The sequence below is a fragment of the Streptomyces sp. P9-2 genome (genome assembly GCF_051903975.1).
Classification (GTDB): domain Bacteria; phylum Actinomycetota; class Actinomycetes; order Streptomycetales; family Streptomycetaceae; genus Streptomyces; species Streptomyces cellulosae.
In genome coordinates this window covers 280,760-338,430 of record NZ_CP192634.1, presented here as the reverse complement: position 1 = coordinate 338,430, position 57,671 = coordinate 280,760, and the positions used below count along the sequence as shown (strand labels likewise).

Annotated in this window: 42 protein-coding genes and 2 pseudogenes (1 of these 44 cut by a window edge); 26 read left to right on the top strand and 18 right to left on the bottom strand. The window is 72.4% G+C overall.

Translation table 11 applies throughout. The annotated features are described in order from the left end of the window. Positions 1-50: 50 nt before the first annotated feature. From ACQY0Z_RS34155 to aceE, 4 genes are all read right to left on the bottom strand, one after another. The gene (locus tag ACQY0Z_RS34155) at positions 51-1,781 is read right to left on the bottom strand and encodes an L-aspartate oxidase (RefSeq protein ID WP_439813499.1); all 1,731 of its coding nucleotides are present in this window, start codon (positions 1,779-1,781) and stop codon (positions 51-53) included. Between the two features lie 179 nt (positions 1,782-1,960). Beyond that, complete coding sequence (locus tag ACQY0Z_RS34150; RefSeq protein WP_189899958.1) at positions 1,961-2,386, bottom strand: OsmC family protein; 426 nt, start codon at positions 2,384-2,386, stop codon at positions 1,961-1,963. Positions 2,387-2,472: 86 nt separating this feature from the next. Continuing rightward, a complete protein-coding gene (locus tag ACQY0Z_RS34145; protein ID WP_254585916.1) occupies positions 2,473-3,369 on the bottom strand; it encodes an RNA polymerase sigma-70 factor in 897 nt (298 codons plus the stop codon). Between the two features lie 123 nt (positions 3,370-3,492). Continuing rightward, a complete protein-coding gene (gene aceE, locus ACQY0Z_RS34140; protein ID WP_189899962.1) occupies positions 3,493-6,180 on the bottom strand; it encodes a pyruvate dehydrogenase (acetyl-transferring), homodimeric type in 2,688 nt (895 codons plus the stop codon). A 350-nt stretch (positions 6,181-6,530) separates the two neighbouring features. On the opposite strand from aceE, the gene ACQY0Z_RS34135 reads away from it, so the two are divergent. The 4 genes from ACQY0Z_RS34135 to ACQY0Z_RS34120 all read left to right on the top strand — a co-directional run bounded on the left by ACQY0Z_RS34135 (position 6,531) and on the right by ACQY0Z_RS34120 (position 10,159). Further along, positions 6,531-7,733, top strand: coding sequence for a macrolide family glycosyltransferase (locus ACQY0Z_RS34135; RefSeq protein ID WP_347224503.1), 1,203 nt, complete (start codon positions 6,531-6,533; stop codon positions 7,731-7,733). Positions 7,734-7,736: 3 nt separating this feature from the next. Then, positions 7,737-8,228 carry a hypothetical protein gene (locus ACQY0Z_RS34130; RefSeq protein ID WP_347224504.1) on the top strand — a complete coding sequence of 164 codons (492 nt, stop codon included), beginning with the start codon at positions 7,737-7,739 and terminating at the stop codon, positions 8,226-8,228. Then, complete coding sequence (locus tag ACQY0Z_RS34125) at positions 8,225-9,142, top strand: hypothetical protein (RefSeq protein ID WP_439813498.1); 918 nt, start codon at positions 8,225-8,227, stop codon at positions 9,140-9,142. Before ACQY0Z_RS34130 ends, ACQY0Z_RS34125 begins: the two co-directional genes overlap by 4 nt. 132 nt (positions 9,143-9,274) lie before the next feature. Further along, positions 9,275-10,159 (top strand): endonuclease/exonuclease/phosphatase family protein, encoded by an 885-nt coding sequence (locus ACQY0Z_RS34120; RefSeq protein ID WP_189899969.1) that lies wholly within the window; start codon positions 9,275-9,277, stop codon positions 10,157-10,159. Positions 10,160-10,189: 30 nt separating this feature from the next. Here ACQY0Z_RS34120 and ACQY0Z_RS34115 read toward each other — a convergent pair whose 3' ends face one another. Continuing rightward, positions 10,190-11,743 carry an MFS transporter gene (locus tag ACQY0Z_RS34115; protein WP_439813497.1) on the bottom strand — a complete coding sequence of 518 codons (1,554 nt, stop codon included), beginning with the start codon at positions 11,741-11,743 and terminating at the stop codon, positions 10,190-10,192. Positions 11,744-11,938: 195 nt separating this feature from the next. On the opposite strand from ACQY0Z_RS34115, the gene ACQY0Z_RS34110 reads away from it, so the two are divergent. The 6 genes from ACQY0Z_RS34110 (at position 11,939) to ACQY0Z_RS34085 (ending at position 20,579) form a co-directional block, all read left to right on the top strand. Then, positions 11,939-12,703 carry an ABC transporter ATP-binding protein gene (locus ACQY0Z_RS34110; protein ID WP_347224506.1) on the top strand — a complete coding sequence of 255 codons (765 nt, stop codon included), beginning with the start codon at positions 11,939-11,941 and terminating at the stop codon, positions 12,701-12,703. Positions 12,704-12,706: 3 nt separating this feature from the next. Next, the gene (locus tag ACQY0Z_RS34105) at positions 12,707-15,235 is read left to right on the top strand and encodes an FtsX-like permease family protein (protein WP_439813496.1); all 2,529 of its coding nucleotides are present in this window, start codon (positions 12,707-12,709) and stop codon (positions 15,233-15,235) included. 164 nt (positions 15,236-15,399) lie between these two features. Next, positions 15,400-16,671: a sensor histidine kinase gene (locus ACQY0Z_RS34100; RefSeq protein ID WP_439813495.1), complete on the top strand. Its 1,272-nt coding sequence runs from the start codon at positions 15,400-15,402 to the stop codon at positions 16,669-16,671. Continuing rightward, positions 16,659-17,312: a response regulator transcription factor gene (locus ACQY0Z_RS34095; RefSeq protein WP_367450478.1), complete on the top strand. Its 654-nt coding sequence runs from the start codon at positions 16,659-16,661 to the stop codon at positions 17,310-17,312. The genes ACQY0Z_RS34100 and ACQY0Z_RS34095 overlap by 13 nt, the downstream gene beginning before the upstream one ends. A 367-nt stretch (positions 17,313-17,679) precedes the next feature. After that, positions 17,680-20,163, top strand: coding sequence for an ATP-dependent Clp protease ATP-binding subunit (locus ACQY0Z_RS34090; protein WP_028958836.1), 2,484 nt, complete (start codon positions 17,680-17,682; stop codon positions 20,161-20,163). A 23-nt stretch (positions 20,164-20,186) separates the two neighbouring features. Next, entirely contained in the window at positions 20,187-20,579 is a 393-nt protein-coding gene (locus ACQY0Z_RS34085) for a DUF2267 domain-containing protein (RefSeq protein ID WP_019525714.1), read from the top strand. An 89-nt stretch (positions 20,580-20,668) separates the two neighbouring features. Here ACQY0Z_RS34085 and ACQY0Z_RS34080 read toward each other — a convergent pair whose 3' ends face one another. Further along, positions 20,669-21,211 carry a DoxX family protein gene (locus tag ACQY0Z_RS34080; protein ID WP_254587967.1) on the bottom strand — a complete coding sequence of 181 codons (543 nt, stop codon included), beginning with the start codon at positions 21,209-21,211 and terminating at the stop codon, positions 20,669-20,671. 128 nt (positions 21,212-21,339) lie between these two features. On the opposite strand from ACQY0Z_RS34080, the gene ACQY0Z_RS34075 reads away from it, so the two are divergent. Further along, a complete protein-coding gene (locus ACQY0Z_RS34075; RefSeq protein ID WP_189899985.1) occupies positions 21,340-21,666 on the top strand; it encodes a nuclear transport factor 2 family protein in 327 nt (108 codons plus the stop codon). A gap of 37 nt (positions 21,667-21,703) precedes the next feature. Here ACQY0Z_RS34075 and ACQY0Z_RS34070 read toward each other — a convergent pair whose 3' ends face one another. Then, positions 21,704-22,102 (bottom strand): winged helix-turn-helix transcriptional regulator, encoded by a 399-nt coding sequence (locus tag ACQY0Z_RS34070; RefSeq protein WP_189899987.1) that lies wholly within the window; start codon positions 22,100-22,102, stop codon positions 21,704-21,706. 94 nt (positions 22,103-22,196) lie between these two features. Here ACQY0Z_RS34070 and ACQY0Z_RS34065 point away from each other — a divergent pair, with 94 nt between their 5' ends. The 5 genes and pseudogenes from ACQY0Z_RS34065 to ACQY0Z_RS34045 all read left to right on the top strand — a co-directional run bounded on the left by ACQY0Z_RS34065 (position 22,197) and on the right by ACQY0Z_RS34045 (position 32,372). Beyond that, entirely contained in the window at positions 22,197-23,042 is an 846-nt protein-coding gene (locus tag ACQY0Z_RS34065; RefSeq protein WP_189899989.1) for an SDR family oxidoreductase, read from the top strand. Positions 23,043-23,356: 314 nt separating this feature from the next. After that, on the top strand, positions 23,357-24,565 hold the full coding sequence (locus ACQY0Z_RS34060) for a S8 family peptidase (protein ID WP_254587964.1): 1,209 nt from the start codon (positions 23,357-23,359) through the stop codon (positions 24,563-24,565). A gap of 196 nt (positions 24,566-24,761) precedes the next feature. Then, positions 24,762-28,136, top strand: a complete 3,375-nt coding sequence (locus ACQY0Z_RS34055; RefSeq protein WP_439813551.1) for a pyruvate carboxylase — start codon at positions 24,762-24,764, stop codon at positions 28,134-28,136. 181 nt (positions 28,137-28,317) lie between these two features. Continuing rightward, a pseudogene (locus ACQY0Z_RS34050) lies at positions 28,318-29,129 on the top strand (SAM-dependent methyltransferase). A 234-nt stretch (positions 29,130-29,363) separates the two neighbouring features. Continuing rightward, positions 29,364-32,372, top strand: a complete 3,009-nt coding sequence (locus ACQY0Z_RS34045; protein ID WP_439813494.1) for a family 16 glycoside hydrolase — start codon at positions 29,364-29,366, stop codon at positions 32,370-32,372. A gap of 165 nt (positions 32,373-32,537) precedes the next feature. Here ACQY0Z_RS34045 and ACQY0Z_RS34040 read toward each other — a convergent pair whose 3' ends face one another. Next, the gene (locus ACQY0Z_RS34040) at positions 32,538-32,801 is read right to left on the bottom strand and encodes a hypothetical protein (RefSeq protein ID WP_347224514.1); all 264 of its coding nucleotides are present in this window, start codon (positions 32,799-32,801) and stop codon (positions 32,538-32,540) included. A gap of 176 nt (positions 32,802-32,977) precedes the next feature. Here ACQY0Z_RS34040 and ACQY0Z_RS34035 point away from each other — a divergent pair, with 176 nt between their 5' ends. Then, a complete protein-coding gene (locus tag ACQY0Z_RS34035; RefSeq protein WP_137207318.1) occupies positions 32,978-33,769 on the top strand; it encodes a VOC family protein in 792 nt (263 codons plus the stop codon). Between the two features lie 15 nt (positions 33,770-33,784). On the opposite strand, the gene ACQY0Z_RS34030 is transcribed toward ACQY0Z_RS34035, so the two are convergent. Next, positions 33,785-34,210: a RidA family protein gene (locus tag ACQY0Z_RS34030; RefSeq protein ID WP_439813493.1), complete on the bottom strand. Its 426-nt coding sequence runs from the start codon at positions 34,208-34,210 to the stop codon at positions 33,785-33,787. Positions 34,211-34,407: 197 nt separating this feature from the next. On the opposite strand from ACQY0Z_RS34030, the gene ACQY0Z_RS34025 reads away from it, so the two are divergent. Continuing rightward, on the top strand, positions 34,408-34,746 hold the full coding sequence (locus ACQY0Z_RS34025) for an STAS domain-containing protein (RefSeq protein WP_137207316.1): 339 nt from the start codon (positions 34,408-34,410) through the stop codon (positions 34,744-34,746). A gap of 27 nt (positions 34,747-34,773) precedes the next feature. Further along, positions 34,774-35,586 carry a formate/nitrite transporter family protein gene (locus ACQY0Z_RS34020; protein WP_439813492.1) on the top strand — a complete coding sequence of 271 codons (813 nt, stop codon included), beginning with the start codon at positions 34,774-34,776 and terminating at the stop codon, positions 35,584-35,586. A gap of 17 nt (positions 35,587-35,603) precedes the next feature. Here the strand turns inward: ACQY0Z_RS34020 and ACQY0Z_RS34015 are convergent, their stop codons facing one another. Then, entirely contained in the window at positions 35,604-37,478 is a 1,875-nt protein-coding gene (locus tag ACQY0Z_RS34015; RefSeq protein WP_347224516.1) for an ABC transporter ATP-binding protein, read from the bottom strand. Between the two features lie 316 nt (positions 37,479-37,794). On the opposite strand from ACQY0Z_RS34015, the gene ACQY0Z_RS34010 reads away from it, so the two are divergent. From ACQY0Z_RS34010 to ACQY0Z_RS34000, 3 genes are all read left to right on the top strand, one after another. Next, entirely contained in the window at positions 37,795-38,370 is a 576-nt protein-coding gene (locus ACQY0Z_RS34010) for a TetR/AcrR family transcriptional regulator (protein ID WP_381728783.1), read from the top strand. A gap of 52 nt (positions 38,371-38,422) precedes the next feature. Next, entirely contained in the window at positions 38,423-39,610 is a 1,188-nt protein-coding gene (locus ACQY0Z_RS34005; RefSeq protein ID WP_189900008.1) for a GDSL-type esterase/lipase family protein, read from the top strand. Positions 39,611-39,831: 221 nt separating this feature from the next. Beyond that, the gene (locus tag ACQY0Z_RS34000) at positions 39,832-43,107 is read left to right on the top strand and encodes a LamG-like jellyroll fold domain-containing protein (protein WP_439813491.1); all 3,276 of its coding nucleotides are present in this window, start codon (positions 39,832-39,834) and stop codon (positions 43,105-43,107) included. Positions 43,108-43,433: 326 nt separating this feature from the next. On the opposite strand, the gene ACQY0Z_RS33995 is transcribed toward ACQY0Z_RS34000, so the two are convergent. From ACQY0Z_RS33995 to ACQY0Z_RS33965, 7 genes are all read right to left on the bottom strand, one after another. Further along, entirely contained in the window at positions 43,434-43,889 is a 456-nt protein-coding gene (locus ACQY0Z_RS33995) for a hypothetical protein (protein WP_189900009.1), read from the bottom strand. A 348-nt stretch (positions 43,890-44,237) separates the two neighbouring features. Continuing rightward, positions 44,238-45,272, bottom strand: a complete 1,035-nt coding sequence (locus ACQY0Z_RS33990; RefSeq protein WP_189900011.1) for an ABC transporter permease — start codon at positions 45,270-45,272, stop codon at positions 44,238-44,240. Continuing rightward, entirely contained in the window at positions 45,269-46,231 is a 963-nt protein-coding gene (locus tag ACQY0Z_RS33985; protein ID WP_189900013.1) for an ABC transporter permease, read from the bottom strand. Before ACQY0Z_RS33985 ends, ACQY0Z_RS33990 begins: the two co-directional genes overlap by 4 nt. Further along, positions 46,224-47,783: a sugar ABC transporter ATP-binding protein gene (locus ACQY0Z_RS33980; protein ID WP_439813490.1), complete on the bottom strand. Its 1,560-nt coding sequence runs from the start codon at positions 47,781-47,783 to the stop codon at positions 46,224-46,226. Before ACQY0Z_RS33980 ends, ACQY0Z_RS33985 begins: the two co-directional genes overlap by 8 nt. A 72-nt stretch (positions 47,784-47,855) precedes the next feature. Continuing rightward, positions 47,856-48,950, bottom strand: coding sequence for a substrate-binding domain-containing protein (locus ACQY0Z_RS33975; RefSeq protein WP_189900017.1), 1,095 nt, complete (start codon positions 48,948-48,950; stop codon positions 47,856-47,858). Positions 48,951-49,225: 275 nt separating this feature from the next. After that, positions 49,226-50,242, bottom strand: coding sequence for a LacI family DNA-binding transcriptional regulator (locus ACQY0Z_RS33970; protein WP_381728733.1), 1,017 nt, complete (start codon positions 50,240-50,242; stop codon positions 49,226-49,228). A gap of 242 nt (positions 50,243-50,484) precedes the next feature. After that, positions 50,485-51,498 (bottom strand): LacI family DNA-binding transcriptional regulator, encoded by a 1,014-nt coding sequence (locus ACQY0Z_RS33965; RefSeq protein ID WP_189900021.1) that lies wholly within the window; start codon positions 51,496-51,498, stop codon positions 50,485-50,487. A gap of 193 nt (positions 51,499-51,691) precedes the next feature. On the opposite strand from ACQY0Z_RS33965, the pseudogene ACQY0Z_RS33960 reads away from it, so the two are divergent. The 4 genes and pseudogenes from ACQY0Z_RS33960 to ACQY0Z_RS33945 all read left to right on the top strand — a co-directional run bounded on the left by ACQY0Z_RS33960 (position 51,692) and on the right by ACQY0Z_RS33945 (position 56,927). Continuing rightward, positions 51,692-53,518 (top strand): annotated as a pseudogene (locus tag ACQY0Z_RS33960) (glycoside hydrolase family 2 protein). Between the two features lie 126 nt (positions 53,519-53,644). After that, positions 53,645-55,012: an extracellular solute-binding protein gene (locus ACQY0Z_RS33955; RefSeq protein ID WP_439813489.1), complete on the top strand. Its 1,368-nt coding sequence runs from the start codon at positions 53,645-53,647 to the stop codon at positions 55,010-55,012. A 21-nt stretch (positions 55,013-55,033) separates the two neighbouring features. After that, the gene (locus ACQY0Z_RS33950) at positions 55,034-55,990 is read left to right on the top strand and encodes a carbohydrate ABC transporter permease (RefSeq protein WP_439813488.1); all 957 of its coding nucleotides are present in this window, start codon (positions 55,034-55,036) and stop codon (positions 55,988-55,990) included. Between the two features lies 1 nt (position 55,991). Further along, positions 55,992-56,927, top strand: a complete 936-nt coding sequence (locus ACQY0Z_RS33945; protein ID WP_189900027.1) for a carbohydrate ABC transporter permease — start codon at positions 55,992-55,994, stop codon at positions 56,925-56,927. A gap of 73 nt (positions 56,928-57,000) precedes the next feature. On the opposite strand, the gene ACQY0Z_RS33940 is transcribed toward ACQY0Z_RS33945, so the two are convergent. Continuing rightward, on the bottom strand, positions 57,001-57,671 hold the 3' portion of the coding sequence (locus ACQY0Z_RS33940) for an MFS transporter (RefSeq protein ID WP_381729575.1). The gene runs 892 nt beyond the window's last position; only the last 671 of its 1,563 coding nucleotides appear in the window; its start codon lies off the right edge, out of view; it ends in the stop codon at positions 57,001-57,003.

Genomic DNA, 57,671 nt, shown 5'->3' with positions numbered 1-57,671 from the left:
CCTTCATGCTGTGGGTAGATGGGTGCGTGTGGGCGCCTGCGACGGCCCGCTCATTCCTGCAACTTGCCGTCCGTCGGCACCTCCTCCATCAAGGAGGCGATCTCCTCGGGGACCGGCGGGATGCTCTCCCGGGTGACGCCGGCCGCCGGCGACCACACGAGGTTGACCCGCAGTTCCTCCCTCATGTCCGGGTAGTCGCTGCGGTTGTGACAGCCGCGCGTCTCCCGCCGCTCCAGCGCCGCCTCGAGCGTGGCCCGCGCGGCCAGCACCGCCGCCTTGAGGTCGAAGGCGTGGGCGAGATCCTGGAAGCCGGCGATGTCCGGGTGGACCCCGACGTCCTCCATCCGCCTCTCGATCGCGGCGAGTTCGGCCAGCCCGGTGCGCAGCCCCTCCTCGTCGCGGACGACGCCCGCGTGCTCCGTCATCGTGTTGCGGACGGCACGCTGCAGGGCGCGGACGTTCTCCGGCCCGTCCGCCGCGAGCAGTTCGTCGACCTCCGCCCGCGCCTCGGCGACGGCCGCCGCCGAACGGGGCTGCGCGGTCAGCGACTCGGAGTACGCGGCGGCCGCCTGTCCGGTGATACGGCCGTACACCAGCAGCTCGATGAGGCTGTTGCCGCCGAGCCGGTTCGCGCCGTGCAGGCCGCTGGACGCCTCGCCGATCGCGTACAGGCCGCGCACGTCGGTGCTGTGGTCCTCCGGGCGCACCCACACCCCGCCCATCGAGTAGTGCGCCGTGGGCGCCACCTCGATCGGGTCACGGGTGATGTCCCGCATCTGCAGGTCCAGCAGCGTCTGGTACACCCGGGGGAGCCGGTTCATGATCGTCTGCCGGGGGAGGTGGGAGACGTCCAGCCACACCCCGCCGTTCTCCGTGCCGCGGCCCTCCTTGATCTCCGTGTAGGAGGCCAGGGCGACCCGGTCACGGGTGGACAGCTCCATGCGCCCGGGGTCGTAGCGGCTCATGTACCGCTCGCCGAGCGCGTTGCGCAGGATGCCGCCCTCGCCGCGCGCGGCCTCGCTGACCAGCGTGCCGGCCGCGTTCTCCGGCTCGATGATCCCGGACGGGTGGAACTGCACCAGTTCCGGGTCGCGCAGCCGTGCCCCCGCCTCCACGGCCAGCCGGAAGGAGTCCCCGGTGTTCTCGTCCCGCCGCGACGACGTCCGCCGCCAGATCCGGGTGTGCCCGCCCGCCGCGAGGATCACCGCGTCCGCGTGCACCCGGTAGCGCGTGCCGTCCTTCAGACCGAAGCCGTACGCCCCGAACACCGCGCCCTCGTGGGTGAGGATCCGCGTGATGTACACGCCCTCCAGCACCGGTATCCGCAGCTGCTCCGCGCGCCGGACGAGGGCGCGCTGGATCTCCAGGCCCGTGTAGTCGCCGGCGAAGGCGGTGCGGCGGAACTTGTGCGCGCCGAAGAACCGCTGCGAGATACGGCCGTCCTGCTCCCGCGCGAAGGCCATGCCGTAACGCTCCAGGTCGTCGATGCCCCGGGCGGCGCCCCGGGTGACGATCTCGGTGGTGCGGGGGTCGCCCAGCAGGTAGCTCTCCTTGAGCGTGTCCGCCGCGTGCTGCTGCCAGCTGTCCTCGGGGTCCATCGTGGCCAGGGCCGCGTTGATGCCGCCGGCGGCGAGGGAGGTGTGCGCGTCGTCCTTGGGGCGCTTGCCGACCGCGAGGACGTCGACGCCGGCCTCGGCCAGTTCGACGGACGCCCGCAGGCCGGCCCCGCCGGTGCCGATGACCAGCACCGTGGTGGAGAGACGTTGTTCGGTGGCAGCCACGATTGCTCCGATCGTCGAGGTGACTCACCGACTACGACCGGACGGCCGCCCGGGCTGTGACACCACCTCGACGTCGCACGCGTACCTTCCAGCATGCGCCGTGCACGGGAGGCGGGCGACCCGGCGCGGACGCCGCCGTACCCGCCGTCCGGCGACCGGACGACGGGTACGAGGGGGATTCACTCCGGCAGCGGAGCGGGCGCGGCGATCCGCCGCACCGTGGTCACCACCGTCGGCACGGTCGTCACCGTCACGTCCCCCGTGATCAGCCGCTGCACCGGGCAGCGCCCGGCGACCTTCAGCAGCCGCTCCACCTGCGACGGGTCCAGCCCGCCGGTCAGCCGGACGTGTTTGACGATCTGCCCGCGCGGCCCGAACCGCGCGTCCACGACGACATGGTCGAGCCCCCAGCCCTGCCGTGCCGCGTACGCGCGGACCGCCATCGACGTGCACGACGCGAGCGCCGCGAGGAGCAGTTCCCCGGGGGTGGGTCCGGTGTCCGCGCCGAGCGGTTCGGGTTCGTCGGCGGTGAGCAGGTGCGGTCCGACCGCGACGGTGCGGGCCAGCCGCCCGCCCTCACGGACGGACACGGTGCGTCCAGTCATGACGGTGCCTCTCGGTGGGTCCTGCGGGTCACCCACCAGACCGCGGCGATCACGCGGTTGTGACACCCCGCAGCCGGACCGGGCCGTCAGGCGGTCAGCGACGTCACGTACGGCGCCAGCTTCTCCGGGTTCATCACCCACATGATGCGGTGGATGCCGTCCTCGGACGCGTCGACCGACAGCAGCGCCACCGGGTTACCGCCGGCCGTGACGAGCACGGCGGGGCCGGCGTTCGCCTCCACCCACCGGGTCTCGGCCGGCGGCCAGAAGCGCGGCGCGAACGCGGCCAGGTACTTGGAGACGCGCGGGCGTCCGATCACCGGGATGCGCGAGGCGCCGCGGATGCCGCCGCCGTCGGCGTAACTGACCACGTCGGCGGCCAGGACGTTCTCCAGCACCCGCATGTCGCCGGTCTGCGCGGCCGCGAGGAACACCTCGAGCAGCCGCCGGTGATCGGCCGGGCTGACCGGCTCCTTGCGCTCGGCCGACAGATGCTTGCGGGCACGGCTCACCAGCTGCCGCGTGTTCGGCTCGCTCGTCTCGAGGATCTCCGCGACCTGTTTGTACGGGTAGTCGAACGCCTCCCGCAGCACGTACGCGGCCCGCTCCACCGGGTTGAGCTTCTCCAGCAGGAGCAGCACCGCCATCTCCAGAGCCTCGGCCCGCTCCGCGCCCAGCTGCGGGTCGTGCCGGGTGTCGACCGGCTCGGGCAGCCACGGTCCGACGTACGACTCGCGCCGTACGCGCGCGGACTGCGCGACGTTGATGGCGAGGCGCGCGGTGATCGTGGTGAGGAAGGCGGCCGGTTCCTTGACGGCGGAGCGGTCGGTGTTCTGCCACCGCACCCACGTCTCCTGGAGGACGTCCTCCGCCTCCGCGGCGCTGCCGAGCACCCGGTACGCGATCCCGAACAGCTGCGGACGGGCCGCGAGGAAATCGTCCGTCGCCCGGTCCAGGGAATCGGATGCGTCCCGAGGGTCCATGGTCGCCCCTTCCGGCTCCGCGCTCACCATGCTACAAGCCGCCTCCACCCCGCGCGTCCGGGAGCCGGACGGGCCCACGGCCCTGTACGTGCACGCTACAACGGGCTCGTCCGGCTTCCCTGGTCAGCCCTCCTGTCCGTACCGGGCACGGGCCCGGGCGGCCGTCTCCGGGGGCACCGCACCGGTCCGGGCGAGCTGGTCCAGGGCCGCCACCGCGATCGACGCCGGGTCGACGCCGAAGTGGCGCCGGACCGCCTCGCGGGTGTCGCTCAGTCCGAAACCGTCCGTGCCGAGGGACGCGTAGTCCTGCTCGACCCACTGGCCGATCTGGTCCGGGACCTGCCGCATCCAGTCGCTGACGGCCAGCACGGGACCCGGCGCCCCGGCGAGCGCCCGCGTCACGTACGGGACGCGCTCCTCGCCGCGCAGCCGCGCCGCGTCCGCGCGCAGCGCGTCACGCCGCAGCTCCGTCCAGGAGGTCACCGACCACACGTCGGCGTGCACGCCCCACTCGGCGGCCAGCAACTCCTGTGCCTCCAGCGCCCAGTGGACCGCCGTCCCGGACGACAGCAGCTGGATCCGCGGACCGGACCCGGGCGAAGACGCCGGCCGGAACCGGTAGACGCCCCGGATGATGCCCTCCTCCACCGAGGGCCCGGACGGCATGGGCGGCTGCCGCTTCGGCTCGTTGTACACGGTCAGGTAGTAGAAGACGTCCTCGGGCCGCTCCCCGTACATGCGCCGCATCCCCTCCCGGACGATCACCGCGATCTCGTGCGCGAACGCCGGGTCGTAGGAGATCGCCGCCGGGTTGGTGGACGCCAGCAGGTGCGAGTGCCCGTCGGCGTGCTGGAGGCCCTCGCCCGTCATGGTGGTGCGCCCTGCCGTCGCCCCGACGACGAAACCGCGCCCCAACTGGTCGGCCAGCGCCCAGAACTGGTCGCCGGTGCGCTGGAAGCCGAACATCGCGTAGAAGACGTACAGCGGGATCATCGGCTCGCCGTGCGTGGCGTACGAGGTGGCGGCGGCCGTGAACTCGGCGACCGAGCCCGCCTCGGTGATGCCCTCGTCGATGAGCTGCCCGTCCGCCGCCTCCCGGTAGCGCAGCAACTGGTCCGCGTCGACCGGCTCGTAGGTCTGGCCCTCCGGTGCGTAGATGCCGGCCGTCGGGAACAGGGACTCCATGCCGAAGGTGCGGGCCTCGTCGGGGACGATCGGCACCCAGCGACGCCCTGTCCCCTCGTCGCGCATCAGGTCCTTGACCAGCCGGACCAGCGCCGTGGTGGTCGCCACCTCCTGCGTGCCGGACCCCTTGTACAGGGCCTCGAAGGCGGCGGGCGGCGGCTGCGGCAGCGGGCCCGCCGTGACCCGGCGCTCCGGCACCGGACCGCCCAGCGCGGCACGCCGCTCCCGAAGGTACCGCACCTCGGGCGCGTCCTCACCCGGGTGCCGGAACGGCACCTCGTCCCCGTCCAGCGCCCGGTCGGGGATCGGCAGCTCCAGCCGGTCGCGCAACTCACGGAACTGCCGTTGACTCAGCTTCTTCATCTGGTGGTTGGCGTTGCGCGAGGCGAACTCCGGGCCCAGGGTGTGGCCCTTGACCGTCTGCACCAGGACGACGGTGGGCGCGCCCCTGTGCTCGACCGCCCTGCGGTACGCCGCGTACACCTTCAGCGGCTCGTGTCCGCCGCGCGCGGCGCCGAACAGCTCGGTCAGCGCCGCGTCGTCGAGCCCGGCCGCCACCCCGGAGAGGCTGTCACCGGTGAAGAAGTGCTTCCGGACGTAGGCCGCGTCGCGCGCCGCGTACGTCTGGAGCTGTGCGTCCGGCACCTCGCCGAGCCGGCGCACCAGCGAGCCGTCGGTGTCCTGCCGGAACAGGGCGTCCCACGCCTCACCCCACAGCGATTTGACGACGTTCCAGCCCGCCCCGCGGAAGCGTGACTCCAGCTCCCGCACGATCTGCGCGTTGGGCCGTACCGGACCGTCCAGCTTCTGCAGGTTGCAGTTGACGACGAAGGTGAGGTTGTCCAGGCCCTCACGGGCCGCGAGCGCCAGGGCCGCCGTCGACTCGGGCTCGTCCGTCTCACCGTCGCCGAGGAACGCCCACACCCGGGAGCCGGAGGTGTCCTTGATGCCCCGCGCGTGCAGATAGCGGTTGAAGCGGGCCTGGTGGATCGCGGCGAGCGGCCCGAGACCCATGGACACGGTGGGGAACTCCCACAGCCACGGCAGCCGCCGCGGATGCGGGTACGAGGGCAGCCCGCGGCCGCCCGCCTCCTGCCGGAAGTTCGCCAAGTGCCCCTCGTCGAGCCGTCCTTCGAGGAAGGCGCGCGCGTACACACCGGGTGTGGCGTGCCCCTGCACGAACAGCTGGTCGCCGGAGCCGTCGCCGTCCTTGCCGCGGAAGAAGTGGTTGAACCCCATCTCGTACAGCCAGGCGGCGGAGGCGTACGTGGAGAGATGACCGCCCAGTCCCAGACGGGCGCCGCGGCTCACCATCGCCGCCGCGTTCCACCGGTTCCACGCGGTGATCCGGGACTCCAGGGCCAGGTCACCGGGGAAGTCCGGCTGGGCCCATGAAGGGACGGTGTTGACGGGATCGGTGGTGAGCAGCCCGGGCACGGCGAGACCCGACCGGGCGGCGTGCTCGTGCACCCGGCGCAGCAGATACACGGCCCTGTCCGGGCCGGCGTTGCGCACGACGGCGTCCAGGGACGCCCGCCACTCGGCGGTCTCCTCGGCGTCACGGTCGGGCAGCTGGTCGAGCTCGCTCACCACGGCGGGCTCCGGAGGCCGGGACGGGTCACTCATGGCGCTTTCCTTCGGTCACGCGGGGGAGGGCGCGGGGAACACGCCCGGGCGGGCCGCCCGCCCCGTTGTCCGGGACGCGGGGCCGCCCACCCCCGTACGACCAGGGCGGATGCGGCCCTGTGACAGGGCGGGGAGTGACGCCCGTTACATCCCCGGCCGTCAGGGGCGGGCGCTGTCACAGATCACGGGGCTGTCCGGTCGGTGGAGGGAACGCGACCGCGTCGACCGAGTGACAGGAGAGGACGAACGATGAGTGGCTCGGGTCCGTACGACCTTCCCCGGCCCGCGACAGCACCGCCGGGAACCGCCCCGCGGTGGTGTCGCACCGCCCCCCTCACGGGGGCCGTACGGTGAGCACCGTCGCGTTCGTCAACGTCGCCCTGCGCGGCCACATCAACCCGACGCTGCCCGTCGTCGCCGAACTCGTGCGGCGCGGCCACACCGTCACCTACCACACCACCGCCGCGTTCGAGGCGGACGTGGCCGCCGCCGGCGCCACCGTGTTCCGGTACCCCGGGGACGGTCCGCCGCTCGCCGGTCCGCCGACGCCCGTCACCCTGCTGGAACAGCTCGCCCGCACCGCCCTGGAGACCCTGCCGTCCGTGCTGTCCGACCTGCGCGGCGCCCGGCCTGACGTCGTCGTGCACGGCGCCGCGTGCCCCTGGGGTCCGGTCACCGCGGCCGAACTCGGCGTGCCCGCCGTGTCGTTGTTCACCACCATGGCCTTCGGCCGTCGCGTGCCCAGCCCCGCCCGCGCCTCCTGGAAACTGCTGGCCGAGGCGGTCTCACGGCCCCGCAGCCTCCTCGGCTACCTACGCGCGCGCCTGCTGCTCACCCGCCGCCACCGCACCCGGGGGCTGCCCCGGATCGACCTGGTGAACGCGCGTCAGCCGGTCAACCTGGTCTTCACCTCCCGCGCCTTCCAGCCCGAGGCCGCCTCCTTCGACGCCTCGTACCGGTTCGTCGGCCCCAGCGTCGGCGCCCGGCCGGGCGACCCGTCGTTCCCGTTCGGCCTGCTGCGGACGCCCGTGCTGTACGTCTCCCTGGGCACGGTGTTCGACGCCGGACCGTCGGTGCTGCGGGGCTTCGCCCGCGCCCTGGCGCCGCTCGGCGGCACCGTCGTCGTCGCCACCGGACGCACCGATCCGGCCGCGCTCGGCGATCTCCCGGACGACGTGATCGCCCGCCGGTTCGTCCCGCAGCCCGAACTGCTGGACCGCGCCGCGCTGTTCGTGACGCACGGGGGCATGAACAGCGTCAACGAGGCGCTGTACGCGGGTGTGCCCGTCCTGGTCGTCCCGCAGGGCGCCGACCAGCCTCAAGTGGCCCGCAGGGTCACCGAACTGGGCACGGGTCTGACCGTACGCCCCGAGGACGCCACCGAGACCGCCGTGTACGCCCTCGCCCGCCGTCTGCTCACCGAGCCCCGCTTCCGGGACGCGGCCACGGCCCTGCGCGCCGAGCAGCGCCGGGCGGGCGGGCACCTCCGCGCCGCCGACGAGATCGAGGCCCTCCTGCACCGCACCGGACCCCACGAGAAGCGGGAGCACTGAGCCATGCCGTCCGCCGTCGTCGTCGCCCTCGTCCTGCTCGCCGGGCTGTCCGAGGCAGCGGGGCGCATCCTGCCCCTGGTCGCCCGGCGCCCCCGGGTGTCGCCGCCCGTCGTGGCCGGGCTGCTGCTCACCGGCGCCGCCGTCGAGAGCGCCGTCATCACCCTCTGGCCGCTGACCGCGTACACCCTCGCCGAACTGCTGCCGTACGCCTCCGCCTCCGGGACGGCGCCCGGCTGGACCGCCGGACAGGTCGCCCCGATGCTGCTCGGCGCCGTCATCGCCTTCCCGCTGCTCGGCCCCGCCCTGCACCTGATGCTGCTGACCGGCGTCGGCGCCGGCCTTGTCGGTCCCGTCGCCGCCGCCGGAGGCGTGGGCGGCTGGACCGCCGCTGCCTGCGTGGCCGCCGCCGGCGTCGGGCTCGCCGCCGCCGTCGAGGCCGTACGACGCCTCGTCGGCCGGATCGGCACCCCCCGGACGCGGAGGAGGACGGCATGACCTGGTTCCCGCTCGTCGCCCTCGTCCTCGGCCCCGAACTCCTCGTCGAGGCGCTGCTCGCCCGCTACGAGGTGATGCTCTACACCGCCGGCTGGCGCACCCCCGCCGCCGAACTCCCGCCCGGCGTGCCCTACGCCCGCGGCGCCGACCCCGACCGCCCGCCGGCCGCGTACCTCGTCTACCTCGACGGCATCGGCAAACGGCGCTTCACCGACACCCGCGACGGCGGACAGCTCGTCAAGGCGCTGCTCGCCGCCGCGCCCGACCTGCGGGTGCTGGGGCAGGTGCAGCCGTACTCGCCGCTGGCCGCGCCGCTCGCCGACCGGCCGGTGTGGGTACGGATCCGCCGGCACGCCGGGCTGCTGCTGTTCCTGCACAACGTCATGCAGATCTTCGTCGCCGCCGACCGGCGCTACCGCCCCCTCTACAACCGCGCCGTCGGCGGCCAGATCGCCGGCCAGCTGCGGCGCGCCGGCTACCGGCCGGGCGGCGGCACCCCCGTCGTGCTGCTCAGCTACAGCGGCGGCGCGCAGGTCGCCACCGGCGCGGTCGCCGAACTCCACGCCCAACTCGGGGCGCCGCTGCTGCTGATCACGCTCGGCGGCTTCCACAGCGGTGCCAACGACCTCAGCCACGCCCTGCACCTGCACCAGCTCACCAGCCCCCACGACCGGATCGAACGCGTCGGCACCTTGCTGTTCCCGCAGCGGTGGCGCCTGCTGCGCGGCAGCGCCTGGAACCGGGCCCGGCGCGCCGGGAAGGTCACCGTGCACCGCATGGACCCGGCCACCCACCTGGGCCGCCGCAGCTACATCAGCCCCCACTCCCACCGGCCCGACGGCCGCAGCCACCTGCAGCACACCACCGACACCGTGCTGGCGCTCGTCCGCACGGTCACCGGCACGCCGTCCTGAGGCGGGGCCAACGGGGAGGGCCGACGGGAAAAGGAACGGCCAAGGCACTCGGCACCCGCCCCCGCCTGTGCTTCCATGCGGTGTCGGCGCACTGACCGTGCGTCAACACCGCATCCGCAGACAGGAGAAGGCATGCCGCAAGGACCCAGACGTCCCGCCCGCACCGCCCGTGTCGCCGCCCTGCTCCTCGCCGCCGTCCTGTCGCTCACCGCGGCCCCGGCCACGGCCGCGGAGGACGCCGCCCCGTCCGGCTCCCGCGCCCCCGCCGTGCCACTCCGCGTGGCGACGTACAACATCCACGCGGGGGCGGGGGAGGACCAGGTCTTCGACCTCGACCGTACCGCCGCCGCCCTGCGCGACCTGCGCGCCGACGTCATCGGACTCCAGGAGGTCGACGTCCACTGGGGCGAGCGCAGCGCCTTCACGGACGAGGCCCGCGCGCTCGCCGAGAAGCTCCGTATGCGGGTCTTCTTCGCGCCGATCTACGACCTCGACCCGGCCACCGAGGGCGGGGAACGACGGCGGTACGGCGTGGCCGTGCTCAGCCGTCATCCCGTGCTGCACGCCGAGAACCACGAGATCACCCGCCTGTCCACCCAGACCCCTGACCCGGTGCCCGCCCCCGCGCCCGGCTTCGCGGAGATCGAGATCCGCGTGAAGGGCGTACGCACCCACATCTACTCCACACACCTGGACTACCGCGCCGACCCGTCGATCCGCGCCGCCCAGGTCGACGACATGCTCGACATCCTCGCGGACGACCGCGGGCCGAAGATCCTGGTCGGCGACTTCAACGCCGAGCCGTCCGCACCGGAGTCGGCACCCCTGTGGCACACCCTGCGCGACGCGGCGCCCGACGCCGGCCTCACCTATCCGGCGGTCGCGCCTCAGAAGCGCATCGACCTGATCACCGTCTCGGAGGGGATCACCGTGACCGGCGCCCGTACGCACGCCACCGACGCGTCGGACCACCGGCCGGTCGTCGCGGACCTGCGGCTGCCCCGCAAGGACCGCTGAACCTCTGAACCGATCGCTGAACCGGCGTCCTCACCCCGGCGGGACGCCCGGCCCGCCGCCCTGGAGACGTTCCAGGTCCGACGGACGGACCTGGATCGCCACCACCGCGACCAGGGCGGCGAGCCCGGCAAAGACCGCGGCCGTGACGAACGCGGCGGACACGCCGGAGGTGAGGACTTGGGCGCCCCACAGCCCGGGCAGTTCCCCCGTGCGCTGGAACTCCATCCGCTCGGCGGGGGTCGCCTGCTGCAGGAAGCGCGGCACGAGATCCTCCGCCTCGTTCCTGCTGGCCGTGCCGTACATGGTCACCAGGATCGACAGGCCCAGCGAGCCGCCCACCTGCTGCGTGGCGTTGAGCAGACCGGAGGCCGCGCCCGTCTCCTGCACCGGCACGTGGGACAGCGCCATCAGGGTCAGCGACACGAACTCCATGCCCATGCCGAAGCTGAACACCAGCATCGGACCGAGCACGCTGCCCGCGTACGTGGAGTGCACGTCGGTCAGCGTCAGCCACGCCAGACCCGCCGCCGCGAACAGACCGCCCGCCACCATGAACGGTTTGGGGCCGTACACCGGCAGGAACCGCGAGGCCAGTCCCGCGCTGATCGCGATGACCGCGCTCACCGGCAGGAAGGCGAGGCCCGCCCGGAGGGGACTGAAGCCCAGCACGTTCTGCACGAACAGGGTCAGGAAGAAGAACATGCCGAACATCGCCGCGGCCAGGCACAGCATGATCCCGTACGTGCCCGCTCTGTTGCGGTCCGCGAACATGTGCAGCGGTGTGATCGGCTGCGGCGACCGCCGTTCCAGCAGCACGAACGCCACCAGCACGACCACCGCGGCCGCGAACGACGCCAGCGTCAGGGGATCCCGCCAGCCGTCCTGCGCGGCCCGGATGAACCCGTAGACCAACAGCACCATGCCGGCCGTGGAGGTCAGCGCACCGACGACGTCGAAGCGGCCCGGATGGCGTTCGGACTCCTTGATGTAACGCGGGGTCGCGAGGGCGATGAGGAGGCCGATGGGCACGTTGACGAACAGCACCCACCGCCAGTTCAGCCACTCGACGAGGATGCCGCCGGCCAGCAGCCCGATGGCGCCGCCGCCCGCCGACACCGCCGCGAACACCCCGAAGGCGCGGTTGCGTTCGGGTCCCTCGCGGAAGGTCGTGCTGATCAGCGCCAGCGACGTCGGCGAGGCGATCGCGCCGCCCACGCCCTGCAGCGCACGCGCCGCCAGCAGTTGACCCGCGTTCTGCGCGAGCCCGCCGAGCAGGGACGCCAGCACGAACAGCAGCACGCCGAAGATGAACACCCGCCGCCTGCCGAGGATGTCACCGGCCCGGCCGCCCAGCAGCAACAGCCCGCCGAAGGTGAGGGTGTAGGCGTTGACAACCCACGACAGGCTGGCCGTCGAGAAGTCGAGGGAGCGCTGGATGTGCGGCAGCGCGATGTTCACGATGGTGATGTCCAGCACCACCATCAGCTGGCACGAGGCGATGACGAACAGGGCCATCGCGTTGCCGCCGCCGCGGCCGTCCCGTGCCGCCTCCTGCGTGGAGGCCGGTCGCGGACTGCTGGTCATATCGGGTCGCCCTTCCGGGAGTCCACCGTTCGACCGTACGCGCGCCTCCGAACGCCCACCACTCGATCACGGGCGGTCTCCGGACGGTGGCGCCTGCACCACCTGAAGTGGGCAGTCCGCTGCATGGGCGGCGGCTCGCGGCAGCCCTAACGTCGGGGAGGTCCCGAGGAACCGCACCCGGAAGGCCTTCCGACCATGCCCCTGATCCCGGACGGCATCGCCGTCGCCCTCGAGCGCGTACGCAGGACGTACGGCGGCGGCCGGCCCGTCGTGGCGCTCGACGACGTGAGCGCCGTGTTCCCGCGCGGCACGGCGACCGCCGTGATGGGACCCTCCGGGTCCGGCAAGTCCACCCTGCTGCACTGCGCGGCCGGACTGGACCGGCCGGACTCGGGGCGGGTACGGATCGGCGCCACCGACCTGTCGTCCCTGTCCGAGAGGAGACTCACCGAACTCCGGCGCGCCCGCGTCGGCTTCGTCTTCCAGGCGTTCAACCTGGTCGGCGCCCTGGACGTGGAGCAGAACATCCTGCTGCCGTCCCGGCTCGCGGGTGTGCGCCCCGACCCCGCCTGGGTCGACGAGGTCGTCGGGCGGGTCGGTCTCGGGGACCGGCTGCGGCACCGGCCCGCCCAGCTCTCCGGCGGCCAGCAGCAGCGCGTCGCCATCGCCCGCGCGCTGGTCACCCGCCCCGAGGTGATCTTCTGCGACGAACCCACCGGCGCCCTCGACACCCGCTCCGCGGCGGCCGTCCTGGACCTGCTGCGGTCCGCGGTCGACGCGTACGGCCAGACCGTCGTCATGGTCACCCACGACCCGGTCGCCGCGTCCTACGCCGACCGCGTCCTGATCCTCGCCGACGGGCGGATCGTCCGGGACATGGAACGCTCCGGCGCCGAGCGGATCGCCGAACAGCTCGCCCTGCCGGGCCACCGCCGGCCCGTCGCGACCCGGGAGGGCTGACGCGTGCTCCGGCTGGCAGCGCGGACGCTGCGCCACCGCAAGGGCGGCTTCCTCGCCACCTTCGTCGCCCTCGCCGCGGGCGTCGCCGTCCTCATGACCTGCGCGCTCCTCGTCGAGTCCGGGTGGCGGCACCAGGGCGACCCGCACCGCTACGGCGCGGCCGTCGCCGTGGTCGCCGACCGCGACCTCACCGTGGACGGGCCGACGGTGCTCGGCGAGACCGAGCGCACCACCGTCCTCCTGCCCGAGCGGGGCGGCGTCCCCGAGAAGGTGGCCGGTGAACTGGCCGACGTGCCCGGCGTCGCGCGTGCGGTGGGCGACCGGAGGCTCGTCGTCGTGACGACCGCGGCCCCCGAACTGCCCACCACCGGCCACGGCTGGTCGAGCACCGCTCTCGCCCCGCACCGGCTGCAGTCCGGACGGCCGCCGCGCACGGACGGGGAGATCGCCGTCGACGCCCGGCTGGCGGACGGCACGGGCCTCGCACCCGGAGCCACCACCGAGGTGGTCACCGGAGGGGTGAGCCGCACGTACGAGGTGAGCGGGGTCGTCGCCGCGAACGGCACGGTGGGCGGGCGGGCGGCGCTGTTCTTCACCGACGCGCACGCCGCCGCCCTCGACCCGCGCCCCGGCCGCTACGACGCCGTCGGCGTGCTCACCGCGCCGGACGCCGGCCGGGACGCCGTCCTCGCCTCGGTGCGGCGCATCGCGGAGGCCGCCGGCGCCACCGCGTACACCGGCGAGGACCGCGGACTCGCCGCCGAGCCCGACAGCGCCGCCGCCCGCTCCCTCGCCCTCGGCGCCGGGGCCGCCTTCGCCGGGTACGCGGCGGCCGTCGTCGGCTTCGTCGTCGCCGGCACCGTCGGTCTGTCCGTACGCCACCGGCGGCGCCACCTCGCCCTGCTGCGGGCCGTCGCCGCCACTCCCGGCCAGGTGCGGTCGATGCTGCTCGCCGAGGCCGGGCTGCTCGCCCTGCTGGCGGGAGCCGTGGGCGTCCCCGCCGGACTGCTCGCAGGCCACCAGACCCGCGACGCGCTGGTCTCCCGTGGCTTCCTCCCCGACGACTTCGCCGTCCGGGGCGGCGCCCTGTCCGCGGCGGCCGTCGTCGTGACCGTCGCCGTCGTCGCGCTGCTGTCCACCTGGATCGCCGCGCTGCGGGTCACCCGCATCCGGCCCACCGAGGCGCTCGGCGAGACGGCGGTCGAACCCACCACGGGGGGCCGGGTACGCCTGATCTGCGGCGTGTCCTGCGCGGCCGGTGCACTGTCGCTGACGGCGCTGACCGGCGCCACCGACGGACAGACGGCGCTGGGCGCCGCCATGGGGATGCTCTACCTGTTCGTCCTGGGCGTCGCCCTGCTGGCCCCCTGGATCAACCAGACGGCGGCCCGACTGCTCGGGCCCGTGCTGCGCGCGGTATGGGGCGACAGCGGCTACCTCGCCGCCGCCAACCTGCGTGCCAACGCCCGCGGGATGGTCGCCGTGCTCACCGCGCTGGTGCTGTCCGTGGGGCTCGGCGGCACGGTGTGGTTCCTCCAGGACAACCTGGAGCGGCAGACGGTCGTGCAGAGCCGCGAGGGCGTCCTCGCCCAGTACGCGCTCACCTCCGGCGCCGGACTGCCCGCCTCCGCCGCGGCCGAGGCGCGCCGCATCCCCGGCGTGGTCGCCGCGACCGGCGTGCGCCGCACCTCCGTCGTCGTGCCCGACCGGCTCGAACCGCAGACCGTCCCCGCACAGGGCATCGACCCGCTGGGCGCCGACCGCACCCTGGACCTGCGGATCCGCTCCGGCAGCCTCGACGACCTCCGTGAGGGCGCCGTCGCCGTCTCCACGGCCCGCGCCGACGCGGCCGGCTGGAAGGTGGGGGGCAAGGCCCGGCTGTGGCTCGGCGACGGCACCCCCGTCACCCTGCGCGTCGTCGCCCTGTACGAGCGCGGCTGGGGCTTCGGCGACGTCACGGTGCACCGGAGCACGCTCGACGGCCACACCGTCACCGGCCTGGACGACCGGGTGCTGGTCCGCACGGCTCCGGACGCGGATGCGGAGGGTGCCCTCACCGAACTGGCCCGCCGCTGCCCGGGCGGCCAGATGGTGGACACGGCCCGCCTGACCGGCGAACTCGCGGAGGACGTGGCGGTGAGCGGCTGGCTCAACAAGACGCTGGTCACCGTCCTGGTCGGCTACGCGATCCTGGCCGCCGCCAACACCCTCGTCATGGCGGCACTGTCCCGCACCCGGGAGCTGTCCCTGCTCCGCCTGGTCGGGGTCACCCGGGGTCAGGTGAAGCGGATGGTCCACGCCGAACAGGCGGGACTGCTGGGCGTGGCGCTGCTGCTCGGCGCGGCGATCGCCGGGGTCACCCTGACGACGATCGTCCGAGCGGTGACGGGAGCGGCGGTGCCCCATGTCCCGGCGGTGGGCTGGGTGGTCCTCCTGGGCGGAACGGCGGCGCTGGCGCTGCTGGCGACGCTGGTTCCGGTGGGCCGTGTGCTGAGGACGGCGGGGGTCGAGGGGATGGGCGTGCGGGAGTGAGGGCGGTTGGTGGCGCCGGCGGGCGTGGGGGTCCGGGCATGCCCGCCCGCACCCGCTCCCGTGCCCGCACCCTCGTCCCCACCCCCACCCCCGAACCCCCGTGCAGAGGGCGGCCAAGCAGGCTGCCGACCCCGCGTTCTATCCTCCGTGCCTGGGAGGTGCGGATGGTGGTGACGCACGACCGTCCGTCGGACGGACGACCGGGGTGGCGGCGGGCGTCGGCCGTCCGCGCCCGGGCCGCGTTGGACGCGCTCGAGCATCTGCTCGGAGGACTGGGCACCGCCCTCCTTGCTCTCCTCGTCACGCTCTGGCTCGCCCTCACCGCGGCGGCCTGCCTCCTCGGAGTCGGCCTCTGGCTGCTGCCGTCCGCCCTGCACGCGGTGCGTGCCGTCGCCGACCGGGAGCGGGGCCGGCTCTCCCGCTGGGGCCCCGAGATCGTCGGCCCGGCCCCCGCGCCCCACGGGCTGCGGGCCATGCTCGGTGACCGGGCCGCCCGCCGTGAGGTCCGCTGGGTGGTCACCCACGCGCTCCTCGGCCTGTTCCTCGGGCTCGTCGGGGCGACCCTGCCGCTCAGCGCGGCGCACGACGTCACCTTCCCGCTGTACTGGACGTTCCTGCCGGAGAGCGAGGCCGCGTCCGCCGTGGGCTGGTGGACCGTCCGGGACTGGCCCGGCGCCCTCGGCGTCAGCGCGGTCGGTGTGGCCCTGGTCGGCGTCATCGTGTTTTGCGCGCCCGCCCTCGCCCGGCTCCAGGCCTGGCCCGGACGCCGGCTGCTCAGCCCCGACCCGGGCACCGACCTGGTCCTGAGGGTCGCCGAGCTGACCGCCACCCGTGCCGCAGCCCTGGACGCCCACGTCACCGAACTCCGACGCGTCGAGCGGGCGTTGCACGACGGCACGCAGAACCGCATCGTCGCCGTCACCGTCCTGCTCGGCGCCGCCCGGCGCGCCCTCGCCCGCGACCCGGAGGAGGCCGCGGCCGTACTGGACCGAGCCCAGGACGCCGCCGAACAGGCGCTCACCGAACTGCGGGCGGTCGTCCGCAGCATCCTCCCGCCGGTCTTCGCCGACCGCAGCCTCCCCGACGCCCTCACCGCGCTCGCGGCCGGCTGCCCGGTGCCGTGCCGCGTCGACGCCGACATGCCCACGCGCTGCCCGGCGGCGGTCGAGGCGACGGCGTACTTCGCGGTCGCCGAGGCCCTCACCAACATCGCCAGGCACAGCGGCGCGGGCGAGGCGCGGGTCGCCGTCCGCGTGGCCGGCGGGCTGCTGCACGTGGAGGTCCGCGACGACGGCCACGGCGGCGCCGGTGAGCACGGCGGCACCGGGCTCACCGGTATCCGCCGCCGCGTCGAGGCCCACGACGGAACACTGGAACTGGCCAGCCCTCCCGGCGGCCCCACCACCCTGAAGGTGACCCTGCCATGCGGATCGTGATCGCCGAGGACGACGCCCTGTTGCGCGAGGGGCTGGCGCTGCTGCTGCGCGCCGAGTCCCTGGACGTGGTGGCGACGGCGGAGGGCCCCGCCGCGTTCCTCGACGCCGTGGACGCGGAACGCCCGGACGTCGCCATCGTCGACGTACGGATGCCGCCCACGCACACCGACGAGGGCATCACCGCCGCCGTGGAGGCGCGGCGGCGCCTGCCGGGCCTCGCGGTGCTCGTGCTGTCCGCGTACGTCGAGCAGGCCTTCGCCACCGACCTGCTCGCGCAGGGCAGCGCGCGGCTCGGCTATCTGCTGAAGGAGCGGGTGGGGCGGGTCGAGGAGTTCCTGGAGGCGCTGCACCGCGTGGCGGACGGCGGCACGGCTATCGACCCGGAGGTCGTCGCCCAGCTGCTGACCCGCTCCCGGCCCGACACCTGCCTGGAGCGGCTGAGCCCCCGCGAGCGGGACGTGCTCGCGCTGATGGCGGAGGGCCTCGGCAACGCGGCCATCGCGGAACGCCTCGTCGTCAGCGACGGAGCGGTGCACAAGCACATCCGCAACATCTTCGCCAAGCTCGACCTGCCGCCCACCGACCGCACGGACCGCCGCGTGGCAGCGGTCCTCCACTTCCTGGAGAACACCCGCACCTGACGCCCTCGCCGCCCGAGGAACGCGCCCGAAAGGGGCGCGGGGAACTGCGTGACCAGCCACGAACTGCCCGCACTTGCCGGCGGCCCCATGCCGCGGTTCCAGCAGAACACCGGCCGTCCGACCCTTAGGGGCGCGGGGAACTGCGCGAGCAGCCACGAACTGCCCGCACTTGCCGGCGGCCCCATGCCGCGGTTCCATGAGAACACCGGCCGTCCGACCCCCAGGGGCGCGGGGAACTGCGCGAGCATCCACACACCACCCGCATGCGGAATGCGATGCCGTAGCCCCGTGAGCCTCCCACCCACATGGGTACACGGGTGACCTGTGCCACAACACCGCAGCGTGAGCAGCGAAAGAGGTGGACCACATGACCTCCGGCTTCGGCTTCGGCCCTTCCCCCTTCGAGGGCTTCGACGACCTTTTCGCCCGTTTCTTCGGGCAGAGCCCGGTCTCCACCCGGCGGCCACGCCAGGTGGACGTCGGCAGCCTCCTTTCCGAACGGGCCCGTGAGCTCGTCGTCAGGGCCCGTGGCATCGCCGCCGCGGAGAAGGCCGAGGAACTGGACTCACGGCACCTGCTGGCCGCCGCCCTCGACGTGGACACCACCCTCCGCATGCTCACCGAGGCCGGCGTCGACGTGGACCGGCTCCGTGAGCGCCTCGGCACCGGCCCCGCACTGGCCGCCGACTCGGCCCAGGCGGGTCCGGAGGAGCTGTCCCCGTCCGCGAAGCGGGCGCTGCTGGACGCCTACCAGCTCTCGCGGCGGCTGGGCACCTCCTACATCGGCCCCGAGCACATCGTGCAGGCCCTCGCCGACAACCCGGAGTCGTCGGCGGGACGCGCCCTGTACGAGGCGGCCGGCGGCCGGGCGGCGGACATCCACGCGCCGAACGCGTCGGGCGAGCAGCAGCGCAGGCCGAGCAGCACCCCGACGCTGGACGAGTTCGGCCGGGACCTGACCGAGCAGGCCCGGGCCGGCAAGCTCGACCCGGTGATCGGCCGGGACGAGGAGGTCGAGCAGACCATCGAGGTCCTCTCCCGGCGCAGCAAGAACAACCCCGTCCTCATCGGGGACCCCGGCGTCGGCAAGACCGCCATCGTCGAGGGCATCGCCCAGCGCATCACCGCCGGGGACGTGCCCGCCACGCTGGAAGGCAAGCGGCTGGTCTCGCTGGACCTGGCGGGCATGGTCGCGGGAACGAAGTACCGCGGCGAGTTCGAGGAACGGCTGAAGAAGCTGCTGGACGAGGTCGGCGAGCACGGCGACGAGCTCGTGCTGTTCCTGGACGAGCTGCACACCGTCGTGGGCGCCGGCGGGGGCGGCGAGGGCGCCATGGACGCCGGGAACATGCTCAAGCCCGCGCTCGCCCGCGGCGAACTGCACCTCATCGGCGCCACCACGGTCGACGAGTACCGCAAGCACATCGAGAAGGACGCCGCCCTCGAACGGCGCTTCGCCCCGATCCTGGTCGGCGAGCCGACCGTGGACGACACGGTGGAGATCCTGCGCGGTCTGCGCGACCGCTACGAGGCCCACCACCAGGTCCGCATCCTCGACGAGTCCCTCGTCGCCGCCGCCGAGCTGTCCGACCGCTACATCACCTCCCGGTTCCTCCCCGACAAGGCGATCGACCTGATCGACCAGGCCGCCGCCCGCGTCCGGCTGCGGGCGAAGAGCACCCCGGCCGACACCCAGGAAGTGGAGGACAAGCTCGCCGCGCTGCGACGGGAGAAGGACCAGGCGGTCGCCGAGGAGGACTACGACCGCGCCAAGAACCTCCGCGACACCATCAAGGAGACCGAGCAGGAGCTGGCGAGCGCACGCGACCAGACCCGGGACAGCACCGAGCCCAAGGTCACCCCGCAGGACATCGCCGAGGTCGTCTCCCGCACCACCGGCATCCCGGTCGCCCAGCTCACGCAGGAGGAACGCGAGCGGCTGATGCAGCTGGAGGAGCACCTCCACCAGCGGGTCGTCGGCCAGGACGAGGCCGTCACCGCCGTCGCCCGCGCGGTGCGCCGGGCCCGGGCCGGCATGGGCGACCCCAACCGGCCGGTGGGCTCCTTCCTCTTCCTCGGCCCCACCGGCGTCGGCAAGACCGAACTCGCCCGCGCGCTCGCCGCCGCGCTCTTCGGCGACGAGGACCGCATGGTCCGCTTCGACATGAGCGAGTTCCAGGAGAAGCACACCGTCTCCCGCCTGGTCGGTGCCCCGCCCGGGTACGTCGGCTACGAGGAGGCCGGCCAGCTCACCGAGAAGGTGCGCCGCCAGCCGTACACGGTGCTGCTCTTCGACGAGATCGAGAAGGCGCACCCGGACGTCTTCAACGCGCTGCTGCAGATCCTGGACGACGGCCGGCTCACCGACGCGCAGGGCCGCACCGTCGACTTCAAGAACACCGTGGTCATCATGACGTCGAACATCGGCGCCGACCGCATCCTCGGCGCCGGGGTCGACGACTACGCGAAGGTGCGCGAGTCGGTCATGCCGGTGCTGCAGCAGCACTTCCGCCCGGAGTTCCTCAACCGCATCGACGAGATCATCGTCTTCCGCGGCCTGGAACGCGCCGAACTGCGGCAGATCGTCGACCTGCTGCTCGAGCACACCCGCCGCCGGCTCCACGCCCAGGACATCACCCTGGACATCACCGACGCCGCGGCCGACCTGCTGGCGGACATCGGCCACCAGCCCGAGTACGGCGCCCGGCCGCTGCGCCGCACCATCCAGCGCGAACTCGACGACCGTCTGGCCGACCTCCTGCTCTCCGGCGCACTGAGCCCCGGCGACCGGGCCCGCGTCGACGCGGCCGACGGCAAGCTCACGATCAACGCCGTGACCGACGAATCGTGACGTCCCCCCGGAGGTGACGAAGGATGCAGCAGCACGAATTCCTCGCCCGCGTACGTGAGCTGGGTGAGTACGACAGCCAGGACGAGGCCGAGAAGGTCACCGAGGCGGTCCTCCAGGTGCTGGCCCAGCGGATCAGCCCCGGCGAGGTCGACGACCTCGCGTCCCAGCTCCCCGGCTCCCTGGGGAAGACCCTGAGCGAGGCGAAGCCGCAGCAGGCCGAGAGCTTCGGCATCGAGGAGTTCTACCGCAGGGTCGCCGAACGCACCGGCGCCCGCCCCCGCACGGCCCAGTGGGACGCCAGCGCCGTCCTCACGACGGTGGCGATGGCGATCAGCGGCGGAGAACTCAACCAGATCCTGAGCCAACTCCCGTCCAGCTACGCCACGCTGTTCGGCAAACCGGAACTCGCGGAGTAGAAACGCCCTTGAGGGGCAACACCCTCAGAAGCGCGGGGAACTGCGCGATCAACCCCGAGCAGCCCGCACCCCCCCAACCGTCACCCGCCCTACTCGAAAAGCGCCCCCTGCTCCCCCTCGCGCGCCTTCCGCAACCGCCGGCTCCGCGCCCCCACCGCCATCGCGGTCACCGCCGCCGTCACGCCGAAGGCGGCCGGCACCATCCACCCCCGGTCGACGGCATGCCCGAGCAGATGGTCGAGGGAGAGCCGTCCGGGCCCGGCGACGGCCAGTCCCGCCGCCGTCAGCCCCAGCGAGGCCGCGTACTCGAACCCGCCCTCCTGGTTGAAGAACCCGTTCGGCGCGTGCACCGCCGACGCGCCCGCCATCGCCCCGGCGGCGGCCGCACCCGCCGCCGGTGTGGCGAGGCCGAGCGCCAGCATCAGCCCGCCCCCGGTCTCGGCGACACCGGCGGCCGTGGCGCTGACCTTGCCGGGCGCGTACCCGATGGACTCCATGAACTGGCCGGTGCCCTCGATGCCGCCACCGCCGAACCAGCCGAACAGCTTCTGCGTGCCGTGCGCCGCGAGCACCCCGCCGGTTCCCAGCCGGAGCAGCAGCAGTCCCAGGTCACGCCGGTCGTAACAGGTCACGTCGTCTCCCCGTGCACGGTGGTCCGGTCCGACCACCGTCGCACCGTCACCGCGCGCCCGGCCCGTCACCGGCGCCGAACGGGTGACGCGGGTGGCGGGGCCCCCGCACGGGTACGACCCTGGCAGGCATGACCATTCAGATCACCCGCCTCAGCGACCCCGCCGTACGCGCCTTCGTCACGGCCGTGAACAACCACGACCGTGAGGGCTTCATGGCCCTGCTGGCGCCCGGCGCCACCATGGCGGACGACGGCACCGAACGGGACCTCGCCGACTGGACCGACCGGGAGATCTTCTCCTCCCACGGTCACATGGAGGTCGAGAACGAGTCCGACGGCGGCCGTCGCCTCGTCGCCCGCTACAGCAACGACATGTACGGCGAGATGCGCACCACCTGGTCGTTCACCGTCGACGACGAGGGCCGCATCACCCGCTTCGAGACCGGCCAGGCCTGACGCCCCGCCAGGCGCGCCCCAGGCGCCCGCCGGCGCCTCACGGACGGGGACGGGACGGGTCCGCGTCGTACGCCCGCCGTGCCTCCTCGACCCGGCCCAGGTGGGCCGTGCCCCACTCGGTCAGGTGCGCGAAGAGCGGCGCCAGGCTGAGGCCCAGCTCGCTGATCTCGTACTCCACCCGGGGCGGCACCTCGGGGTGGTACGTGCGCACCACCAGACCGTCCCGCTCCAGCTGCCGCAGCCGCTGGGTCAGCACCTTCGGCGTGATGGTGCCGATGCGCCGTTCCAGCTCGACGAACCGCTGCCGCCCGTACGTGTGCAGCGCCCACAGCACCGGGGTGGTCCAGCGGCTGAACACGATGTCGACCACCGGGCTCACGGGGCAGGCGAACTCGGGCCCGCTCGCCGTGGTCGTCGCCCGCCTCGTTCCGGCCATGCGCACCCCTTCAGGGAAGTAACTATCTCCTAGGTACCTACTATATTCAGGCTGTTAGCGTCCCCACCACACCGAGACAACAGGGGAGTTGTTCATGTTTGTGGTGACCGGGGCAACGGGGAACGTCGGCCGGGAGCTGGTGCGTTCCCTCGTGGAGGACGGCGCGTCGGTGACGGCGACGTCGAGGGGGATCACGGCGGACCATGTGCCGGACGGCGTACGGCCGGTGCGCGCCGACCTGACCGACGCCGGCAGTCTTCGCGAGGCGTTCGAGGGCGCGGACGCGCTGTTCCTGCAGAACGGGGGCGCCTCCGCGCATCTCATCGACCCGCAGGAGATCGTCGCCACGGCGAAGGCAGCCGGCGTCACCCGCATCGTGCTGCTGTCCTCCCAGGGCGTGGCGACGCGGCCGGGTTCGGCGTCGCACGGCGTGGTGGCGCGGGCCGTGGAGGACGCCGTACGGGAGTCGGACGCGCACTGGACGATCCTGCGTCCGGGAGGGTTCCACTCCAACTCCCTGGCGTGGGCGGGCGCGGTGCGGTCCGCGCGGACGGTCGCCGCGCCGTTCGGCGACACAGGGCTGCCGCTGATCGACCCGGCGGACATCGCCGAGGTCGCCGCCGCCGTCCTGCGCGACGGAGCGCCGGGCGGCCGGGTGATCGAGCTGACCGGCCCGGCCCTCGTCACCCCGCGCGAGCAGGCGGCGGCCATCGGGGAGGCGCTCGGCGAGCCCGTGCGGTTCGTGGACCTGCCGCGCGCCGAGGCCCGGGAGCAGATGCTGCGGTTCATGCCGGAGGAGGTCGTCGACACGACGCTCGGCATCCTGGGGGAGCCCGCCGAGGACGAACTGCGCCCCGGCCTCGGCGTCGAGGACGTCCTCGGCCGTCAGCCGCGAGCCTTCGCCGACTGGGCGAGGCGGCACGCGGCCCTGTTCCGCTGACCGACCGCCCCGAACGACCGTTCCGTTACCAGCGGGTATGAAACGCGCGCCCCGTGAGGATCGGGTGACGGAACGGTCACGAATCTCGCGCACGCGCTGGTTGGCGTGTTCAAGCACCGCGCTCAGCTCGGGTTTCGCGGATCGGTTGGCTCGGACTTGGGCGGACGTTGTGGAGATCGGCCGCGCCACGGCGTCCGCCGCTCCCGGCCACCATTGATCTGAACGCGACACGTCGTCAGTCTTCTCGTCAGCCTCCGCGTCTCGTCATGCCGGAGGTCAACCCCCCACACCACCCGACGAGGAGACCCCTCTTCATGACGCACCGGAAGCGCACCACCGCACTGAAAGTCACCGCCGCCGCCTGCGCGGTGACCGCCGCGAGCACGGCAGCCCTGCTCGGGGCTTCGTCCGCCCAGGCCCAGCAGCCCGCCGAGGGCACGGTCCACGGTCTCGGCGCCGCGAACTCCGTCAAGGGCAGCTACATCGTCCTCCTCGAGCAGGAGACGACGTCCGCCGACAAGAAGGAACTGGCCCAGGAGTACGGCGGCAAGCTCAGCCGGTCCTACGGCGCGGCCCTGGAGGGCTTCTCCGCCGACGGGCTCAGCGCGACCGAGGCGAAGCGCCTCGCGGCCGACCCGTCCGTCGGCGCCGTCGTCGCCAACCGCACCTACCGGACCACCGCGACCCAGGACAACCCGCCGTCCTGGGGCCTGGACCGCATCGACCAGCAGGACACCGCGGGCGACAGCAAGTACACCTACCCCGACCAGGCGGGCGAGGGCGTCACCGCGTACGTCATCGACACCGGCGTGCGGATCACGCACGAGGACTTCGAGGGCCGCGCCGGCCACGGCTTCGACGCCGTCGACAACGACGACAGCGCCGACGACGGCAACGGCCACGGCACGCACGTCGCCGCCACCATCGCGGGCGCCGACCACGGCGTCGCCAAGAAGGCCAAGGTGGTCGCCGTGAGAGTCCTCGACGACAACGGCTCCGGCACCACCGAGCAGGTCGTCGCCGGCATCGACTGGGTCACCGAGCACCACGAGGGCCCGTCCGTCGCCAACATGAGCCTGGGCGGCGCCGCCGACCCGGCGCTCGACGCGGCCGTGCAGAAGGCCATAGCCTCCGGCGTCACCTTCGCCGTCGCCGCCGGCAACGAGTCCGCCGACGCGGGCCAGGGCTCGCCCGCCCGCGTGCCCGAGGCGCTCACCGTCGCCTCCAGCACCGAGGACGACGCCCAGTCGGACTTCTCCAACTTCGGCGAGTCCGTCGACCTCTACGCGCCCGGCTCCGACATCACCTCGGCCTGGAACGACAGCGACACCGGAACCAAGACCATCTCCGGCACCTCGATGGCCTCCCCGCACGTGGCCGGCGCCGCCGCCGTCTACCTGGCGGCACACCCCGACGCCGACCCGGCCGCCGTCGCCAAGGCGCTGACCGACGGCGCCACCGCCGACGCGATCAGCAACCCGGGCACCGGCACGCCGAACAAGCTGCTGAAGGTCACCGAGTAGCGGCCACATCACGGACGCGGGCGCCGTCCGGCGCGGGGGGCCGCAGGGGAAACGTTCCCCTTGCGGCCCCCCGTACGTCCCGGTATGACAGCCCGTGTCCACGGCCCCGCCGGAACGAGTGGCCCGGCTCACATGGCGTACCGTCCCCGCCGCGGACACGATGGTGATCGTCACCGGCAGGCTGAAGGGATCCACCATGTTCCGCAAGGTGCTCGTCGCCAACCGCGGCGAGATCGCGATCCGGGCGTTCCGCGCGGGCTACGAACTCGGTGCGCGCACCGTTGCCGTCTTCCCGTACGAGGACCGCAACTCGTTGCACCGGCTGAAGGCCGACGAGGCCTACGAGATCGGAGAGCCGGGACACCCGGTCCGGGCCTATCTGTCCGTCGAGGAGATCGTGCGCGCCGCGCGCCGGGCCGGCGCCGACGCCGTCTACCCGGGCTACGGATTCCTGTCGGAGAACCCCGAGCTGGCCAAGGCCTGCGCCGACGCGGGCATCACCTTCGTCGGCCCCGACGCCCGCATCCTGGAGCTGACCGGCAACAAGGCGCGCGCGGTGGCCGCCGCCCGGGAGGCCGGAGTTCCCGTCCTCGGTTCCTCCGCGCCCTCCACCGACGTCGACGAACTCGTGCGCGCCGCCGACGAGATCGGCTTCCCCGTGTTCGTGAAGGCGGTCGCGGGCGGCGGCGGCCGGGGCATGCGCCGCGTGGAGGACCCCGCCCAGTTGCGGGAGGCCGTCGAGGCCGCGTCCCGGGAGGCCGCGTCCGCGTTCGGCGACCCCACGGTGTTCCTGGAGAAGGCCGTCGTCGAGCCCCGCCACATCGAGGTGCAGATCCTCGCCGACGGCGAGGGCAACGTCATCCACCTCTACGAGCGGGACTGCTCCGTGCAGCGCCGCCACCAGAAGGTGATCGAGCTCGCCCCCGCGCCCAACCTCGACCCGGAGCTGCGCGACCGGATCTGCGCCGACGCCGTGAAGTTCGCCCGGCACATCGGCTACCGCAACGCCGGCACCGTGGAGTTCCTCCTCGACCGCGAAGGCCACCACGTCTTCATCGAGATGAACCCGCGCATCCAGGTCGAGCACACGGTCACCGAGGAGGTCACCGACGTCGACCTCGTCCAGTCGCAGCTGCGCATCGCCGCCGGCGAGACGCTCGCCGACCTCGGGCTGTCCCAGGAGTCGGTCACCCTGCGCGGCGCGGCCCTGCAGTGCCGCATCACCACCGAGGACCCGGCCAACGGCTTCCGCCCGGACACCGGCCGGATCAGCGCCTACCGCTCGCCCGGCGGCTCCGGCATCCGCCTCGACGGCGGAACCACCCACGCCGGCACGGAGATCAGCGCCCACTTCGACTCCATGCTGGTCAAACTGACCTGCCGGGGCCGTGACTTCGCGACGGCGGTGGGCCGCGCCCGGCGCGCGGTCGCCGAGTTCCGCATTCGCGGCGTGGCCACCAACATCCCCTTCCTGCAGGCCGTGCTGGACGACCCCGACTTCCAGGCCGGGCGGGTCACCACCTCGTTCATCGAGCAGCGCCCGCAGCTGCTCACCGCCCGCCACTCCGCCGACCGCGGCACCAAGCTGCTCACCTACCTCGCCGACGTCACCGTCAACAAGCCGCACGGCGAGCGTCCCGAGCTGATCGACCCGCTGACCAAGCTGCCCCAGGCGCCCGCGGGTGAGCCGCCGGCCGGGTCCCGGCAGCGCCTCGCCGAGCTGGGCCCCGAGGGCTTCGCCCGCCGGCTGCGCGAGTCGCCGACCGTCGGCGTCACCGACACCACCTTCCGCGACGCCCACCAGTCGCTGCTCGCCACCCGCGTCCGCACCAAGGACCTCCTCGCCGTCGCCCCGGTGGTCGCCCACACACTGCCCGAGCTGCTGTCCCTGGAGTGCTGGGGCGGCGCCACCTACGACGTCGCCCTGCGCTTCCTCGCCGAGGACCCGTGGGAGCGGCTCGCCGCGCTGCGCGAGGCCGTGCCGAACATCTGCCTCCAGATGCTGCTGCGCGGCCGCAACACCGTCGGCTACACGCCGTACCCGACGGAGGTGACCGACGCGTTCGTTCAGGAGGCCGCCGCCACCGGCGTCGACGTCTTCCGCATCTTCGACGCGCTCAACGACGTCTCCCAGATGCGGCCCGCCATCGACGCCGTCCGCGCGACCGGCACGTCCGTGGCGGAGGTCGCCCTCTGCTACACCTCCGACCTGTCCGACCCGTCCGAGCGGCTCTACACGCTGGACTACTACCTGCGGCTCGCCGAGCAGATCGTCGACGCCGGCGCGCACGTCCTGGCCGTGAAGGACATGGCGGGCCTGCTGCGGGCGCCCGCGGCGGCGAAGCTGGTGTCGGCGCTGCGCCGCGAGTTCGACCTGCCGGTGCACCTGCACACCCACGACACCGCGGGCGGTCAGCTCGCCACCTACCTCGCCGCGATCCAGGCGGGCGCGGACGCGGTGGACGGCGCGGTGGCCTCCATGGCCGGCACCACCTCGCAGCCCTCGCTGTCGGCGCTGGTCGCCGCCACCGACCACTCCGAGCGGCCCACGGGCCTCGACCTCCAGGCCGTCGGCGACCTGGAGCCGTACTGGGAGAGCGTCCGCAAGGTCTACGCCCCCTTCGAGGCGGGCCTCGCCTCCCCGACCGGGCGCGTCTACCACCACGAGATCCCCGGTGGCCAGCTGTCCAACCTGCGCACGCAGGCGATCGCGCTGGGCCTCGGCGACCGCTTCGAGGACATCGAGGCGATGTACGCGGCCGCCGACCGGATGCTGGGCCGGCTGGTCAAGGTCACCCCGTCGTCCAAGGTGGTCGGCGACCTCGCCCTGCACCTGGTCGGCGCGGGTGTGGACCCGCGCGAGTTCGAGGAGAACCCGGACCGCTTCGACATCCCCGACTCGGTCGTCGGCTTCCTCCGCGGCGAGCTCGGCACCCCGCCCGGCGGCTGGCCGGAGCCCTTCCGTACGAAGGCGCTGCGCGGCCGCACGGAGCCCAAGCCGGCGCCGGAGCTGTCCGACGAGGACCGGGAGGGCCTGGCCAAGGACCGGCGCCCGACCCTCAACCGGCTGCTGTTCCCCGCCCCGACCCGCGAGTTCGAGACGCACCGCCAGTCGTTCGGCGACACCAGCGTCCTGGACAGCAAGGACTTCTTCTACGGGCTGCGCCCGGGCAAGGAGTACGGCGTCGACCTCGACCCGGGCGTGCGGCTGCTGATCGAGCTGCAGGCGATCGGCGAGGCGGACGAGCGCGGCATGCGCACGGTGATGGCCACCCTGAACGGCCAGCTGCGGCCGATCCAGGTCCGCGACCGCGCCGCCGCATCCGACGTGCCGGCCACCGAGAAGGCCGACCGCGCCGACCCGAACCATGTGGCCGCGCCCTTCGCCGGCGTGGTGACCCTCGCGGTCGCCGAGGGGGACCAGGTGGAGGCCGGCGCCACGGTGGCCACCATCGAGGCGATGAAGATGGAGGCGGCCATCACGGCCCCGAAGTCCGGCACGGTGGCCCGGCTGGCGATCAACCGCATCCAGCAGGTGGAGGGCGGCGACCTCCTGGTCGAACTCGCCTGACCGAGGCCGACGGGCGGGTCAAGCCCGCCTGGCACATGCAGCCCGTACGGGGTCGTCGTCCCTCGTCGACGGCGACCCCGTACGAGCGTCCGGCGAGCTCTCGAACAAGCCTGCGCACAGGAGCTGTGCGACCGTAGATTGAGCGGCGACAACAGCTCTCGGAACACCACGGACGGCACTCATGACCGACCCTGCCACGGCGCCAGGATCCGCACAGCAGAAGATCGACACCTCGGTGCCGCACTCGGCCCGCATCTGGAACTACTGGCTGGGAGGGAAGGACAACTACCCCGTCGACGAGGAGGCCGGCGACGCCTACACCGCCGTCTTCCCCGGCATCGTCACCATCGCCCGCAGCAGCCGCGCCTTCCTGCGCCGCAACATCACCTACCTGGCGGGCGAGCAGGGCATCCGCCAGTTCCTCGACATCGGCACGGGCCTCCCCACGGCCGACAACACCCACCAGGTCGCGCAGCGGATCGCCGCCGAGTCCCGGATCGTCTACGTCGACAACGACCCGATGGTCCTGGCCCACGCCCGCGCGCTGCTCTACTCCACGCCCGAGGGCGCGACGGCGTACGTCGACGCGAACGTCCTGGAGCCCGAGCGCATCCTGGAGGCCGCGAGCCGCACCCTGGACCTCTCACGTCCCACCGCGCTGATCCTGAGCAACATCCTCGGCCACATCGCCGACCACGAGGAGGCGCGCTCGGTGGTCGACCGGCTGATGGGGCCCTGCCGTCCGGCAGCTTCCTGTCGGTCAACGACGGCTCACGCGGCGTCGACCCGGTCTTCGAGCGCGCGCAGGACGCGTACAACTCCAGCGGCGCGGTGCCGTACAACCTGCGGACGGTGGAGGAGATCACCTCCTTCTTCGACGGGCTCGAACTGGTCGAGCCGGGTGTCGTGTCCGTGCAGCAGTGGCGTCCGGACGAGGACGCGCCGGAGCCGCAGGTCATCGCCGAGCACGGGGGACTGGCCCGCAAGCCCTGACCTTCCGGCCTCCCAGGCACCGAGGCGGGTCCCGGCAACTCCCGGGGCCCGCCTCTTCGTTGTCCGTGCCTTCGTTGTCCGTGCGACGAACTTTGAACTCGTCGAGTACAAAGTATGGACGAGTTGAGCGGAAGTCTCCTAGCGTGTCGGCGCAACCGTTGGCGTACTCGTGAACACGTGTATTCCGCACCGGAGTTGTCCGGCCCTCCGGTCGACCCAGCAGGAGGCAGCAGCATGGACGCACGGCTGTACCGGCATGTCCGAAGATCACTCACCGGCCTGCTCGTCGGCGCCTTCCTGGCCGGCGGCGTATGGGGGTCGCCCCTGGCGTCGGCCCGCCCGGGCACCGCGGCACAGGACGTACCGCCCCAGGAACCGGGTGTCACGCTCCGCGTGTTCGACGTGCAGGTCCCGCTCGAGAAGATCTGCACCCTCAAGCCGGGCCAGACCCCGAACGTCGACCGGCTGGCCCCGGTCGTCGACTTCAGCTCGACCGACGACTTCGGCGGATTCGCCGACAACTTCGTCAGCCAGGTCACCGGCAACGTCCACGTCCCGGCCGCCGGCGCGTACACCTTCCGGCTGACCAGCGACGACGGCTCACGGCTGCTGATCGACGACCAGGTGGTGATCGACCACGACCGGCTGCACGGCGCCGAGCCCAAGGACGGCACCGTCGAACTCACCGAGGGCCCGCACGCGTTGCGCATCGACCACTTCGAGCGCGGCGGCGGCCAGCAGCTCACCCTGGCCTGGCGGCCGCCCGGCGCCGACGCCTTCACGACCGTGCCGAACGAGGCGTTGAGCACCGACGCCGGCGTGGTGCGGGTGACCGCGCCGGGCCGCAAGGAGTGCGAGGGCATCACCGACTCGCCCGGCGACGGCCTGCCACTGAACGCCGTACGCCCCGACCACACCCTCACCGACCTGCGCCCCGAGGGCTTCGAACCGCAGGTCACCGGCATGGACTGGCTGCCCGACGGCCGGCTGCTCGTGAGCACCTGGGGCGGCACCGACAACACGGCCGGCGAGATCTACGCCCTTGACCACGTCACCGGCGCCACCGGCCCCGACAAGGTCACCGCGACGAAGATCGCGGGCGGGCTGAAGGAGCCCATGGGCCTGAAGGTCGTCGACGGCGTCGTCTACGTCTCGCAGAAGCACGAGCTGACCGAGCTGCGCGACAGCGACGGCGACGGCTCCCTCGACCGGTCCCGCACCGTCGCCACCTGGCCGTACGGCGGGAACTTCCACGAGTTCGCCTTCGGACTCCTCTACGACAAGGGGTACTTCTACCTCAACCTGTCCGTCGCCATCGACTACGGCGGCGCCACCACCGACCCGCAGCCCGCGCCCGGCCGCGGCGTCACCGTCAAGGTGAACAAGAAGACGGGGAAGGTCAGTTACCTGGCCGGCGGGCTGCGCACGCCCAACGGCATCGGCCGGGGGCCCGGTGGCGGCATGTTCGTCACCGACAACCAGGGCGGCTGGCTGCCCGCGTCCAAGCTGGTGCAGATCAAGCAGGACCGCTTCTTCAACCACTACACCAACCCGGCAGGACCCTTCGACAAGCAGCCGGTGACCCAGCCGGTGCTGTGGCTGCCGCAGAACGAGATCGCAAACTCGCCCAGCACACCCCTGTACCTGACCGAGGGACGCTTCAAGGGGCAGATGCTGTTCGGCGACGTCACCTACGGCGGGCTCCAGCGCGCCTACCTGGAGAAGGTCAAGGGCCAGTACCAGGGCGCGGTGTTCCGCTTCACCCAGGGTCTCGAAGCGGGCGTGAACCGCATCAGCATGGGCCCCGACGGCGCGATCTACGTGGGTGGTCTGGGCGCCGACGGCAACTGGGGCCAGGAGGGCAAGCTCCGGTTCGGCCTGCAGAAGCTGACGCCGAACGGCGGCAACACCTTCGACATCCAGGCCATGCGGGTGCGCAAGGGCGGCTTCGAGCTGGAGTACACCCAGCCCCTGTCGCAGGAGACGGCCGAGGACCTGGTGAGCCACTACGAGGCCGAGCAGTGGCGCTACACCCCGACCCGCGACTACGGCGGCCCCAAGATCGCCGAGGAGACCCTCGAGGTGACTTCCGCGACCCTGTCCGCCGACCGCAGGAAGGTCACCCTGACGGTCGACGGCCTCAAGCCCGGCCGCGTGGTGCACCTGCGCTCCCCGCGCCCGTTCAGCTCCGGCTCGGGCGAGACCCTGTGGAGCACCGAGGCCTGGTACACCCTCAACGCGCTCCCGGGCGCCGAGCCTTCACCCGGCCCGGTGTACGAGGCGGAGGAGGCCACCCTCACCGGGGCGGCCGGCATCAACACCGACCACCGCGGCTACTCCGGCAGCGGCTTCGTCGACCGGTACGGCACTCCGGGCGCCACCACCACGTTCGACGTCACCGTGGACCGGGCCGGCTCGTACGACCTGGGCCTGCGCTACTCCAACGGCCCGAACCCCTTCCAGGGCACCAAGTCCGTCTCCCTGTACGTCGACGGACGCAAGGTCAGGCAGACCGAGCTGCGCAGCACCGGCGACTGGGACACCTGGTCCACACAGCGGGAGACGGTACGGCTGCGCGCCGGGCACAACACCGTCGCCTACCGGGTCGACGAGGGCGACACCGGGCACGTCAACCTGGACCTCCTCACCGTCGACCGGCACGGCGCCCCGGTCACCCTGTTCGACGGCCGGAACCTCGACCGCTGGCAGCACACCGACGGACGCCCCGTGCAGTGGCCCGTGGACGGCGGGGCCGCGGAGGTCTGCTGCGGTGACATCCGCACCAAGGACAGCTACGACGACTTCCGGCTGCACGTCGAGTACCGGCTGCCGAAGCTGCCCCCGGACGTCACCGGCCAGGACCGCGCCAACAGCGGCGTCTACCTCCAGGACCGCTACGAGGTGCAGATCCTGGACTCGTACGGCGACACCACCCTCGCCACGGACGAGGCGGGCGCGATCTACCAGAAGAAGGCGCCCGACGTGAACGCCGCCCGTCCGCCGGAGACCTGGCAGTCGTACGACATCGTCTTCCGCGCCGCCCGCTACGACGCCGAGGGCGACAAGACGTCCGACGCGCGGATCACGGTGGTGTGGAACGGCAAGAAGGTCCACGACGACGTGGCGGTGGACAGCCCCACGGGCGGCGGCGCGCCGGAGGGACCGGCGGCCGCGGCGATCCGGCTCCAGGACCACGGCAACGCGGTGCGGTACCGCAACATCCGGGTCGAACCGCTGAGTTGACGCCGCCGCGGTGAGACACACGGTGTGGCCGGGGGCGCGGGTCCCGGCCACACCTCTGTGCCCGGGACCGTCCGGGCGCCGACCTGCGACGACGGCGTCGTACGGCCACGCTTTACGCCCCGGCCGGACCTTGTGCGGCGCATGCGTCCGCCGTGCCTGACCGCGTCAGCATCCGCGTATGGCGAACCTTCGCGGGGCGCGGAAGCAGATGACCCGTCGTACGCTGCTCGAGTTCGGACTCGAGCTGTTCTCGACGCCCTGCTCCACGAAGGTCGCCTCGCTCGGCACGGTGGAGGTCCGCACCCGCAGGGTGGTGTGCGGGGCGCGCTCGGCCAGCAGCCGGTAGGCGGAGCTGACGGCGATCGCCGTGCTGGTGGCCGTCGCGACGGTGATCACCCGGCGGTCGGTGGCCGGATCGGGCCCCGTCACCCACACGATCTACCGCGACGCCGCCCGCCCCTCCCCACCGGCCCTGCCGTTCACCACGCAAGGCCCACGTCCGAGGCGCTTCGCCGTCCGGGACGCCCGGACGGCGAAGCCGGAGGGCGGGCCGGGCCGCCCGGTGGCACGCTGAGTCCGAACGGAGTCTCCGAAAGGACCTCGCGGTGATCACCACTGATTTCGTCCCCGGTTCGCCCTGCATGCTCGACGTCGGCGTCCCCGACGTCCCGGCCGCCGCGTCCTTCTACGGCGCGGTCCTCGGCTGGGACTACGAGCCGATGGGCGAGGAGATCGAGGGCGGCATGTTCCGCAAGGACGGCAAGATGGTCGCCGGCCTCGGCAGGCTCACCGAGGAGGGCGCCCGCCCGGCCTGGATGATCTACTACACGGTCGCCGACGCGGACGCCACCACCCGGGCCGTCGAGGCGGGCGGCGGCACCGTCCGCGTGGCGCCGACGGACATCGAGCAGTGGGGCAGGATGGCCCAGTACAGCGACCCGCTGGGCGGCCAGTTCGCCGTGTGGCAGCCCGGCGAGAGCAAGGGCGTCGACCTGGTCGACGCGCCCGGCTCCCTGTGCTGGACCGAGCTGTACACCAGCGACGCGGCCGGGGCGCGGCGGTTCTACGGCGACGTCTTCGGCTGGCGGTTCACCGACATGCCGATGCCGGGCGGCGAGGGCACGTACACCCTGATCACCCCGGCCGGCCAGCCCGAGGACCGGATGCACGGCGGTCTGCTGGAGGTCGGCGAGGACGCCCTGTCCCTGGCCGGCGGGCGGCCCTACTGGCACCCCGTCTTCGCGGTCGCCGACTGCGACGCGGCCGTCGCCCAGGTGAACGAGAACGGCGGCACCGTGCAGATGGGCCCCGTGGACGCCGAGGGCGTCGGCCGGATGGCCCTGTGTCTCGACCCGTTCAAGGCCGACTTCGTGCTGCTCACCCCGACGCAGGGCTGACAGGGCGCGGACGCGTCAGCCGGCGCCGGACGGACGGCGGGCGTCCACCTCGATCTCGATCCTCATCCGGGGATCGGCGAGACCGCAGACCATCATCGTCGCGGCCGGCCGCACCTCCTCGAAACACCGGCGCAGCACCGGCCAGCACGGCTCGAAGTCCGCCCGGTCCGGCAGCAGATAGCGCACCCGGACCACGTCGGCGAACGTGCAGCCGGCCTCCGCCAGCGCGGCGCCGATGTTACGCAGACACTGCTCCGCCTGCTCCACGACGTCGTCGGAGATCGTCATCGTGGAGTAGTCGAAGCCGGTGGTCCCGGACACGTGCACCCGGTCGCCGTCGACCACGGCACGGGCGTACCCGATGCGCTCCTCGAACTCGGAACCGCTGAGAATCGCGCGTCGAAACGCCTGCGGCGGAAGATCATCCGAAGGGTGGATCATGATGGCATCGTATGGCCTTGTCAACTCCCCGTGCCATGATGGGGGAACACGAGACTGGTCGGCGTCATGGTGCCGACTCGTGGGTTCTGGGCGTCGCCCCCTTCCCGGGCAGCCAGCCCCCGCCATCGTCGGCTGCCGCACCCCGGGGTGCGCATCGCCTTTGGGCTCACCACCCCCTCGAAGGGGGAAAGCCCGCCATGCACTTCACCACACGGATCGACGGCTCCACGGCATGCATCGCCGTGCACGGAGAGATCGACTACGACACCCTTCCGCTGCTCCGGGCCGCAGCCGCCGCGCTGCCGCCCGGCGTGACCGAACTGGTCTGGGACCTGGAGCACGCCCGCTTCATGGACGTCGCCGGACTGCACCTGCTGTTCGAGGAGCGGTCGCCGGAGGGTCCGGTGCGCAGGATTACGGTCACCAACCTGGCACCTCAGCCGCTGCGCCTGCTCATGCTCGCCACCGAGGTCAGACCCGACCTGGAACTCACCCGGCTGTTCCCCGACACCCCGACCGCCCTGCTCGACGACTGACCCCGGGCCCGGCCGCGGAGCGCCGCCATGGAGCCTGACGACCAGATCATGGAAGGCCCCGGGGAGCACCGCGTCGCCGAGGCCGCCGAACGGATCGTCGCCGAGGGCCGGCCGCGTCTGCACCGCACCTGGGCGACGCTGGTGGCCACCGCGCTGCTGGGCGGCATCGACGTGAGCGTCGGCGTCATGACGCTGCTGTACGTCAAGCACGAGACGGGCAGCGACCTCCTGGCCGGACTGGCCTTCTCCGTGGGGCTGATCGCCCTGCTGCTCGGTCACAGCGAACTGTTCACCGAGGGCTTCCTCGTCCCCGTCAGCACCGTGATCGCCGGCGCGGCCACCTGGCTCGACCTGCTGCGCCTGTGGGTGACGGTCCTGGTGATGAACCTCGTCGGCGGATGGGCGTTCATGTGGATCGTGACGGAGGCCTTCCCGGACCTGCACTCCACGGCAGCCGAGACGGGCACGCGGTTCGTCGACGGCGGCTACACCCTGGGCACCTTCTGCCTCAGCGTGCTGGGCGGCGGCGTCATCACCCTCATGACCCGGATGCACCACGGCACCGAGTCCATGACCGGGAAGATCACCGCGTCGGTGTCCGCCGCGTTCATCCTGGCCGGACTCGGCCTGTGGCACTCGGTCCTCGACTCCCTCATCGCGTTCGCGGGCCTGCACGCCGGCGGCACCCCCTACGGGTACGCCGACTGGCTGGCCTGGCTCGGCTGGGCCGTCCTCGGCAACGTCGTGGGCGGCCTCCTCCTGACCACGTCCCTACGCCTGGTGCGCAGCGCCCCGGTCCTGCGCGAGGAGGCGCCGGCCACGGACGCGGGCGACACCTGACGGGGGAGGGGCCGGTCTCAGCGGTCCTGTGACAGCCGCAGCAGGTCCGCGAAGGTGCCTCCCGCGTGGACCAGGTCGTCGTAGGTGCCGTGCTCGGTGATGCGGCCCTGTTCCAGGACGACGATGTGGTCGGCGATCCTCGTGTTCTCCAGGCGGTGGGTGACCACGATGGTGATGCGGTCGGCCGCGATCGCCTTGATCCGCTCGAAGATGCCGTGCTCCCCGCGCGGGTCCATCTGCGACGTGGGCTCGTCGAGGATCAGCAGCGGAGGCCGCCGGTACAGCGCCCGCGAGCAGGCGAGCCGCTGCCACTGGCCGCCGGACAGCTCGGCGCCGCCGAAGATCTCCCGCGCGAGCAGCGTGTCGAGCCCGGCCGACAGTCCCTCCACGGCCTCCCGCATCCCGACCGCGTCGACCGCCTCCCACACCTCGTGGTCGTCCGCGCCCCGCGGCTGACCGAGCGTCACGTTCTCCCGCACCCGCAGCGGCCACTGGGCGAAGATCTGCGGCACCAGACCCGTGCTTCGCCACACCGACGCGGGGTCGGCGCCGGCCAGGTCGACGCCGTCCCAGGTGACCCGGCCCTTGTCCGCCAGGTAGATGCCGGTGACCAGGCGGGTCAGGGTGCTCTTCCCGGACCCGTTGACACCCACCACGGCGAGGATCTCCCCGCGCCGCAGCGTCAGCGACACGCCGTCCACGGCCGGCGTCTCCTTGCCCGGGTAGCGGTAGGTGACCTCCTCGAGGCGGATCTCGTCCACCGGCGACGCGACCTCCGCAGGACCTCGCCGGGGAGCGCGGGCGGCGGCGTCGTCGAGGAAGGCCTGCATGTCGCTGAGGTACAGGCTGGTGTGGAACACCGCCGCGCCGTTCATCACGACCTGGGACAGCGCGGCCAGGGTGGTCTGCACGGCGATCACGGCCGTGGCGGCGACGCTCGGGGCGATCCGCCCGGAGGCCGTGAGCCAGGCGAGGCCGGCCCAGGTCAGCACCAGGAACGCGCCGCCGGCGAGGGACGACAGCAGGGCGATCCGCAGGGTCCGCGGGGCCGCCGTCAGCGACCTCTTGTCCACCCGCTCGGACAGGGCGCGGTACCAGTACAGGAGGTAGTCCGTCATGCCGTTGGCGCGGACCTCGTCGGCGTACTTCGGTGTGGTCGCCCACCAGCGGGTCATGCCGCGCACGGTGCGGTCGGCGATGTTGGCGTAGTGGATCTCGTAGTCGACACGCGCGGTGAGGACGGCGCCCGCGCCCGCCGGGGCGACGGCCAGCAGGAGCAGCGGCAGCATCAGCGGGTTGAGGACGGACAGGACGCCGCAGGCGGTGACCATCCTGATGAGCGCCGCCATGAACCGCTGGGCGTCCATCACCATCACGTGCGTGCGCATCACGCCCATCTCGGCGGCCTCCTGGCGGTCGGCGAACCCGTCCACGGCGTACGCCTCGGCCTCCACCCGGCACACGGCCTCGACCAGCGCGCAGTCGGTCTCCGTGGTCAGCCGCGGGGTGATGCGCCGCTCGGCGTAGGAGGCCAGCGCGACCGACGCGCGGGTGAGGGCGCTCGCCGCCGCGACGACGAGCAGCGCGGGCAGCGCCTCCCGCAGCCGGTCACCGACCTCACCGGCGTCCAGCAGCGGGCCCATGGCCTGTGCGGTCGCGGTGAGCAGGACCGCCGCCGACACGCCGGTCACCAGCTGGCAGACGAGGAGCAGCACCACGGCCCGGCGGTCGATGCGCCACGCCATGACGCAGATCCGCCGCAGCACCTTGGGAAGTTGGGAGCACAGGGCACGGAAGCCGATCTGGCCGAGCGGGTTCACGGACTGGTGTCCGGAGAAGGTGATCTCGGCGGGCGGAGGAGGCGGTACGGCCTGGGCGGTCGTTCGGGTCACGGCACTTCTCCCTGCTGGTCAGAGGGGTGAGGGCGACGACACGAGACCCAACGAGAGAAGTGCGCATATCGAACACACGTATTTCGGCCGACGTCCTCCCCGTGCGCCACATGCCGACGGGGGTACGAGCCTTGGAAAACCGGGCCCGCCAGTCGACACCGGATGTCCGAAACGCCCCAGAGGGGCGCGGAGAACTGCGCGCCGATCCCCCGACCACCTGCACTCGGAAGGTGACCAGCTTCACCTCTCACCTCTTTGCCTAAAACCTTTAGGCGTGGGCATGCTTACGTTAGCCAAACGGAAGGACGCCACGCCCATGACCCCCCGAGTAGGTCTCACCACCGAGCGTCTGGCCCAGGCAGGCGCAACCCTCGCCGACGAGGTGGGCTTCGACCGGGTAACCGTCTCGGAGCTGGCCCGCCGCTTCGACGTCAAGGTGGCGAGCCTCTACTCGCACGTGAAGAACTCGCACGACCTCAAGACCCGCATCGCCCTCCTCGCCCTGGAGGAACTCGCCGACCGCGCCGCCGACGCGCTCGCCGGACGCGCCGGCAAGGACGCCCTCGTCGCCCTGGCGAACGTCTACCGCGACTACGCGCGCGAGCACCCGGGCCGGTACGCGGCCGCGCAGTTCCGGCTCGACCCGGAGACCGCCGCGGCCAGCGCCGGCGTACGGCACGCGAAGATGACCCGCGCCCTCCTGCGCGGCTACGACCTCGACGAACCCGACCAGACCCACGCCGTCCGCCTGCTCGGCAGCGTCTTCCACGGCTACGTCAGCATCGAGATGGGCGGCGGCTTCAGTCACAGCGCCCCCGACACGGAGGAGACCTGGTCCCGCGTCCTCGACGCGCTGGACACCCTCCTGCGCAGCTGGCCGCCCGCGCCCTGACCGGCGGCGCCCCCTTCACCTCCACCCACCTCCCCCGAAAGACGACCCGGACATGCCCTCCGCATCGCACGCCACGCTCACCACCCCCATCACCCCCGACCTCGTACGCGGCGCCCTCGACCTGGAGGAGACCCCCGACGGACTGCTCCCGCACCGCCTGCCCGCCTGGGCGCGTGCCCAGTGCTCCGACGGACAGCTCGCCATGGCCGAGTCCCAGCCCTCCGGCGTCCGCCTGGTCTTCCGCACCCGCGCCACCGTCGTCGAGCTGGAGACCGTCCCCACCAAGCGCGTCTACACCGGCGCCCCGCCCCGCCCCGAGGGTCTGTACGACCTGCTCGTCGACGGGCGGCCCGCCGGGCAGGCGTCCGCGACCGGGGGCAACACCGTCACCATCGACATGTCGACCGGCAACGCCGAGATGAGCTCCGGACCGGCGGGCGCCGTCCGCTTCGACGGGCTGCCGGACACCCCCAAGACCGTGGAGATCTGGCTGCCGTACAACGAGCTCACCGCGCTCGTCGCGCTGCGCACCGACGCCCCGGTCGGGCCCGCGCCCGCCTCCGGCCGCCGCACCTGGCTGCACCACGGCAGCTCCATCAGCCACGGCTCCGACGCCGCGAGCCCCACCACCACCTGGCCCGCACTCGCCGCGACGACGGGCGACGTGGAGCTGGTGAACCTCGGCTTCGGCGGCAGCGCCCTGCTCGACCCGTTCGTGGCCCGCACCATGCGCGACACGCCCGCCGACCTGATCAGCCTCAAGATCGGCATCAACCTCGTCAACACCGACCTGATGCGGCTGCGCGCGCTCGGCCCCGCCGTGCACGGCTTCCTCGACACCATCCGGGACGGCCACCCCGACACCCCGCTGCTGGTCGTCTCGCCGATCCTCTGCCCCATGCACGAGGACACGCCGGGCCCCACGGCCTTCGACTTCAGCCGGCTCGCCGAGGGCAAGCTCGCCTTCACCGCCTCGGGCAACCCGGAGGAGCGGGCCGAGGGCAAGCTGACGCTGAACGTCGTACGCGAGGAACTGGAGCGGGTCGTGGAAGCACGCGCGAAGGAGGACCCGAACCTGTCCTACCTCGACGGGCGCACCCTCTACGGCGAGCAGGACCACGCCGCACTCCCGCTGCCCGACGGGCTCCACCCGGACGCGGCCGCCCACCGGCTCATCGGGAAGCGGTTCGCCGCCCACGCCTTCGCGGACGACGGCCCCTTCGCCGGCACCGCGAACTGACCGGGACGGTGGCCGCCTCATCAACCGAGGCGGCCACCATCCGTCCACGCCACACCTGTTGACGCACAGTCACCTCTGCGCAAAGCCTGGACAGCCGTCCCACCGCGTGTTGTCATTCCGCTGCACACCGGATTTCCAACGTTGGAAGAACAGTCGGCGGAGTTGACGGCCGCGCCCTCGCTCCGCCGTGGCCCCATGCACCCAGCGCGAGGAAAGGTTCGATGACCAGACAACTCACCCGCCCGAGATCCAGATGGTGGGCCGTGCTGACCGTGACGGCGCTGGCCCTGTCCACGGGCGCCCTGGCGCCCGCCGCGACGGCCGCCGCACCGGCCGCGGCCGGCGGCGCCTCCGCCGCCCGGGCCGCGGACGCCGACGTCACCGTGCACGGGCTGAAGGGCGAGTACTTCCGCATGTCCGCGCCGGGCGCCCGCGACTTCGCCGAACTCGGCGGGACCCAGCTCGAGCCGCAGATCAACTTCGCCGGTCTCACCAGCACGTTCGAGGAGCTGACCGGGCGGACGGAGCACACCACCGCCCGCTGGACCGGCCAGATCGAGGTCCCGGCGACCGACGACTACACCTTCTACGCCATCGGCGACAACGGCTTCCGCCTCTCCATCGACGGCGAGCCCGTCATCGACCACTGGGAACCCGACTGGGACCGGGAGCAGACCAGCGCCCCGGTGAAGCTGACGGCGGGCAGGACGTACGACTTCCGCATGGAGATGTTCCAGGACTTCGGCGGGTCGAACATGTACCTGCGCTGGTCCACGCCGACGCTCCCCAAGCAGCTCGTGCCGATGACGGCGTTCACCCCGCCCGCCGACTTCGAGGTCTACCCGGTCGAACTGACCGTCGGCCGCGACGGCCGCACCCTGCGCGCCCGCTTCGACGGCCCGGTGGGCGACCTCGCGCGGGCGGCCGAGCACCTCAAGGTCGAGGCCGACACCACCGCCCTGCCCGTCAAGTCGGTGAAGACCGTCCCCGGCGACCCCGACTCCCTCCAGGTCACCCTCTCCGAGGCGGTCCAGAAGGCCCAGACGGTCCGCGTCGTCTACGACGGCGAGGGCGGCCTCACCGCCGGCGGCGAAGCAGTGCCCCGCATCGCCCGCTACGCCGAGAACGTCTCCGCCCACCGCCTCACCACCCCGTGGGGCGACAAGGTGGACAGGAACAACCCGCTGCCCGAGTACCCGCGCCCCCAGCAGGTCCGCAAGCAGTGGAAGAACCTCAACGGCCCCTGGCAGTTCAGCGGTGCGAGGGCGGGGGAGCAGCCCGTCTTCGGCAGGAACCTGAACGAGAAGATCATCGTGCCGTTCCCTGCGGAGTCGCTGCTCTCCGGGATCGAGCGGCACGAGGACCACATGTTCTACCGCAAGCTGGTGGACGTGCCGAGGAACTGGAAGGTCGGCAAGAGCGGCGAGGACCGGCTCAAGCTGAACTTCGGCGCCGTCGATTACCAGGCCCGCGTCTGGGTCAACGGGAAGAAGGTCGCCGAACACACCGGCGGTTACAACGCGTTCAGCGCCGACATCACCGACGCGCTCAAGAGCAAGGGCCCCCAGGAGATCGTCGTCGCGGTCACCGACACCGGCGGCCCCGACCAGCCCGTGGGCAAGCAGTCCACCAGCCCCGGCGGCATCTGGTACACCCAGTCCTCCGGCATCTGGCAGACGGTCTGGATGGAGCCCGTCCCCGAGACGCCCATTGACAACGTCGTCACGACGCCGGACATCGACACCAGGACCCTCGCCGTGACCGTCGAGTCCGCCGACGCGTCCGCCCGGGCCCGCGTCGAGGCCGTCGCCCGCGACCACCGCGGCAAGGTCGTCGGCAAGGTGACCGGCCCCGCCAACAAGCAGCTCAAGCTGCCCGTCGCCAACCAGCACCTGTGGAGCCCGGACGACCCGTACCTCTACGACCTCGACGTCACGCTGAAGGACGGCCGGTCCACCGACACGGTCGACAGCTACTTCGGCATGCGGAAGATCGGCATAGAGGACGTGGGCGGCTACAAGAAGCTCGTCCTCAACGGCAAGCCCGTGTTCTCCCTCGCCACCCTGGACCAGGGCTTCTGGCCCGACGGGCTCTACACCGCGCCCAGCGACGACGCCCTGGCGTTCGACCTGAAGGCACACAAGCAGCTCGGCTTCAACGCGGTCCGCAAGCACATCAAGGTGGAGTCGCCGCGCTGGTTCTACCACGCGGACCGGCTGGGCCTGCTGGTCTGGCAGGACTTCGTCTCCGGCAACCTCACCAGCGCGAACGGCCGGCAGGCGTTCGTCGACCAGGGCCGCGAGATGATGCGCCAGCACCACAACTCGCCCTCCGTCATCGGCTGGATCGTCTTCAACGAAGGCTGGGGCGAGTGGGACCGGCAGGAGACCGGCAAGCTCACCGAGGCCGTCAAGGCCGCCGACCCGTCCCGCGTCGTCAACGCCCACAGCGGCGTCAACTGCTGCAACAGCAAGGGCGACTCCGGCACCGGCGACATCATCGACCACCACGACTACACCAACGAGGACCCGCCCTTCCCCGACCACCGCGCGGCGATGGACGGCGAGCACGGCGGCTTCACCCTCCGCACCCCGGGGCACATGTGGCCCGGCCCGCCCACCGTCATCTACAGCGGCGTGGACAGCAAGGAGGCGCTGACCCGCAAGTACGTGGAGAACACCGAGAGGTTCTACCTCGACCAGGCCGCCGCGGAGCTGTCCGGCTCCGTGTACACGCAGATCACCGACCTGGAGAACGAGCTCAACGGCCTCTACACGTACGACCGCCGGGAGATCAAGGTCGACCCGAAGCAGGTCCGGGCGGTCAACCTCGAGGTGATCGCGGCCGGCGCATCCGCCGGTGAGCGGGAACAGCTCAAGGGCGGCGGCCGCTGGTCCCTCGACGAGGGCGCCGGCACCACCGCGAAGGACGACGGCCCCAACGGCAAGGCGCTGACCCTCACCGGGGGCGCCACCTGGACCACCGGAGTCAGCGGCAGCGCGCTGAAGTTCGACGGGCAGGCCCAGTTCGCCCAGACGGAGGGACCGGTCCTCGACACCACCGGCAGCTACACCGTCTCCGCCTGGGTCACCCTCGACGCGCTGCCCGGCAACTACGCCACGGCGGTCAGCCAGGACGGCCGGCGCCAGGCCAGCCCGTTCTACCTCCAGTACGGGCAGGGCGCGTTCGCCTTCAGCACCCCCGGCGGCCAGCGGGCCCGCCTGGAGACGCGGCCCGAACTGGGCCGGTGGTACCACCTCGTAGGTGTGCGCGACGGCGCCACCGACCAGATCACCCTGTACGTCGACGGCAAAAGGGCGGCCACCGTCACCGGCGGTCCGAACTATGTCGGCTCCGGGCCGCTGGCGGTGGGCCGCGCCAAGTGGAACGGTGGCGACACCGACTTCTGGAACGGCTCCGTCGACGAGGTCCACGCCTACGACAGGGCCCTCACCGCCGAGGAGGTGACCGCCCTCCACGAGGCGGAGAAGCCGTAACCCCGGCGTGACGAAGGGGGCGGACGCCACGGCGCCCGCCCCCTCTCGCGTTCCCGGCGGACACGGCTCAGGGCGTCCAGGGCGCCCCCACCGCCCCTTGGCGCTCTCGGTGAAGAGGGTGGGGAGCCGTAGGTGCGCGTGCCGCCCGGGAGGCGTCGGCCAGGCCGGGGACGATCCGTCGGACGGCCTCGTCGCCGGTAGCTTCGGCTGTTCACGTCGGTGGTCCTGATGGCTCCCACGGCCCTACGGCCCCGCGCAGGCCACGCGGAATCCGTCGAGAACCCCTGCGTTCGCTCCCTGTACGAGCGGCCCTCGCGGGGGGACGGTCAGAAGCTCCAGCTGTAGAGGCCGCCGCCCGTATGCGCCGCGGATGCTGCGAGGCGGGCAACGCCCTGCAAGACCGCAAGGAGATCATCGTCGGTCATGTCGTCACCGTCCTCGGACCGGAGCCGCGTGATCCAGCGGTCTGCGAGCTCTTCGAGTTCGGCGGGACTCGCCGTGCCGAGCGCCCGGGTCAGGCGCTTCGGCAGGGCGAGCACCTCAACGCCGTCGTTCAAGGGGGCGGTGACCCACTCCGGCCACGGCCGCCACGCATGGAGCTGCTCAAGCGGCGGGGGCTCGGCCGAAGGCGCCTCGAAGTACATGTCCCACTCGGCGATGGCACTGTCCGGCTCGATGAAGTGGCAGGTCACAGACTCCAAGCCCTTGCCGGGTCCGTTCAGGCGTGTCGAGGCGGCCGTCTCGTCGTCAGGGGCGAGGAAGAACACGATGTCGTGGGCCATTCGAGCATGATGGCAGCCTGCGGCAGATGAGGCGCCGAGTCGGTCCCAGCCGTCCGACCGGCGGGCCGCCTCGGCTGCGTATGCGGTCCTGACGGTCCCGGCGGCCCAGGGCCCGGAGGCTGCGGGACTGATGCCGGGCAGACGCTGAAGGACTGCGGACCGAATCTGTGCGCAGACGCCGTCGCGACCCGCGACGGCGCGGGTGCGTCCGCCGCAGCGTCACTCCTCGCGCGGTGAGGACGGGAGACGCGCGCGTGCGGAAGGCGGCCGGCCGCGCGAGGAGCGTGACCGGCCGCCGTACCGGACGCGGTGACGGGAGCCTAGGCGTCCCGTCACCGCGTCCGGGGTCTACATCAGTTGCCGTCGGCGGCCCAGCCACGTCTGGGCGACGACCACCACGGCGAGGAAGGCGCCGCTGACGACCTGCTGGTAGGAGGAGTCCAGGGAGCCGATCTGGTTGATGACGTTCTGGATCACCTTCAGCAGCAGCACCCCGACCAGCGACCCGCTGACGTAGCCGAGCCCGCCGGTGAGCAGGGTGCCGCCGATGACCACGGCGGAGATCGCCTCCAGCTCCATGCCGTTGCCGAGGATGGTCACCCCGGAGGCGAGCCACGCGGCGTTCAGCGCGCCGGCGAGACCGGCCAGCACCCCGGACAGCGTGTAGACGAGGATCTTGGTGCGGGCCACGGGCGCGCCCATCAGCGCCGCCGCGTCCTCGTTGCCGCCGACCGCGTACACGTGCTGGCCGAACCGGGTGCGCCGCAGCACGACCGCCCCGGCGACGAACAGCGCCAGCATGATCCACACGGGGTTGCCCAGGCCGAGCGTGGTGCCCTGCCCCAGCTCGGCGAGGAACGAGCCCTTGCCGATCAGGTAGGTGTTCGCGCCCTCGTCGGTGATCGCCAGCATCAGACCCCGGGCGCCCAGCATGGCCGCCAGGGTGACGATGAACGGCGCGAGCCGCGACCGGGCCACCAGCAGCCCGTTGACCACGCCGACCGCCCCGCACACCACCAGCGGGAGCAACAGCGCCACCAGCGTCCCGTGCCGGGACCCCCAGGCGGCCAGCACCCCGCCGAGCGCGAACAGCGAGCCCACCGACAGGTCGATGCCGCCGGTGATGATCACGAACGTCATGCCGAGCGCGACGATCGCGAGGAACGCCGAACTCGTCGCCATGTTGCTGACGTTGTCGCCGGTCGCGAACGAGTCGAAGCTGAACGTCGCCACCAGCGAGACGATGACGAGCACCGCGAGCGCGCCGTGCTGCTGCACCAGGGCGCTCAGCCGTTCCGACCGCGCCGACCCCACGGGCTCCGCGCCCGCCGCCCGCTTGCCCTCGTCCACGCTCACCGGCGCCTGCGTCTTCGTGACGGTCATCGCTTCCCCCGTCCCCGCGCCGCGTAGACCGCGGCCACGATCACTACGGCCTGCGCGATCTGCGTCCACGACGGCGGCAGATCGTGCTTGATGAGGGTGGCGGTGAGCAGCTGGATGAGGACCGCGCCCGCCACCGTCCCGGCGATGTTCACCCGGCCGCCGGTGAGCGGCGTGCCGCCGACCACGACGGCGGTGATGGCGGACAGCTCCATCAGATTGCCCAGCGACGTCGGGTCGCTGGCCTGCAGCCGTGCCGTGGCGAGCACGCCCGCCACGGCGGCGAGCAGCGCGGACACCACGTACACCACGATCAGCACGCGGCGCACCGGCAGGCCGGCGAGCTGCGCGGCGGGACGGCTGTCGCCGATGGCGAGCAGCTGCCGTCCGAAGGTGGTGCGGCGCACCGTGAACGCCACCAGCAGCGCCAGCACGGCCGCGATCAGGATCAGGTACGGGATGCCCAGCACGTCACCCGAACCGAGCGACGCCAGTTGCGGGTTGCGGAGGTCCTTCAGCTGCGGCAGCAGCACCAGGGCCAGGCCCCGCCCGCCCACCATGAGGGCGAGGGTCGCCACGATGGGCTGCACCCCGACCAGTGCCACCAGCGCCCCGTTGGCGAGGCCCGCCCCGGCGGCGAACAGCGCCACGACGAGCAGCGCCGGCACCAGTCCGTAGCCCAGGTAGAGCGCGGTCACCGAGGCCGCGAGCGCCATCACGGCGCCCACCGACAGGTCGACGCCCTCGGTGCCGATGACCAGGGCCATGCCCAGCGCGACGATGATGACGGGCGCCACCTGCACGGCCTGGGTGCGGAAGTTCTCCGCGGACAGGAAGTGCGGGGTGATCACGATGTTGACGACCAGCAGGAGTGCCACACCGGCGTACACGCCGTACCTCTGCAGCCACTGCAGGGCGCGCGCCCTGTCCAGGGGGACGGTCTTCAGAGCGGCTTCAGCCATCGGTGGCCGCCTCCCCGCCCGCGTCCCGTGCCGGGGCCTCCCCGGCGATGGTCCGCATCAGCTTGTCCTCGGTGACCTCGTCGCCGGTCAGCTCGCCGACGACGGCACCGTCCTTCAGTACGACCACGCGGTCGGACCCTTCGATCAGTTCCTCCAGGTCGGAGGAGATGAGCAGGACGCCCAGGCCGTCCGCGGCCAGTTCGTCCACGAGCTTCTGCACCTCGGCCTTGGCGCCGACGTCGATGCCCCGGGTGGGCTCGTCGAGCAGCAGCACCTTCGGGTTCATCGCCAGCCAGCGGGCGAGCAGCACCTTCTGCTGGTTGCCGCCGGACAGTTCGCCGACCTTCTGCTGGGGTGAGGACGCCTTGATGCGCAGCCGCTCGATAAACGTGTTCACGATGGAGTCGACACGCGCCTCGGACACCAGCCCGAAGCGGGAGAGGCGGGGGAGGACGGCCAGCGAGATGTTCTCCCGGACCGACAGGCCGGGCACGATCCCCTCGCTCTTGCGGTCCTCCGGCAGCAGACTCACGCCCGCGCGGATGGCGGCCGGCGTGGAACCCCCGCGCAGGGGCGCCCCCGCCACCACCACGCGGCCCGAACTCAACGGCAGCGCACCGGAGATGGCCTTCGCCGTCTCGGTGCGCCCGGACCCGAGCAGCCCGCCGAGCCCGACCACCTCGCCCGGCCGGATGCTGACCGACACCCCGTGCAGCTGGTGGGGGACCGTCAGGTCCGTGGCCTCCAGCACCGGGCGGGTGTCCGTGGCGTGGTGCTCGCCGGTGAACTTCGTCAGTCCCTCCGACCGCACCTCGCCCAGCTCGCGGCCCAGCATGGTGGACACCAGGGACAGCCGGTCCAGGTCGGCCAGCTTGCCGTGGTGGACGCGGCGGCCGTCCCGCAGCACGGTCACCGTGTCGCACACCGCGTACAGCTCGTCCAGGCGGTGGCTGACGTAGACGACGGCGATGCCCTCGTCGCGCAGCCGGCGGATGACCGAGAACAGCGTCTCGACCTCCCGCGGTTCGAGCGACGACGTCGGCTCGTCCATGATGACGATCCGCGCCTCGCTCGCCACCGCCCGCGCCAGCGCGACCATCTGCTGCGCGCCCACACCGAGACTGCGCAGCGGCCGCCGTACGTCGACACGGACGCCGTAGCCGCGCAGGGTCTCCTCGGCTTCGCGGTGCATACGGGCGAAGTCCAGCAGACCGAAACGGTTCCGCGGCTCACGGCCCAGGAACAGGTTCCGGGCCACGCTGAGCAGCGGGATGAGGTTGACCTCTTGGTAGATCGTCGAGATGCCGGCCTTCTGCGCCTCCAGCGGGGTGGCGAAGGAGACCGGACAGCCCTGGAAAACGATGTCACCGGCGTCGGGCCGGTACACCCCGGTGAGGAGCTTGATGAGTGTCGACTTGCCGGCGCCGTTCTCGCCGATCAGGGCGTGGACCTCACCGGCGTGCAGGGTCAGGTCCACGTCGTCCAGGGCCCGGACGCCGGGGAACGTCTTGCTCAGTCCGCGGACGGCGAGGACTTCGGCGGGGGGAGCCACCTGTGCCTCCAGGATGGGAAAGGGTGACGGACGGACAGGGGGCCCGGCGTGACGCGGGCCCCCGCGACGGGATCAGTAGGCCTTGCCGAGGTCCTGCTCGGCGTTGCCGTCGTCGTAGGCGCCGTCCTGGATGATGATGTCCTGCGCGACGTCCTTGCCCTGCGTGAAGTCGTCCAGCGTCTGGAACGCCAGCGGGCCGAACCGCGGGTTGGACTCGATGACACCGCTGATCCAGCCGTCCACGACGCCCTGGACGGCGTTGCGGGTGCCGTCCACCGTGACGATCTTGACGTCGCCGGCCTTCTTGCCCGCGCCCTTCAGCGCGGCGACCGCGCCCAGGCCCATCTCGTCGTTCTCCGCGTAGATGCCCTTGATGCCGGGCTTCGACTGGATGAGCTGCTCGGTGACCTGCTGGCCCTTCTCACGGGTGAAGTCACCGGTCTGCTCGAACACCACCTTCAGGTCCGGGGCCTTCTCGGCGATCCGCTCCTTGAAGCCCTTGGTGCGCTCGGTGGTGACGTTGTTGCCCGCCGAGCCCAGCAGGATCGCGACCTCGCCCTTGCCGCCGGTCGCCTCGATCATCTGGTCGGCGGCGCGACGGCCCTGTTCGACGAAGTCCGAGGCGATGAAGGACACGTAGTCCTTGCAGGCGGTGGCGTTGATCTTCCGGTCGATGGTGACGATCGGGACCTTCTTGGCCGCGGCGGCCTGGAGGACGGGGTCCCAGCCGTCGGAGTTCAGCGGGGCGATCACCAGCAGGTCGGCGCCCTTGGCGAGCAGGTCCTGGACGTCGCTGATCTGCTTGGAGAACTGCGACTGGGCGTTGGCCGTCAGCAGTTTGACGCCTCTCCTGGCGGCCTCGTCCTTGATGGACTGCGTCTCGGCGATACGGAAGGGGTTGGCCTCCTTCTCCGACTGGGAGAAGCCGACCGTGGCGTCCTTCAGATCGATCTTCTTGCCGCCGTAGGCGTCGATGGCGCAGGTCTTGCTGCCCGGCTTCGGCTCGGCCACCTTCTGGCCGGCGTCGGCGGCGGCCGTGGACTTCTTGCCGTCCGCCGCGTCGTCCTCCGACTTGGCGCAGGACGTCGCGGTGAGGGCCACGGCGGCGGCCAAGGCCACGAGCACGGGACGGGCGAGGAGAAGGGAACGGTGAGTGGTGCGCTGCATGGTGACCCCGATCCGGGTGACGCTGAAAGGGAACTGGGGAGCCCGAAGGACGCGCATGGTGGAGCTGCTCCCCCTGTGCACAACGGCGTCCGGTGCGCCGCCAAGGAGGTTTTACATCGTTGGAAGGAGGCTGTAAACCCCTCGCGCACAAGGTGGGGCAGGGGGTGCCTCGAAGGGGGTCACGGGCGCGCGGAAGCGCGCGCTCGCGGTAAGCGCGTACTGTGACGGCACCTCAAGTGGCGCGGCCGGACATCCGAGTTGAGGCGGTGCGGACGTCAGGGCGCGCCCGGACGTCCCAACGTGCTCTCCCGCTGGACCAGTTGGTAGTCCGCCCAGATCCGGCGCGGCTCCGGGGCGTCGTTGCCCAGGCGGGCCAGGACCGATTCCACCGCCAGGCGGCCGATCGCGGCCTTGTCCGGGGAGATCGAGGTGAGGGTCACCGCGCCGAAGCGGCCCTCGATCACGTCGTCGAAGCCGACCACCGCGATGTCCTCGGGGACCCGCAGCCCTCGCTCGTGCAGCACCCGCATCGCGCCGATCGCCATCGGGTCGTTGTACGCGAACACCGCGTCCGGCCGCCGGCCGCTGTCCAGGATGTGCCGCATCGCCCGCGCCCCGTCGGCGTGCCCCCAGCCGTCGACCGCCGCGACCAGCCCCTCGTCCGCCGGCAGCCCCGCCGTCGTCAGCTCCTCGCGCCAGCCGCGCACACGGAGCTGCGCCGGCTCGCTGCGGTCGCGCCGCGCGCCGATGAACGCCACTTCGCGGCGCCCCAGTTCGATCAGATGCCGCACGGCGTCACGCGCGGCGGCGACGTTGTCGATCGCGATGTGGTCGTACGGCAGGTCGTAGTCCCGCTCGCCGAGCAGCACGAGCGGCACGTCCTGGTCGCGGTCGCGCAGATCCTCCGCCTCCAGCTCGATGGGGCTGAGGATCAGTCCGTCGATGACGCGGGCCCGGAAGCCCTGGCTCACCAGCAGCTCCTGGTCGCGCGAGCCGCCGGTGTGGTCGAGCAGCACGATGTAGTCGTGCTGGGAGGCCGCGTCGATGACGGACGCGGTCAGCTCGGCGAAGTACGGGTTGCCGAGCTCGGGCAGCGCGAGCGCGATGATGCCCGTACGGCCCTTGCGCAGGTGCCGCGCCGCGAGATTCGGCTGGTAGCCGAGCGCGTCGATGGACCGCTGGACCCGCTCGCGCATGGCAGGTGTGACGTGCTGGTAGTTGTTCACCACGTTCGAGACGGTCTTGATGGAGACCCCCGCGTGCGCGGCGACGTCCTTGAGGCTGACCCGCACGGCAATCCCTTCGTGAGCGGCCCGACCCGGTAGGCGGGTGCGGATGGCGGTGCCGTCACCGCGAGAGTCGTGTGCCAGGCCGCCGGGCTCAAGTTTTACAACGTTATACACGCCGTGACCGGACGATGACAAGGCTCCGGACGGGGGTCCGGAGGCGGGTTCCGTGACGTCCTGAAACTCGCCCGTGAGTCTTGTGCCCCTCGCCCTCCGCGCCTTCCGGCACCCGCAGGCCGGCCCCGCGCCTACCCGCCCGAACTCTCCCGTACCACCAGCCGGTGCCCCGCCGTCTCGTCCACCGCCGGACCCCCGTCGCCGTCCGCCTCTATCCGGTCCAGCAGCAGCCGGACCGCCCGTCGTGCGATGCCCGGCTTGTCGGGGGCGACCGAGGTGATCGTCGGGATGCTGTACCGCGTGGCCTCGATGTCGTCGAAGCCGACCACGTCCACGTCCCGCGGCACCGACCAGCCGTCCTCGTGCAGCGCGCGTACGGCACCGAGCGCCAGGTGGTCGTTGAGGCACAGCAGCGCGTCCGGGTGCTCCGGGAGCCGCATCAGGCCGCGCGCGGCGGCGGCGCCGTCGGCCCAGCGGAACGCCGGCACCGGCAGGACCAGCTCCTCGGACACGGCCAGGCCCGCCTCGGTCAGCGCCTGTTCGTATCCGACGGTGCGCAGCCGGCCGGTGTTCAGCCCGCCGCGCAGATCACCGCCGACCACCGCGATGCGCCGCCGCCCCCGCGCCAGCAGATGCGCGGTCGCCTCGCGGGCCGCGGCCACGTTGTCGATGGCGACGTGGTCCGCGCTGCCGGGCAGGTTGCACTCGCCGAGCAGCACCAGCGGAAGCCGGGTGTCCCGGTCCTGGAGGTCGCGCGGCTGAAGGGCGAGCGGCGACAGGATGACCCCGTCCGTGAACTGCGCGTCGAAGCCCTGCACGGCGGCGAGTTCCTTCTCCCGCCGCCCGCCGGTCTCCAGCAGCAGCGTGGTGCGGCCCCGTCGCTCCGCCTCGGCCATGACGTGCTTGGCCAGCTCCGCGAAGTAGGCGATGTCCAGCTCCGGCACGGCCAGCGCGACCACCCCCGTACGGCCCCGGCGCAACTGGCGGCCCGCGATGTTCACCCGGTAGCCGAGGGCGTCGATCGCCTCCCGCACCGCGGTACGGGTCCGCTCGGAGACGTGCTCGTAGTCGTTGAGGACGTTGGACACCGTCTTCGCCGAGACGCCCGCGTACTCCGCGACGTCCTTGATCCTGGGCCTGCCCATGCTTCCCTTCTCGCCCTCCTGCCGCCTCCCGGATCGTAACGGCCGCCCCCGCGGGCGGAACCGCCGACGGCGGGGGAGTCTCGGAGAGCCGCGCCGAAAACTTTTCGCCACTCCCATTTACATCGATGTAATCGTATGGTCGCATGGCCCCAGTCCGCAGCGCACCCGCGCACCAGCAGTGATGAGGAGCAGTATGAGCACGGCCCTGCCCCCGGACGTCCCGCGTCCCGAGTACCCCCGGCCCCAGTTCGTCCGCGAGGCGTGGCTGAACCTGAACGGCCGCTGGCAGTTCGAGACTGACCGCGGCGACAGCGGACTGGAACGGGGCCTGCGCGACCGCGACCTCGCCGGGGAGATCGTCGTGCCCTTCTGCCCGGAGTCCGAGCTGTCCGGGATCGGCGACACCGACTTCATGGAGGCCGTCTGGTACCGCCGCACGGTCACCGTCCCGGCCGAGTGGGCCGGCCACGACGTCCTGCTCCACTTCGGCGCCGTCGACCACGACGCCACCGTGTGGGTCAACGGCACCGAAGTCGCCCGCCACCGCGGCGGGTTCACCCCCTTCACCGCCGAGCTGCGCGGCGTCGCCGGCCCCGGCGACGAGGCCGTGATCGTGGTCCGCGCCCGCGACTCCCGGCACGGCCCGCAGGCCCGCGGCAAGCAGGCCACCTGGTACGCCAACTCGCACTGCCACTACACCCGCACCACCGGCATCTGGCAGACGGTGTGGATGGAGCCCGTCCCCGCCGCCGCCCGCCTCAAGCGCCCCCGCATCACCCCCGACCTCGGCTCGGGCTCCTTCCACCTCGACCTCCCGGTCACCGGCAACCTGCCCGGCCACCGTGTGCGCGCCGTGCTCGGCGACGCCGAGGGCGAGGTGGTGACCGCCACGGCCCGCGCCGACCTCGACCTGTGCCCCCGCCTGGTGCTGACCGTCCCCGAGGACCGGCTGCGCACCTGATCGCCGGCCGACCCGCACCTGTACGACCTGCGCCTCCAGCTCCTCGACGCCGAGGGCGCCATGGTCGACGAGGCCACCTCCTACGCGGGCCTGCGCTCGGTCGCCCTGCACGGCAAGCGTGTGCTCATCAACGGCGAACCGGTGTTCCAGCGCCTGGTCCTCGACCAGGGCTACTACCCGGACGGCCTGATGACCGCCCCCACCGACGCCGACCTGGTCCGCGACATCGAACTCGGCCTGCGCGCCGGCTTCAACGGCGCCCGCCTCCACCAGAAGGTGTTCGAGGAGCGCTACCTCTACCACGCCGACCGGCTCGGCTACCTGGTGTGGGGCGAGTTCGGCGACTGGGGCTGCGAGACCGGCGTACGCGACGACAACCAGCGCCCCGACGCCAGCTACGTCGCCCAGTGGCTCGAGGCCCTCGAGCGCGACCACTCCCACCCGTCGATCGTCGGCTGGTGCCCCCTCAACGAGACGTACCAGCATCTGCACGACCGCATCACCCAGCTCGACGACGTCACCCGGGCGATGTTCCTCGCCACCAAGCAGGCCGACCCCAGCCGCCCCGTCGTCGACGCCTCCGGCTACGCCCACCGCGTCCTGGAGACCGACGTCTACGACTCGCACTGCTACGAGCAGGACCCGGAGGCGTTCGCCAGGACCATGGCGGGACTCGCCGAGGACCGCCCGTACGTCAACACCGGCCCCGACGGCCGCCCCTGGTCGCTGCCCTACCGCGGACAGCCGTACTTCTGCAGCGAGTTCGGCGGCATCTGGTGGGACGCCGAGGCCGCCGCCACCGCCGCGGGCGACGAGACCGGGTCGTCCTGGGGCTACGGCGAACGCCCGCGCACCGTCGAGGAGTTCATCACGCGCTTCACCGGGCTGGTGGACGTCCTGCTCGACGACCCCGACATGTTCGGCTACTGCTACACCCAGCTCACCGACGTCTTCCAGGAGCGCAACGGCGTCTACGGCTTCGACCGCTCCGACAAGTTCGACACCGCCGTGCTGGCCCGCGTCCAGCAGCGGCCGGCCGCCTCCGAGAGCGCCGGCTGACACCGGCCCGCCCGGCCGCGGGGTCAACTCCCGTCGCCCCGCGCCCCGTACCACCCCGCACCGCACCGTCCGCCGGCCGCGGCGTCCGCCGGTGATGTACATCGATGGAAAAAGAAAGGTAGCGTCATGGCCGACCTGCCAGGCCCACGGGCCGCCTCACCCCGGCCGGGGGACCACCGCGCCGCACCGTCGAGGCGCGGCGTGCTCCGCGCCTCCCTGGCCTCCGCCGCCGCCCTCCTGGGCGGCGGCGCCCTGGCCGGCTGCGGCGCCGCCGCGGCCTCGGACCCGGACACCGTGCGCATGTGGGATCTGTTCAGCGGCGCCGACGGCGCCCTGCTGGACGAGCTGATCGACATCGCGGCCCCGGACATGCCCGGCACCGACGTCGACCGCACCGTCCTCGAATGGGGCACCCCGTACTACACCAAGCTCGCCATGGCCTCGGCCGGCGGACGTGGACCGGACGTCGCCGTCTGCCACATGTCACGCCTGGCCGGCTACGCCCCGCTCGGCCTGCTCGACCCCTGGGACACCGGCCTGCTGGCCGAATTCGGCGTCCGTGAGGCCGACTTCGCCGACGCGGTGTGGCAGCGCACCCGGTACCGCGACCAGACGTACGCCGTGCCGCTGGACACCCACCCGTTCATCGTCTTCTTCCACCCCGAACCCGCCCGCAAGGCCGGCCTGCTGACCCGCGACGGCGGCCTCGACCTCGACGCCTTCTCCAGCCCCGCCCGCTTCCTCGAGGCCGGCCGCGAACTGGCACGCGCCACCGGGAAACAGGGCATCGCCTTCGGTTACGTCAACGACACCGCCCAGTGCTGGCGGTTGTTCTACGGCCTCTACCGGCAGACCGGCAACGACTTCGACCTGCCGGTGGGCGGCACCGTCACCGCCGACACCGACGCCATGGCGGAGGTCATCTCCTTCATGACCAAGCTCGTCGGCGACCGCGCGAACCCGCACCGCCTCGACTACCCGGCCGCCCTCGCCAGCTTCACCAACGGGCAGACCGGCATGATCCTCTCCGGCGAGTGGGAACTCGGCACCTTCCGCGCCGCCGACCCGGACCTCGGCGCCGCTTCCTTCCCCACGGTGTTCGGCACGCCCGCCGTCTACGCCGACGCCCACTCCTTCGTCCTGCCGCGCCGCCCCGACCCCGACGAGGCGCACCGCAGGCGCACCCACCAGGCGGTCGCCGCCGTCCTCAAGGCCGGCCAGACCTGGGCGAAGGCCGGCCACATCCCCGCGTACCAGCCGGTGACCCGCACCCGCGCGTACGCGCGCCTGGAACCCCAGGCCCGGTACGTCACGGCCGCCGACCACGTCGTCCTCGACCCGCCCGTGTGGTTCGCCGGGGCCGGCTCCGACTTCCAGAACGCCATGTCGCAGGTGCTCCAGCAGGCGCTGCTGGACGGGCTGGCGCCGGACCGCGCCGCCCGCGCCATGGTCGACCGCATCAACACCGCCCTGTCCCAGCCCAGTCCGGCCTGACCGCCGCGAAGGAGGCAGCAGATGTCCACCCCACTCGCAGCGCCGGGCCGGGCGCCCGCCGGCGACAGGGCCACGAGCGCCACCGGCGACAAGGCCACGGGCCCCCTCGCGACCGTGCGCCGGCTCGTCCCGCCGGGCCTGCTCTTCGCCCTGCCGTTCCTCGTCCTGTTCGCCCTCTTCATGGTGTGGCCGCTGGTCCACGGCGCGTGGATGAGTCTCACCGACACCTCGCTCTCCGCGCACGACCCGTCGTTCGTCGGACTCGACAACTACGCGGAGGCCCTCGGCGACGCCGACATGTGGCAGGCGGTCGGCAACACCGTCTGGTTCACCGCCGTCTCCACCGTGCCCCTCGTCGCCGTCGCCCTCGCGATGGCGCTGCTGGTGCACACAGGGCTGCCCGGCCAGTGGGTGTGGCGGCTCGCGTTCTTCGCCCCCTACCTGCTGCCCGTCGGCGTCATCGGCCTGCTGTGGGGCTGGTTCTACCAGCCGGACCTCGGCCTCTACAACCATCTGCTCCAGGCCGCCGGCCTCGACGGGTTCGCCTGGCTGAGCGACAAGGACGTCGCCCTCCACGCCATCGTCGTCGCCACCCTGTGGTGGACGGTCGGCTTCAACTTCCTGCTGTTCCTGGCCGCCCTCCAGGCCGTCCCCGACCACCTCTACGAGGCGGCGGCGCTCGACGGGGCGGGCGCCTGGCGGCGGCTGTGGCACGTCACCCTGCCCCAGTTGCGCCGTATCACCGGCGTGGTCACGGTGCTCCAGATCCTCGCCTCGCTGAAGGTGTTCGACCAGGTGTACCTGCTGACCAAGGGCGGCCCCGACGGCGCCACCCGCCCCGTCGTCGAGTACCTCTACGACGTCGGCTTCACCGGCTACCGGCTCGGCTACGCCTCCGCCATCAGCTACGTCTTCTTCGCCCTCGTCGTCCTCGTCTCCGCCGTGCAGTTCGCGGCCTTCCGCCGCAGGGAGAAGTGACATGACCTTCGCAGACCTCCGGACACGGCCCGCGCGCCCCACGGTCTCCCCGCTCCCGGCCGCCCGCCGCGCCCGGCGGGGCGCGCAGCGGGGCCCGAACCTCACCCTCGGCCCGACCCGCACGGCCCGCGCGCTGGGCCTGGCCGCCCTCGCCGTGCTGGCCGTGATCTGGCTGCTGCCGATGGCGTGGGCGGTGCTCACGGCGTTCAAGTCCGAGCAGGACGCCAGCGACCCGGTGCACTGGATCTGGCCGCAGGCCGGCTTCACCCTCGACGGGTTCCGCACCGTGATCGAACGCGGCGACCTGCCGCTGTGGATGTGGAACAGCTTCTTCGTCTCCGCGGCCGTCACCCTCGTCACGGTCGCCGTGTCGGCGGCGGCGGGCTACGCCTTCTCCCGCACCGTGTTCCGCGGCCGTCGCGTCCTGTTCGCGCTCACCATCGCGTCGGTGCTGGTGCCGCCGCAGATGCTGATCGTGCCGTGGTTCCAGCAGATGCTGACGCTGAACCTGGTCGACACCTACGCGGCGGTGATCCTGCCGCAGACGGTCGCCCCGGTGATGGTGTTCATCCTGAAGAAGCACTTCGACACCATCCCGCGCGAACTGGAGGAGGCCGCCCGCCTCGACGGCGCCGGCCACGCGCGGATCTTCTGGTCGGTGATGATGCCGCTGTCGCGTCCCATGCTCGCCGCGGTGTCGATCTTCGTGTTCATCGGCGCGTGGAACAACTTCCTGTGGCCGTTCGTGTCCACCTCCGACCCGGCCCTGATGACCCTGCCGGTCGGCATCACCGCCGTGAAGGACGCCTACGGCGTCAACTATGCCCAGACGATGGCGTCCTCGGTGCTGGCCGCGCTGCCGCTGGTGCTGGTGTTCGTCTTCTTCCAGCGCCACATCGTGAAGTCGGTGGCGACGACGGGTCTGGGAGGTCAGTAGGCCCCCTAGCCAGGAAGACGAGCGCCCCGCGGCCGTACAGGCCGCGGGGCGCTCGTTCTTCGCGCTGAAGGGGTCAGCTCCCGACGACGGTCCTGTCCGTCTCCGTCGCGGCGCCCGCCTCCTCTGCGAGGCGCTCCATGCCGCTGGTCGTCTTCAGCGGCTTCTCCTTGATGAACACCACGGTGAGCAGCGCCAGCAGCGCGCACGGCGTGGCGATGAGGAACAGGTCGGCGGTGGCGACGCCGTAGGCGTGCTCGACGATCTGCCGCACCGGCTCCGGCAGGGTGCTCATGTCGGGAACGCTGCTCTCACCGCCGCCGTCGCCGCCGGAGGGGATGCCCGCGGCGTCCAGCCCCTTGGTCATCTCGGACGCGACCCGGTTGGCCAGGATGGCGCCCAGGACGCTGGTGCCGATGGTGCCGCCCATGCTGCGGAAGAAGGACAGCACGGAGGTCGCGGCGCCCAGCTCGCTCGCCGGGACGTCGTTCTGCGCGGCCAGCACCAGGTTCTGCATCAGCATGCCGACGCCGATGCCGAGCACCGCCATGTAGACGCTGAGCAGGGTGAAGGAGGTGTCCGCGTCGATGGTGGACAGCAGGCCGAGGCCGACGGTCATGATCACCGCGCCCGCCACCAGGTAACGCTTCCACACACCGGTCTTGGAGATGACCTGGCCGGCGACGGTCGACGAGACCAGCAGACCGAGGATCATCGGCAGGCTCATCAGACCGGCCACGGTGGGCG

Coding starts and splice junctions, on each gene's coding strand:
- ACQY0Z_RS34150 (WP_189899958.1), bottom strand. CDS start 2,386: ATGACTGGACGCACCGTGTCCGTCCGTGAGGGCGGGCGGCTGGCCCGC.
- ACQY0Z_RS34145 (WP_254585916.1), bottom strand. CDS start 3,369: ATGGACCCTCGGGACGCATCCGATTCCCTGGACCGGGCGACGGACGAT.
- aceE (WP_189899962.1), bottom strand. CDS start 6,180: ATGAGTGACCCGTCCCGGCCTCCGGAGCCCGCCGTGGTGAGCGAGCTC.
- ACQY0Z_RS34130 (WP_347224504.1), top strand. CDS start 7,737: ATGCCGTCCGCCGTCGTCGTCGCCCTCGTCCTGCTCGCCGGGCTGTCC.
- ACQY0Z_RS34125 (WP_439813498.1), top strand. CDS start 8,225: ATGACCTGGTTCCCGCTCGTCGCCCTCGTCCTCGGCCCCGAACTCCTC.
- ACQY0Z_RS34120 (WP_189899969.1), top strand. CDS start 9,275: ATGCCGCAAGGACCCAGACGTCCCGCCCGCACCGCCCGTGTCGCCGCC.
- ACQY0Z_RS34115 (WP_439813497.1), bottom strand. CDS start 11,743: ATGACCAGCAGTCCGCGACCGGCCTCCACGCAGGAGGCGGCACGGGAC.
- ACQY0Z_RS34110 (WP_347224506.1), top strand. CDS start 11,939: ATGCCCCTGATCCCGGACGGCATCGCCGTCGCCCTCGAGCGCGTACGC.
- ACQY0Z_RS34100 (WP_439813495.1), top strand. CDS start 15,400: ATGGTGGTGACGCACGACCGTCCGTCGGACGGACGACCGGGGTGGCGG.
- ACQY0Z_RS34095 (WP_367450478.1), top strand. CDS start 16,659: ATGCGGATCGTGATCGCCGAGGACGACGCCCTGTTGCGCGAGGGGCTG.
- ACQY0Z_RS34090 (WP_028958836.1), top strand. CDS start 17,680: ATGACCTCCGGCTTCGGCTTCGGCCCTTCCCCCTTCGAGGGCTTCGAC.
- ACQY0Z_RS34085 (WP_019525714.1), top strand. CDS start 20,187: ATGCAGCAGCACGAATTCCTCGCCCGCGTACGTGAGCTGGGTGAGTAC.
- ACQY0Z_RS34075 (WP_189899985.1), top strand. CDS start 21,340: ATGACCATTCAGATCACCCGCCTCAGCGACCCCGCCGTACGCGCCTTC.
- ACQY0Z_RS34070 (WP_189899987.1), bottom strand. CDS start 22,102: ATGGCCGGAACGAGGCGGGCGACGACCACGGCGAGCGGGCCCGAGTTC.
- ACQY0Z_RS34065 (WP_189899989.1), top strand. CDS start 22,197: ATGTTTGTGGTGACCGGGGCAACGGGGAACGTCGGCCGGGAGCTGGTG.
- ACQY0Z_RS34060 (WP_254587964.1), top strand. CDS start 23,357: ATGACGCACCGGAAGCGCACCACCGCACTGAAAGTCACCGCCGCCGCC.
- ACQY0Z_RS34055 (WP_439813551.1), top strand. CDS start 24,762: ATGTTCCGCAAGGTGCTCGTCGCCAACCGCGGCGAGATCGCGATCCGG.
- ACQY0Z_RS34045 (WP_439813494.1), top strand. CDS start 29,364: ATGGACGCACGGCTGTACCGGCATGTCCGAAGATCACTCACCGGCCTG.
- ACQY0Z_RS34030 (WP_439813493.1), bottom strand. CDS start 34,210: ATGATCCACCCTTCGGATGATCTTCCGCCGCAGGCGTTTCGACGCGCG.
- ACQY0Z_RS34025 (WP_137207316.1), top strand. CDS start 34,408: ATGCACTTCACCACACGGATCGACGGCTCCACGGCATGCATCGCCGTG.
- ACQY0Z_RS34020 (WP_439813492.1), top strand. CDS start 34,774: ATGGAGCCTGACGACCAGATCATGGAAGGCCCCGGGGAGCACCGCGTC.
- ACQY0Z_RS34010 (WP_381728783.1), top strand. CDS start 37,795: ATGACCCCCCGAGTAGGTCTCACCACCGAGCGTCTGGCCCAGGCAGGC.
- ACQY0Z_RS34005 (WP_189900008.1), top strand. CDS start 38,423: ATGCCCTCCGCATCGCACGCCACGCTCACCACCCCCATCACCCCCGAC.
- ACQY0Z_RS34000 (WP_439813491.1), top strand. CDS start 39,832: ATGACCAGACAACTCACCCGCCCGAGATCCAGATGGTGGGCCGTGCTG.
- ACQY0Z_RS33995 (WP_189900009.1), bottom strand. CDS start 43,889: ATGGCCCACGACATCGTGTTCTTCCTCGCCCCTGACGACGAGACGGCC.
- ACQY0Z_RS33990 (WP_189900011.1), bottom strand. CDS start 45,272: ATGACCGTCACGAAGACGCAGGCGCCGGTGAGCGTGGACGAGGGCAAG.
- ACQY0Z_RS33985 (WP_189900013.1), bottom strand. CDS start 46,231: ATGGCTGAAGCCGCTCTGAAGACCGTCCCCCTGGACAGGGCGCGCGCC.
- ACQY0Z_RS33975 (WP_189900017.1), bottom strand. CDS start 48,950: ATGCAGCGCACCACTCACCGTTCCCTTCTCCTCGCCCGTCCCGTGCTC.
- ACQY0Z_RS33965 (WP_189900021.1), bottom strand. CDS start 51,498: ATGGGCAGGCCCAGGATCAAGGACGTCGCGGAGTACGCGGGCGTCTCG.
- ACQY0Z_RS33955 (WP_439813489.1), top strand. CDS start 53,645: ATGGCCGACCTGCCAGGCCCACGGGCCGCCTCACCCCGGCCGGGGGAC.
- ACQY0Z_RS33950 (WP_439813488.1), top strand. CDS start 55,034: ATGTCCACCCCACTCGCAGCGCCGGGCCGGGCGCCCGCCGGCGACAGG.
- ACQY0Z_RS33945 (WP_189900027.1), top strand. CDS start 55,992: ATGACCTTCGCAGACCTCCGGACACGGCCCGCGCGCCCCACGGTCTCC.